The sequence below is a fragment of the Paraglaciecola sp. 25GB23A genome (assembly GCF_040012495.1).
Taxonomy (GTDB): domain Bacteria; phylum Pseudomonadota; class Gammaproteobacteria; order Enterobacterales; family Alteromonadaceae; genus Paraglaciecola.
Window position 1 is genome coordinate 57,672 of record NZ_JBDYKM010000010.1, and the last position, 57,671, is coordinate 115,342.

At 42.7% G+C, this 57,671-nt stretch carries 42 protein-coding genes (2 of these 42 cut by a window edge); 26 read left to right on the top strand and 16 right to left on the bottom strand.

Annotated elements, in window-relative coordinates; translation table 11 throughout:
* The 3 genes from betA to ABKW31_RS14180 all read right to left on the bottom strand — a co-directional run.
* Positions 1-1,055: the 5' portion of a choline dehydrogenase gene (gene betA, locus ABKW31_RS14170; protein ID WP_348617198.1), read on the bottom strand. The gene continues 616 nt to the left of window position 1, outside the view; only the first 1,055 of its 1,671 coding nucleotides appear in the window; it begins with the start codon at positions 1,053-1,055; its stop codon lies beyond the left edge, outside the window.
* Entirely contained in the window at positions 1,055-2,518 is a 1,464-nt protein-coding gene (gene betB, locus ABKW31_RS14175; protein WP_348617199.1) for a betaine-aldehyde dehydrogenase, read from the bottom strand. Before betB ends, betA begins: the two co-directional genes overlap by 1 nt.
* Before the next feature lie 189 nt (positions 2,519-2,707).
* Positions 2,708-5,086 carry a membrane-bound PQQ-dependent dehydrogenase, glucose/quinate/shikimate family gene (locus ABKW31_RS14180; RefSeq protein WP_348617200.1) on the bottom strand — a complete coding sequence of 793 codons (2,379 nt, stop codon included), beginning with the start codon at positions 5,084-5,086 and terminating at the stop codon, positions 2,708-2,710.
* A gap of 313 nt (positions 5,087-5,399) precedes the next feature.
* Between ABKW31_RS14180 and ABKW31_RS14185 the strand changes: the two genes are divergently transcribed.
* The 13 genes from ABKW31_RS14185 (at position 5,400) to ABKW31_RS14245 (ending at position 18,333) form a co-directional block, all read left to right on the top strand.
* Positions 5,400-5,960 carry a sterol desaturase family protein gene (locus tag ABKW31_RS14185; RefSeq protein ID WP_348617201.1) on the top strand — a complete coding sequence of 187 codons (561 nt, stop codon included), beginning with the start codon at positions 5,400-5,402 and terminating at the stop codon, positions 5,958-5,960.
* A 176-nt stretch (positions 5,961-6,136) separates the two neighbouring features.
* Positions 6,137-7,048, top strand: a complete 912-nt coding sequence (locus tag ABKW31_RS14190; RefSeq protein ID WP_348617202.1) for a LysR substrate-binding domain-containing protein — start codon at positions 6,137-6,139, stop codon at positions 7,046-7,048.
* A 105-nt stretch (positions 7,049-7,153) separates the two neighbouring features.
* Positions 7,154-7,696, top strand: a complete 543-nt coding sequence (locus ABKW31_RS14195; protein WP_348617203.1) for an RNA polymerase sigma factor — start codon at positions 7,154-7,156, stop codon at positions 7,694-7,696.
* Positions 7,689-8,342 carry a hypothetical protein gene (locus tag ABKW31_RS14200; RefSeq protein ID WP_348617204.1) on the top strand — a complete coding sequence of 218 codons (654 nt, stop codon included), beginning with the start codon at positions 7,689-7,691 and terminating at the stop codon, positions 8,340-8,342. Before ABKW31_RS14195 ends, ABKW31_RS14200 begins: the two co-directional genes overlap by 8 nt.
* A 10-nt stretch (positions 8,343-8,352) precedes the next feature.
* On the top strand, positions 8,353-9,294 hold the full coding sequence (locus ABKW31_RS14205; protein WP_348617205.1) for a hypothetical protein: 942 nt from the start codon (positions 8,353-8,355) through the stop codon (positions 9,292-9,294).
* Between the two features lie 152 nt (positions 9,295-9,446).
* Entirely contained in the window at positions 9,447-10,571 is a 1,125-nt protein-coding gene (locus ABKW31_RS14210; RefSeq protein WP_348617206.1) for a beta-ketoacyl-ACP synthase III, read from the top strand.
* A gap of 57 nt (positions 10,572-10,628) precedes the next feature.
* Positions 10,629-12,647, top strand: coding sequence for an XrtA/PEP-CTERM system histidine kinase PrsK (gene prsK / locus ABKW31_RS14215; protein ID WP_348617207.1), 2,019 nt, complete (start codon positions 10,629-10,631; stop codon positions 12,645-12,647).
* A 30-nt stretch (positions 12,648-12,677) separates the two neighbouring features.
* On the top strand, positions 12,678-14,033 hold the full coding sequence (gene prsR / locus ABKW31_RS14220) for a PEP-CTERM-box response regulator transcription factor (protein WP_348617208.1): 1,356 nt from the start codon (positions 12,678-12,680) through the stop codon (positions 14,031-14,033).
* Positions 14,034-14,099: 66 nt separating this feature from the next.
* On the top strand, positions 14,100-14,471 hold the full coding sequence (locus ABKW31_RS14225) for a CidA/LrgA family protein (RefSeq protein ID WP_348617209.1): 372 nt from the start codon (positions 14,100-14,102) through the stop codon (positions 14,469-14,471).
* Complete coding sequence (locus ABKW31_RS14230) at positions 14,464-15,189, top strand: LrgB family protein (RefSeq protein WP_348617210.1); 726 nt, start codon at positions 14,464-14,466, stop codon at positions 15,187-15,189. Before ABKW31_RS14225 ends, ABKW31_RS14230 begins: the two co-directional genes overlap by 8 nt.
* 21 nt (positions 15,190-15,210) lie before the next feature.
* Positions 15,211-16,971, top strand: a complete 1,761-nt coding sequence (locus tag ABKW31_RS14235; protein ID WP_348617211.1) for a DUF1566 domain-containing protein — start codon at positions 15,211-15,213, stop codon at positions 16,969-16,971.
* Entirely contained in the window at positions 16,968-17,471 is a 504-nt protein-coding gene (locus ABKW31_RS14240) for a DUF1566 domain-containing protein (protein WP_348617212.1), read from the top strand. The genes ABKW31_RS14235 and ABKW31_RS14240 overlap by 4 nt, the downstream gene beginning before the upstream one ends.
* A gap of 88 nt (positions 17,472-17,559) precedes the next feature.
* Positions 17,560-18,333 (top strand): YggN family protein, encoded by a 774-nt coding sequence (locus tag ABKW31_RS14245; RefSeq protein ID WP_348617213.1) that lies wholly within the window; start codon positions 17,560-17,562, stop codon positions 18,331-18,333.
* 178 nt (positions 18,334-18,511) lie between these two features.
* Here ABKW31_RS14245 and ABKW31_RS14250 read toward each other — a convergent pair whose 3' ends face one another.
* Entirely contained in the window at positions 18,512-19,876 is a 1,365-nt protein-coding gene (locus ABKW31_RS14250; RefSeq protein WP_348617214.1) for a hypothetical protein, read from the bottom strand.
* Positions 19,877-20,718: 842 nt separating this feature from the next.
* Between ABKW31_RS14250 and ABKW31_RS14255 the strand changes: the two genes are divergently transcribed.
* Positions 20,719-21,984, top strand: coding sequence for an MFS transporter (locus ABKW31_RS14255; RefSeq protein ID WP_348617215.1), 1,266 nt, complete (start codon positions 20,719-20,721; stop codon positions 21,982-21,984).
* 30 nt (positions 21,985-22,014) lie between these two features.
* Here ABKW31_RS14255 and ABKW31_RS14260 read toward each other — a convergent pair whose 3' ends face one another.
* From ABKW31_RS14260 to ABKW31_RS14280, 5 genes are all read right to left on the bottom strand, one after another.
* Positions 22,015-25,407: a mechanosensitive ion channel domain-containing protein gene (locus tag ABKW31_RS14260; protein ID WP_348617216.1), complete on the bottom strand. Its 3,393-nt coding sequence runs from the start codon at positions 25,405-25,407 to the stop codon at positions 22,015-22,017.
* A gap of 79 nt (positions 25,408-25,486) precedes the next feature.
* Positions 25,487-26,659 carry a radical SAM family heme chaperone HemW gene (gene hemW, locus ABKW31_RS14265; protein WP_348617217.1) on the bottom strand — a complete coding sequence of 391 codons (1,173 nt, stop codon included), beginning with the start codon at positions 26,657-26,659 and terminating at the stop codon, positions 25,487-25,489.
* Positions 26,652-27,254 (bottom strand): XTP/dITP diphosphatase, encoded by a 603-nt coding sequence (locus ABKW31_RS14270; protein ID WP_348617218.1) that lies wholly within the window; start codon positions 27,252-27,254, stop codon positions 26,652-26,654. The genes hemW and ABKW31_RS14270 overlap by 8 nt, the downstream gene beginning before the upstream one ends.
* A 27-nt stretch (positions 27,255-27,281) precedes the next feature.
* Positions 27,282-28,541, bottom strand: a complete 1,260-nt coding sequence (gene srmB / locus ABKW31_RS14275) for an ATP-dependent RNA helicase SrmB (protein ID WP_348617219.1) — start codon at positions 28,539-28,541, stop codon at positions 27,282-27,284.
* Positions 28,542-28,939: 398 nt separating this feature from the next.
* Positions 28,940-29,293 carry a DUF3147 family protein gene (locus ABKW31_RS14280; protein ID WP_348617220.1) on the bottom strand — a complete coding sequence of 118 codons (354 nt, stop codon included), beginning with the start codon at positions 29,291-29,293 and terminating at the stop codon, positions 28,940-28,942.
* 93 nt (positions 29,294-29,386) lie between these two features.
* Here ABKW31_RS14280 and ABKW31_RS14285 point away from each other — a divergent pair, with 93 nt between their 5' ends.
* The 11 genes from ABKW31_RS14285 to ABKW31_RS14335 all read left to right on the top strand — a co-directional run bounded on the left by ABKW31_RS14285 (position 29,387) and on the right by ABKW31_RS14335 (position 40,656).
* A complete protein-coding gene (locus ABKW31_RS14285) occupies positions 29,387-29,770 on the top strand; it encodes a BlaI/MecI/CopY family transcriptional regulator (protein ID WP_348617222.1) in 384 nt (127 codons plus the stop codon).
* 29 nt (positions 29,771-29,799) lie between these two features.
* On the top strand, positions 29,800-30,753 hold the full coding sequence (locus ABKW31_RS14290) for a M56 family metallopeptidase (protein WP_348617223.1): 954 nt from the start codon (positions 29,800-29,802) through the stop codon (positions 30,751-30,753).
* 13 nt (positions 30,754-30,766) lie between these two features.
* Entirely contained in the window at positions 30,767-32,053 is a 1,287-nt protein-coding gene (locus tag ABKW31_RS14295; RefSeq protein ID WP_348617224.1) for a TolC family protein, read from the top strand.
* Positions 32,054-32,061: 8 nt separating this feature from the next.
* The gene (locus ABKW31_RS14300; RefSeq protein WP_348617225.1) at positions 32,062-33,297 is read left to right on the top strand and encodes an efflux RND transporter periplasmic adaptor subunit; all 1,236 of its coding nucleotides are present in this window, start codon (positions 32,062-32,064) and stop codon (positions 33,295-33,297) included.
* A 9-nt stretch (positions 33,298-33,306) separates the two neighbouring features.
* Positions 33,307-36,456 carry a CusA/CzcA family heavy metal efflux RND transporter gene (locus ABKW31_RS14305; protein WP_348617226.1) on the top strand — a complete coding sequence of 1,050 codons (3,150 nt, stop codon included), beginning with the start codon at positions 33,307-33,309 and terminating at the stop codon, positions 36,454-36,456.
* Positions 36,446-37,141, top strand: coding sequence for a HupE/UreJ family protein (locus tag ABKW31_RS14310; protein WP_348617227.1), 696 nt, complete (start codon positions 36,446-36,448; stop codon positions 37,139-37,141). The genes ABKW31_RS14305 and ABKW31_RS14310 overlap by 11 nt, the downstream gene beginning before the upstream one ends.
* Positions 37,142-37,157: 16 nt before the next feature.
* Entirely contained in the window at positions 37,158-37,682 is a 525-nt protein-coding gene (locus ABKW31_RS14315; RefSeq protein WP_348617228.1) for a hypothetical protein, read from the top strand.
* Between the two features lie 12 nt (positions 37,683-37,694).
* The gene (locus ABKW31_RS14320) at positions 37,695-38,027 is read left to right on the top strand and encodes a DUF6488 family protein (protein WP_348617229.1); all 333 of its coding nucleotides are present in this window, start codon (positions 37,695-37,697) and stop codon (positions 38,025-38,027) included.
* Positions 38,028-38,710: 683 nt separating this feature from the next.
* Complete coding sequence (locus tag ABKW31_RS14325) at positions 38,711-39,025, top strand: hypothetical protein (protein WP_348617230.1); 315 nt, start codon at positions 38,711-38,713, stop codon at positions 39,023-39,025.
* A 34-nt stretch (positions 39,026-39,059) separates the two neighbouring features.
* Complete coding sequence (locus ABKW31_RS14330; RefSeq protein ID WP_348617231.1) at positions 39,060-39,272, top strand: GDCCVxC domain-containing (seleno)protein; 213 nt, start codon at positions 39,060-39,062, stop codon at positions 39,270-39,272.
* Between the two features lie 493 nt (positions 39,273-39,765).
* Positions 39,766-40,656 (top strand): type II CAAX endopeptidase family protein, encoded by an 891-nt coding sequence (locus ABKW31_RS14335; protein ID WP_348617232.1) that lies wholly within the window; start codon positions 39,766-39,768, stop codon positions 40,654-40,656.
* An 88-nt stretch (positions 40,657-40,744) separates the two neighbouring features.
* Here the strand turns inward: ABKW31_RS14335 and ABKW31_RS14340 are convergent, their stop codons facing one another.
* The 3 genes from ABKW31_RS14340 to ABKW31_RS14350 all read right to left on the bottom strand — a co-directional run bounded on the left by ABKW31_RS14340 (position 40,745) and on the right by ABKW31_RS14350 (position 45,224).
* A complete protein-coding gene (locus ABKW31_RS14340; protein WP_348617233.1) occupies positions 40,745-43,858 on the bottom strand; it encodes an AsmA-like C-terminal region-containing protein in 3,114 nt (1,037 codons plus the stop codon).
* Between the two features lie 544 nt (positions 43,859-44,402).
* On the bottom strand, positions 44,403-44,936 hold the full coding sequence (locus ABKW31_RS14345; RefSeq protein ID WP_348617234.1) for a hypothetical protein: 534 nt from the start codon (positions 44,934-44,936) through the stop codon (positions 44,403-44,405).
* A 45-nt stretch (positions 44,937-44,981) separates the two neighbouring features.
* Positions 44,982-45,224 carry a hypothetical protein gene (locus tag ABKW31_RS14350; RefSeq protein ID WP_348617235.1) on the bottom strand — a complete coding sequence of 81 codons (243 nt, stop codon included), beginning with the start codon at positions 45,222-45,224 and terminating at the stop codon, positions 44,982-44,984.
* Between the two features lie 930 nt (positions 45,225-46,154).
* Between ABKW31_RS14350 and ABKW31_RS14355 the strand changes: the two genes are divergently transcribed.
* Positions 46,155-48,122 carry a methyl-accepting chemotaxis protein gene (locus tag ABKW31_RS14355; RefSeq protein WP_348617236.1) on the top strand — a complete coding sequence of 656 codons (1,968 nt, stop codon included), beginning with the start codon at positions 46,155-46,157 and terminating at the stop codon, positions 48,120-48,122.
* A gap of 319 nt (positions 48,123-48,441) precedes the next feature.
* Here the strand turns inward: ABKW31_RS14355 and ABKW31_RS14360 are convergent, their stop codons facing one another.
* The 4 genes from ABKW31_RS14360 to ABKW31_RS14375 all read right to left on the bottom strand — a co-directional run.
* Positions 48,442-51,423, bottom strand: coding sequence for a PAS domain S-box protein (locus ABKW31_RS14360; RefSeq protein WP_348617237.1), 2,982 nt, complete (start codon positions 51,421-51,423; stop codon positions 48,442-48,444).
* Between the two features lie 345 nt (positions 51,424-51,768).
* Entirely contained in the window at positions 51,769-53,202 is a 1,434-nt protein-coding gene (locus ABKW31_RS14365) for an IS1182 family transposase (RefSeq protein WP_348617239.1), read from the bottom strand.
* Between the two features lie 298 nt (positions 53,203-53,500).
* Positions 53,501-54,793, bottom strand: a complete 1,293-nt coding sequence (locus ABKW31_RS14370; protein WP_348617240.1) for an aminotransferase class I/II-fold pyridoxal phosphate-dependent enzyme — start codon at positions 54,791-54,793, stop codon at positions 53,501-53,503.
* A 99-nt stretch (positions 54,794-54,892) separates the two neighbouring features.
* On the bottom strand, positions 54,893-57,671 hold the 3' portion of the coding sequence (locus ABKW31_RS14375) for an efflux RND transporter permease subunit (RefSeq protein ID WP_348617241.1). Its footprint extends 371 nt past the window's final position; the window shows 2,779 of its 3,150 coding nt (coding positions 372-3,150); the start codon falls outside the window, past its right edge — the gene reads right to left on this strand; its stop codon occupies positions 54,893-54,895.

Consider the following 57,671-nt stretch of genomic DNA (forward strand, 5'->3'; position numbering starts at 1 on the left):
ACTCCCGGTTTTGAGCGAATAAAGGCGCAAGACTCAAAGTGATTAGTCGCCCCAAGACCACTGCGGGTTAATAGCCAGCGCGCCCCGATCAAGGCTTTCGAAATCAAACCAAGCTTGCCATTTAAGGTAATGGGCTTTTTACATTTATATTGAAAGTAAAACTCCAGGTGGTCTTGTAGATTTTGCCCAACGCCCGGTAAGTGATGTTTAACCTCAACACCGGCAGCCTTTAGCGTATCGCTATCGCCAATGCCTGAAAGCTGTAATAAGTGCGGAGAGCCTATTGGTCCGGCACTTAACACGACGTCTTTGCTCGCCTTAGCTGTTACTTTACTGCCATTAACGCGGTACTCAAGGCCAACGGCTCTTTTACCCTCAAGCACTATCTTTTCCGCTAAGGCACCGGTGACAATGCTTAAGTTGTTACGAGACTTAACCGGGTCAAGATACTCTCGACTTGTGGAGCTGCGTACCCCGTCTTTTACTGTCATATGCATGGGGCCAAAACCCTCTTGCTGAGCAGCATTGGAATCGTCAGTGGCGGCATACCCGGCTTGCTGACCGGCTTCAATAAAGACTTTGTAAAGTGGGTTGGCCATTTCATTGCCATTATTAACCCCTAGCGGGCCCTTATCGCCACGATACGTATTTTTGCCTAAATAAAACGTTTCCGCTTTTTCAAAATAGGGTAAACAAGATTGATAATCCCAGCCCTCGGCGCCGAGCTGTTGCCACTGGTTAAAATCTTTTGCGTGACCGCGCACGTAGACCATGCCATTGATCGACGATGAGCCGCCCAACACTTTGCCGCGCGGGCAATGCATTTTTCGGTTATCCAAAAAGGGCTCAGCTTGTGTATGAAACTGCCACGCGTATTTATCAGAATTCATCGGTATTGATAAGGCCGTGGGCATTTTAATAAAAATGCTTTTATCGCTACCGCCTGTTTCGAGGAGTAAAACCTGTTTACTGCTGTCTTCAGATAATCGGTTGGCCAATACACAACCGGCAGAGCCAGCACCTACGATGATGTAATCATATGTTAGTGTAGTCATTAAAATGGACTCTCTATGTTGCTCATACCCACATAAATTGATTTGGTTTGGGTGTAATGATCAAGGGTTTCGATGCCGTTTTCGCGGCCAATGCCAGATTGTTTATAACCGCCTACAGGCATCTCTGCGGGTGAATTACCGTAACTGTTGATCCAACAAATCCCTGCTTGCAATTGATGAATAACGCGGTGAGCACGTTTAATATCTTGGGTAAACACCCCAGCTGCTAAGCCTACGTGAGTGTCGTTAGCACGGCGAATGACATCGTCCTCATCATCAAATACCAGCACACTCATAACTGGGCCAAAGATCTCTTCTTTGACGATGGTCATGTCATCGCTACAGTCGATAAACACGGTCGGTGCCACAAAGTAACCATTTGGTGCAGACGCGGGGTTCAATGCTTTACCACCAGTTAAAAGTGTCGCGCCTTCAGCGATGCCGATCTCGATATAACGCATGACTAAATCTTGATGGTTTTTTGATATAAGTGCGCCAAAATTAACCTTAGGATCGAGGGGGTCGCCGGGGATAATGTTCTGTTCGGTGCGGGTTTTAAGCTCATCAATAAATTGCTGATAGACATTTTTGTGAACGTAAATACGCGTACAGTTTGTGCAAATTTCGCCTTGGGTATAAAAGTTTCCAAGCATCGCCGCACTAACCGCTTGCGATACATCGGCATCATCGAACACCAGCAGTGGTGACTTACCACCAAGCTCCATGGTGACTGCTTTAAGCGAGCTCGCTGCACTGGCAACCACTTTTTTACCTGTGCCCACTTCACCGGTAAACGATATTTTTTCAATATCAGGGCTTTGGGTAAGCCACTGGCCAACTGCAGCCGCGCCTTGCACAACGTTAAATACGCCAGCGGGTAAACCTGCCTCGGTAAAAATTTCAGCTAACTTAATCGCGCTTAATGGGGTTTCTTCGGAAGGCTTAAATATAAGGGCATTACCCGCAGCAAGGGCTGGGCCTGACTTCCAACAGGCAATTTGCAGTGGGTAGTTCCACGCACCAATACCGGCGCAAATCCCTAAGGGTTCTTTGCGGGTATAATAAAAGTCTTCGCCAGCCATTTGCTGCTGGCCAACTTGTGCCGGAGCAAGTCCGGCAAAATATTCAATCACATCGGCGCCCGTTTGCACATCAACACACTCTGCCTCTTGCCAAGGTTTACCGGTATCGAGCACTTCAATTTTTGCCAGTTCATCATTGCGCGCACGCAGTAAAGTTACGGCTTTTAATAAAATGCGGCTACGCTCAATCGGCGTCATTGCCGACCAGATAACAAAACCTTGTTTAGCGCTTTTAATGGCGGCGTTTTGAATAAAGCCATCAGCGACTTCAACATGATAGATCACCTCATCGGTGGCAGGGTTTTTAAGCGCAAACGTTTCACCGCTTTGATTGGCTAAAAATTGGCCATTAATAAAATTTTGATAAACAGGCGTCGTCACATTATTCTCCATACAGTTTGATAAGAGTGTTGTCTTTGCCTTCAATCGCATAGCCTTGCAACTCGTCAATAGAGCGCAAATGATTGTCGCTTTAGAACAATCATCTATTTTTTCGAAATCCTCCAAATCCCTTAGCTTACTTTGCTTAAAGTACAGACCAACAGTGCTTTAGTTAGTGGTTGAGCCCCTTTAGTTTGTTTCAGGCAATGCGTAAGCGATGATGTAATCGCCTATGGGGGTCTCCATAAAATGATGGCCACCGGCAACAATCACAATGTACTGGCGGCCGTCTATTGCATAGACCATTGGTGTTGCTTGGCCACCCGCTGGCAGCACGTCTTCCCAAACAGTTTTGCCAGTGGCTATATCGATAGCACGGATCAAGTTGTCAGTGGCAGCAGCGATAAATATTAGGCCGCCTGCAGTAACGACCGAGCCCCCATTATTTGGGGTGCCGATTTCAACTGGCAGCATGGATGGAATACCGAAAGGGCCATTAGCCCGTGCCGTGCCTATTGGACGATCCCAGAGTGTTTTTCCGCTCGCTAAATCAATGGCGCGGATGCCGCCCCACGGTGGCTGTTTACACAACAAGCCCGTGTAGGGCATACGCCAACCCGCGTTAACATCAACCGCATAAGGTACACCGATTTGAGCCGCTCCCTCATTTTCTGGATTGCCTTTGGGTTTACGCGGGTCGTCTCGCGGAAACCAGCCGAGCTGGTTGGCTTCTTCTCTAGGTACTAGACGATTGTAATTTGGCATGTCGTTGTAATTGGCGATAATAACACCCCGTTGTGGGTCAACCGACACACCGCCCCAGTCTGAGCCACCGTTGTAGCCTGGGTACTGGATGTAGTGTGTGTCTGCAGTGGGCGCAGTGTAAATGCCGTTGTAAGTTGCCTCGCGGAACTGGATGCGGCACAGCATTTGGTCAATTGGTGACATGCCCCACATGTCCTTCTCAGTGATGTCAGTTTTGCGCAGGGAATGATAAAGAGAAAACGGCTGGGTTGCCGTACGTTGCTCAGGTTCAACGCCGCCAGCCGGAACGGGGCGTTCTTCTATACCAGTGAGTGGCTCTCCTGTGCGGCGATCGAGTATGTAGATTTCGCCCTGTTTGCTAGGCAAAACAAGGGCCGGAACTAAACCAGTGGGCGTGGGAAAGTCAATAAGCGTGGCTTGCGAGCCTAGATCGTAGTCCCATACATCCATGTGCACGGTTTGAAAGTGCCAGGCAGGCTTGCCGGTGATTACATCGAGGGCGACCAACGCGCTGGAATACTGGTTTTCCTTTACTGAGCGTGAGCGACTATTGTAGTCTGCTGCCGAATTGCCCATCGGCAGATAGACCAAGCCTAGTTGCTCGTCACCCGATGTCATGGTCCACATGTTGGCGGTTCCACGGGTGTAAGTTTCTCCCTGCGGTGGCATGCCAGACAAGTCTGGACGCGCTAAATCCCAAGCCCAGCGCAATTCACCAGTGATTGCATCAAAGCCTTGGATCACGCCCGAAGGAGCATTGCGCCTTTCGCCGTCTAGGATCTGGTGACCCACCACGACAATACCGCGCACAATGGTTGGCGGAGAAGTGATTGACACCATACCCGCTGCCATTATTCCCATACCGCTTGTGGTGTCGACGTTGCCGTTGTCACCGAAGTCGCTGCAGGGAAGGCCAGTTTTCGCATCAACCGCGACCAAACGTGCGTCGAGTGTGCCCTCGATAATACGATTTGCGCAAGCTTGTGTGCCGGCTGTGGCGAAATGGGCCACGCCGCGACAGGCCGCAGTATAAGGGATGGCGTCATCGGCTATCTTAGGGTCGTAGCGCCATTGCTCCTCGCCAGTGCGGGCATCGAGTGCAATCAGGATATTTCGTGCCGAACACAAATATACGGTGTCGCCAATTTTCAGCGGTGTTGTCTCAGCTCCCCATCGTTCTGGTGGAAGATCGCCTGTGCGGTACTCCCAAACGCGCGTCAGTTGTGCAACATTGTCACGATCGACCTGCGTCAGCGCAGAAAAACGTTGCGCTTGGTAGTTACCACCGTACGCTGGCCAGTCGTTATCCACTGGCGTTTCGGTCGTGATGTTTGAAACGAGTGATACCGCCGGCACGCTACCATTCACCGTTGGATGACCTGCGTTTATTAGGAGCAGTCCGAGCGTAACTACTACCGTGGCGAAACCACTTAAGCCCAGCACTGTAAAAAGGCGCACCGATCGAACCGGCTTTAAAACTGGCAGAGCCGCTAGCACAAGCAGCAACAAAATCGACAAACCAAAAATTCTCGGCACCAAGGCCCAACCATTGAGGCCGACTTCGAATAGGCTCCAAAGCAAGGTCACGACGAACAATGCGGCGTAAATTGTGGCACCGAGTCGTCTGTGCAAGAGCAGTAGAGCACCCGAAACGATAAATGCGATTCCGGCTGGTAAGTAGTACCACGAGCCGCTAAGCACAATTAACCAGATACCACCAATCATCATCGGCAAGCCGAATAGGATAAAGAACAGACCTAGCGCAAACACCGCCCAGCCTTTTAAATCCGATGGTTTTTTCATTGTTCAGTCATCATCGCTAAGGTGTTGTAAGCGTATTTCGATGGGTAATTGCCTGCGTTTTGATAGTCGAGTGTCTGCATGCTCATTCTCCTATTGATGCCGCCAGAATGCGACAATCACTTAAATCCTGCGAAATCTTAAAAACCCTAGATTGCACTCTGGCGTTGTCTAGGTCTGTTCGCTAACGAACAGACCATGGTAGCGTAACGTTTATAGTGGCTGACTAGCCTGAGTTGATGGGCATCAAACAAGTCATTAGACAAATCGACTGCAAAAGATGGTTGAGACTTTGATTAAAGTTAAGAGGAAGTTCATGAGTCTTTTTAGTATGAAACATAGTAAGGCGGCCTATCGCGCCGACTTTGTGCTATATGGCGCCGCAGTCTTGGTATTGTTGGCATTCCTGTTACAGACTGAGCGGTATGGGCAATGGTTGGAGTTCTCGGTTCTCCTGGGATTGGGGCTGGTGAGCTGGACCCTTATTGAGTATGCATTACACCGCTTTGTGATGCATGGTCTGCAGCCGTTTAGCCGATGGCATGCTGAACATCATCAACGGCCAACGGCATTAATATGCACACCCACTATAATAAGCATGCTGCTGATCGCAACCCTAGTCTTTCTTCCTGTCCTGCTGTTATCAGATAATCTATGGCAAGCCTGCGCACTGACGCTTGGTGTGGTAGTCGGCTACCTGTTCTACTCCGTTATGCACCATGCCACTCATCATTGGCGAGCTGAAAGTGCTTGGTTGAAGCAACGCAAGCGCTGGCATGCGCAGCATCATTGCAACATTGTGCAGCCTGCGTGCTTTGGTGTAACGAGTGGATTCTGGGATCATGTTTTCAGAAGTTCCGCTCAGCACAGGAAATAACATGGTAGCAGACACATCATTGGCAAAAACGACTCCATAGCCGAAGCTGCAGTCATGACGTTGGCGATGTCACATTTGAGATAATTTTACTAAAACAAGCCCCTTTTTTCATTTAGTTATCTATCAAATTAATCTAAACTCTATATATTAATCGTTTTTATAGATGAGTTTTTAGTATGAAATGGCCCAACCTTAAACATCTGCACTACCTAGTAAGCTTGCATCAAGAGCAGCATTTTCATCGTGCAGCCCAACATTGCCACATCAGCCAATCTACTTTAAGCACGGCTATTCAAAATCTTGAAGAGCAATTTGGCACCCAGTTATTAGAGCGTGATCATAAAAACTTTGTATTTACTCCTTTTGGATTAGAGCTGGTTGAACGCAGTAAAGTCTTACTGACTGATGCCCACGAACTGGTGGACTTTGCTCAAAGCGCTGGTAACTGGCAGGCGGGTAAGTTGAAGTTAGGGGTGATCCCCACTATCGCGCCTTTTTTGTTTGAGGGACTGATTGCCCAAATTCACCAAAACTTACCTGACATTAATTTGCAGTTACAAGAAGACACCACCGCTAATTTGCTCAGCCAACTCAACGAAGGCGCATTAGATTTGCTAATTTTGGCTCTGCCGATGGAAACCCCAGGCTGCAAACAACTCGTGATAGGTCATGATCCCTTTCATTTAATTGCCCACAGTGATCTGGTGCCCACCTTACCGATACCCTTAGATGTCTCTGCCTTACCCAAAGAAAGTATTTTTCTTTTACAGCAAGAACACTGCATGACGGGCCACGCAGTAAGTGCCTGTGGTCTAAGTTATAAAGAACAAGTGAGCTCGCTGTCTGCCAGCAGTTTGTATACCTTAGTGCAACTGGCTAACAGCAAATTGGGTTTTACCTTTATGCCTGAACTTGCCATCAAACATCACATCCTCAAGAGTACACCCTTAGTGTCTATGCCTGCTGAAGACAAAGCCTACCGAGAAATTGGTTTAGTTTGGCGCACAGGCACAACGCGGGTGAGGTTATTTCGTTATCTAGCCAATCTACTAGCACCACTGATGCCTATTCCTACCTTGGAGCGATAATTGTTTTGCATTAAAAATAAGATGAAAAATAGTTAATCATTTTTAAACTTTTTTTCGACCTGCATCGACTTTAGCTATGAACATACAAAACAGGGAAACAAATCAGTGTTTGAGAAAAGCGATGAACAGCTTATTGCAAAAGCACTGCAAGGTAATAAACAGGCTTGGATAAATTTACTCAAGCGCTACGAAAAACCTATTTATAACTACGGCGTTAGGATGACTGGCAAACATGAAGATGCCTTAGATCTGATGCAAGAAGTGTTTATATCGGTTTATCGAAATCTTGCAACTTTTCGCCAAGAAGGAAGTTTTAAAAGCTGGTTATTTCGCATTGCTCATTATCGATGTATTGAGTTTTATCGGCGTAAACGTCCTATGGACGGCCTCGATGACATACCAGAAATCGAATGTGAACAAGCACCGAGTGAACAGCATATTGATAGTGCGATAGAAAACAGACTCTTGATCCAAGCTATGCAGCAATTGCCCTTGGCGCAGAAATCCGTCATAGAATTAAAATTTTTTGGGCAATTTACCTTTGACGAGATAGCAGAGTTGACTGGAATGTCAGCCAATACCGCGAAGTCAAGAATGTATGGCGCCTTAGAAAAATTAAAAACCCTAATGGAGGTCGATTATGCCTAGTTATCAAAACGAGCAACTGCTTGGCATGTGGTTGGACGGCCAGCTCAATGAGCAACAAAGACAGGCATTTGAGCAACGTTGCTTAGATGATGCCGGGTTTGCTCAGCAAGTTGAAGCAGCCAATATGTTCAATTTGCACGCCCAGCATTATGTTGAACAAGAAGTACCTCAGTGGGACAGAGCTGCAACCTTTGACCAAACTGAAAAAACACCGTGGTGGCATTGGCAAGGGCTCTCTGGGCTTTCGATAGCGCTGTCTGTGGTAGCCATGTTTATGGTTGTAACGGGCTTTCAAATAAAAGTTGATGAAGGGGCTGTAACGATAAGTTTTGCTGATAAACACAGTAGCCAAGAGCTTGAAAGGCTTGTTAATGACAAACTTCAGCAATATCAGCTTGAACAGCAGCTTGCGATGAATCGTTTCACGCAATCCTTGCAGCAACAGCAATTGGACGCCAGTGGTCAATTAACGCAATACCTATTGACCTCGAGTCGTAAAGAACGGCGTGAAGATTTTGCCGAACTGATCAAATTTATTAATGAGCAGCGCACTGATGATCAATTGTTTTATGCGCGTCAGTTAAATCAGTTACAACAAGATGTTTATAGTCCCGCTCAAACGGGTATGAATATCAGCAAAGAGTAAGGATAAAAAGATGAAATTTAATTTAAAAACCACCGTATTAGCCATGACATTAGCTGGTTTAACGCTGACCCAAGCTAATGCTCAAGCTCCCACTAATATGCAAGAAATTCGCAACGAAGTCGGCATCATGTTGAACATCGTGCAGGCTACACTCAAACAAAGCAGTAATAAAGATCTACGTTTTAGGGCCAATGCTGTGACTTATCTGGCTAATCAGGGGGTAGTATTTGATATTGCCAGTAACAGTCAAAATAAGGTATTTGGCTTTGATTTTAGCAATATGCTGAGTAATCTCTCTGCTATACCCGCACCCCCAATGCCGGCGGTTAATCATTCAGGCAGTCGCATTGAAATTGAGTTTGACGAACAGGAATTTGAAGAAGCCATTCGCGATGCCTTTGAACGAGACAGTGATTATGCTGAGGAAACCAGGGATAAGATGCGTGAACTGAGCGAGCGTCAACGTGATATTGCCTGGGAACAACGTGAATACGAACGTAACCGTCGAGATCTCGAGTTTGAAAAACGCAGTGCAGATGGCCAACGCCGTAAAGAAGTTGAAAAGCAACTCAGTGAATTAACGGCTGAAATAAAAAAACTTGAAGTGAAGCGCAGCGAACTTGAAAAATACACCAAGGAGTTGGCTCAAGAACAAAGTAAATTGGCCAGTGAAAGAGACGCGGCTAGAAAACAACTCTATAGTCAATCTTTGGCCCTATTTGAAGATACCGTAGGTACGATGCTGTGTCGCTATGGTGCTGGCTTAAAGTCTTTACCTGAAGATGAAAATATCACCTTCGTATTAAGTGATTTTGTGCAGGCGCAAGACAATAGTGCCATTGGTACACACGATAAAGTCTACGTTTTTAAAAACAAAGACGTTAAAGCCTGTGTCACTGGCAAATATAGCAAAGACCAGTTGTTGAGTGCAGTGACCACCTATATGTTTTAGTGGCACAGCGTTGAAGTTTACAACTTGTTACTAACCAATAAGGTCAGCTTAGGCTGGCCTTATTGGTTTGCGGTACAGACAGTTATTTTTGCTCATGACATTTTGTATTTAAAACGTTAATCTAGCAGGATATTAGTATCTTGGAATTGAGAATGACAACGTCAGTAGTAATTAGTGGTACTGGTCTTTGGACCCCTTCGCATAAAATAACTAACGAAGAATTAGTAGAGGCTTATAACGGCTATGCTGAAAAATTTAACGCGGATAATCGCACCGATATAGAAATTGGTGAATTGGCTGCAAAACCCTTATCAAGCGCAGAATTTATTGAAAAGGCCTCAGGGATCCGCAGCCGTTACACCTATATTAAAGACGGCATTTTAGATATCACGAGAATGCGGCCCAATATCCCTAAACGCGCTGATGATGAACTCAGCGACCAAGCAGAAATGGCCATCCATGCCGCGAAAAAAGCGCTAACCGCGGCCAATAAAACTGCAGCCGATATTGATGCGGTGATTGTATCTTGTGCCTACACCCAACGTTCTTACCCTGCCTTGGCCATTGAAGTGCAAGAAGCTCTTGGTATTAAGGGCTTTGGTTTTGACATGTTAGTGGCGTGTTCTGCGGCGACATTTGCCTTGCATCGCGCCTACGAAATGATTGCCGCTGGCACAGCGAAAGGGGTCTTGGTTATTAACCCAGAGCTCACATCGCCACAAGTGAACTATGGAGATCGTGACAGTCACTTTATCTTTGGTGATGTGGCTACCGCTTTGGTGGTTGAAGCTGCTGAAACTGCTGACGCTGAGCACGTGTATGAAATCATGAGTACCAAAGCCGTCACATCTTATTCAAATAATATCCGTTCTAACTTTGGCTATGTGAGTCGTGCCAATGACAGTGACCCTTTTGCTAATGACATGTTATTCCATCAAGAGGGTCGTAAAGTATTTAAAGAAGTGTGTCCGATGGCTGTGGAACACATCAACGAGCACTTGCAACGTCATTCACTCGATTCAAGTAATGTAAAACGCTGGTGGTTACATCAAGCCAATATTAATATGAACAGCTTAATCAGTAAAAAATTACTCGGTCGTGAAGCGAGCTTAGAAGAAGCACCTATTGTGCTCGATACCTACGCTAATACCGCATCTGCAGGGTCTATTATTGCGTTTAATTTACACCACCAAGACCTTGTTAGCGGAGAAATAGGCTTACTTTGCTCCTTTGGTGCAGGCTATTCCATTGGCAGCTTAATTTTAAAAAAGCACTAAAAACAATAGCGTCAGATAGATAATAAGTATTGATGAAATCGAGCAAGGATTGAGAGTATGTTAGCCGTAATGGGGTATGCAATTAGTGCCATAGGGTACGCGTTTTTATTGCTATTGATCTTAACCGTGCGTAAGTCGGGCCTAGCTAAATACCTACTGATATTAGCGACCGCCGCCACCAGTATTTGGTCTGGGGTGCCGTTTTTCTTTGCCGAGTTATCGGTAGAAAAAATTATCTTTTTCGATAACATCAAAAATCTGTTTTGGTTACTGTTTTTAGCATCTTGCTTAAAGGATAATTTCAAAAATATTCAACAAGTATTGGTGAGAAAAGAAACCTGGTTCATTCTTGCCTTACCGCTATTTGCTATGTCTGTTCCTTTGTTTGGCGATTTCTTTGTATCTTGGCAATATTTACTGCAAACCGTCATTGCGCTTGAATTTTTAGTACTACTCGAAATCATTTACCGTCAATCGGGCGACAATCGCTGGGCACTTAAGCCGCTGATCATTTATTTAGCGGTGATCAGCATTTTTGATTTTCTCACCTTTGCGAATGCACTGATGATTGATCAGGTGCATATTTATTATTTATCAGCCCGTGGTTTTATCTACGCCGCCCTTATTCCTTTTCTGGTACTGGCTATTCGGCGAGTTAAAAACTGGGGCGTTGAAATTTATATCTCTAGAGAAATAGTTTTACACAGTACTTTATTATTAGTGGCTGGTGGCTATTTGTTTGTTATGGCAATGGTAGGCTATGTCGTAAAATATATGGGGGGCGAGTGGGATACTAGCATTCAAGTTGTATTGATTTTTTTATCGTTGACTCTGCTTGCCGCGCTTTTTATGTCCACCAGTTTTCGAACACGTATTAAGGTATTTATTACCAAACATTTTTTTGCTAATCAGTTTGATTATCGTCAGGAGTGGGTCAAACTCACTCAATGTTTAGAAAATACTCAAGGTGAAATTAATCAAGTTCACCTCACTGCATTACAAGGTTTTCTGCAAGCAATCGATTATCAAAGTGGTTGTTTAGTATCTTGCCACCATGGTGAGTTGACTAAGTTGGCTGATATTGATTATGCCAAACTAAACGACGACGAAAAAAATGTCTTAGTAGTGCTAGGCGAGTTTTTCAAGGAAAAAGCTTGGATAGTAGACATTGCTGAATTACGCACACACCCGCACATCTATGAGGGATTAAAAATAAATCATGCTTTGCTAAATCAGGCGCGTTTTCAGATTATTGTTCCATTGTATAAAGATAACGAATTTTGGGGCATGGTGGCGATGCAGGGGTCTGACAATACGACTAAAAAATTAAATTGGGAATTGCGCGACTATATTAATGCCGTAACCGCTCAAGTGTCGAATTTTCTGTTTCATCAGCAAGCGGCAAAAGAGTTGGCAGAAAATGCACAATTTGCCGCTTTTACCCGAATGTCTGCCTTTGTATTGCATGATTTAAAAAACGTATTGGCGCAAATAGACCTTATTTTATGTAATGCTGAGCAACATAAAAATAATCCTGAATTTATTGAAGATACCTTCGAGACATTGCATCATACCAAGGCGCGTATGGAGAAAATGCTAAGTCAGTTAACCGAAAAAGATAATAGTATGGTTAGCTCAGACTCACTGGTGCTTCTGTCAGCTTCTATTCAAAGAGTAATAGACAATCGCTGTGCTACCTTGTTACCAAGACCCCAACTTGTTATCAATAGTGAAACTGAAGTGGTGCTAGATAAAGAAAAATTCGCTAATGTGATGTATCACTTGGTGAGTAATGCCCAACAAGCCACGCAAGATAATGGAAAAATTGAAGTGATCTTGGATAAGAGTGAAAATGACAAACATATGTTGGTCAAAATAGTAGATACTGGTTGTGGTATGAGCGAGAATTTTATTCAAGCGAGGCTGTTTAAACCGTTTGATACCACCAAAGGCAATGCTGGCATGGGAATTGGCGCTTTTGATGCCAAAATGTTCTTAGACAAAATTGGCGGCCAACTATCTGTTGAAAGTGAAGAGGGGAAAGGGTCAACCTTTACATTACGCATACCAATTTAATGATAACGAAATGAATCGAAGGGCATAGACATGGAAAAAATATTGGTCGTAGAAGACGACTTAGGCATTCAAAAACAGTTGAAGTGGAGCTTTGCCGGCTACGAAGTCATTTTTGCAGAGGATCGAAACAGCGCGATAGCACAGCTACGGCGCTTTGAACCCAAAGTGGTTACCTTAGATTTAGGTTTGCCTCCCGATCCTGCTAATGCAACGGAAGGTATGCTAACCCTCGAAGAAATTTTATCTTTAGCCCCACAAACAAAGGTGATTGTTGTTACGGGTAACAATGATAAGAAAAATGCCTTAAAAGCCATCAATCTTGGTGCCTACGATTTTTATCAAAAACCTATCGATTCTGACACGATTCAAATTCTTGTGAGTCGGGCGATGAACTTATTTAATTTAGAGATGGAAAACCGCCATTTAGCGGCAGTAGCACCATCGATGGATAAAATCATCGGTCAAAGTGAAGGCATATTGGCCGCAAGTCGTAAAGCCGAGCGAATCGCACAAACTGATATCAGTACCCTACTGTTGGGTGAAAGTGGCACAGGTAAAGAAGTATTTGCCCGCAGTATTCATGAACATAGCTTAAGAAAAGACAAACCTTTTGTAGCCATCAACTGTGCGTCGATCCCAGAGAACTTATTAGAAAGCGAGTTGTTTGGTTACGAGAAAGGTGCTTTTACCGGCGCCAATAAAACCACTCCAGGTAAAATAGAAACCGCGCAAAACGGTACGCTATTTTTAGATGAAATTGGCGATATGCCCATTGGTTTACAAGCTAAAATGTTGCGCTTTTTGCAAGAGCGAGTTATTGAAAGAGTGGGGGGGCGCAGTGAAATCCCTGTGGATATTCGCGTCATCTGTGCAACCCACCGCGACGTTCCCGCCATGGTGGCCGAGCAAACCTTCCGCGAAGATTTGTATTACCGCATTGGTGAAATTAATATTAATATTCCACCTTTACGTGAGCGCAATAATGACGTGATTTTGTTGGCTAGAACCTTTTTAGTGCAATACAACGATGAATTTAAAACCAAGATTAAAGGTTTTAGTGACAGTGCGATTAAGGCCATGACCCAGCACAAGTGGCCAGGTAATATTCGCGAATTGCAGAACAAGTTAAAAGCCGCTGTTATTATGGCCGAAGGCACGCATATCCAAGCTGAAGATTTAAACTTAACGGTCAATAATGACGTCACCAGTATTGATTCGTTAAATCTACGGGAAGTGCGGGAACATGCTGAAAGTCGTGCAATTCGTAACGCCTATCAAGTAGCCGAACATAATATGTCAAAAACCGCTGAGTTGTTGGGTGTCACTCGGCCTACTTTGTATTCACTGATAGATAAATATCACTTAGATGATATCAAAACAGGTTAGATTGAACGGACCCACTCAGTTTTATCGTCGACAGCTAAGTGTCTTAGTTGTCGACTATTTGTCTTTATGAAGCATTATTTCCATCTCTTACTCGCAGTGTTAGCGCTAATTTTTTGCTGGCTTGTGGGTGACTATCTCAGTGTCTTTATTAAACTACCTGCTTCTTTGTTGGGTTTACTTGTTATGTTGTCAGTCCTGCTGAGCATTAAACGTGTGCCCAAATCCTTAGATGTGGTTAGTGCTTGGGCCTTGCGTTCGATGGCTTTGTTATTTATTCCTGTTACGGTTGGGGCGGCAGCTTATCTAACAGATTTAGGCGCTTGGTTGTGGTTATTGTTACTGGCTATCTTATTGAGCACAGTGCTAAGTCTAGCGATTACAGCGTGGCTAGCGCAAAAGCTGTTAGTCAAAAGTGAAGTGGAGTCAGCCGGTGAGTGACGGGTTGACAGCGCTACCATGGTTGAGTGAAATCCTCTGGTTGTCATTAACCTTAATCGCCTATGTGATTGCTTTAAAAATAAATCGTTTTTTTGGCGGGCGAGTTTACTTGCACGCAATTTTACTCAGCAGTGTGCTGGTCTTGGCCATGTTGATGATATTCGCTCATGATATTGGATCCTATGCGCAGCAAGTGGGTCTATTAACGTGGTTATTAGGACCTGCGACCTGTGCGTTAGCTATTCCCGTGTTTCGCAATTTGCGTTTAATTTATCAAGCTGGTTTTAAAGTAATAGGGGTGATTTTGTTAGGGGGCTTATTAGGGCCAGCTATAACGTGGTTGATTCTGTATTTATTTACGTCACCACACTGGTTGCAACTCAGTGTATTGACTAAATCTATTACCACGCCCTTGGCTATCGATACTACGCGTTTAATTGGTGGCAACCCGTCTGTGGCAGCAGGCATTGTTATCGTAACTGGGCTCATGGGTGTGTTGGTGAGTCGGCCATTATTTAAGCTATTAAATATACACAACTCCAGTGCCAAAGGATTGTCTTTGGGTACATCAAGCCATGCTATTGGAACCGCCCACGCTATCAGTTTGGGGGAAAAAGCAGCGGCATTTGCAACTGTGGGCCTTTGCATCAATGGTATCGCCACTGCCGCTATGTTGCCCTTGATATTATCTGTACTTTCGTCTGCGATTGGTACGTAATCTGCATAGGGACTTACTAAGATGATTCTTGTAAGTATTGTTTTTTATTCTATGTATCTAAATTTATTCAAACATATCGTTCTGCGTTTGCTAATTCTCTGCTCACTTAGCTTAGGACTCGTGGCTTGTGGTGGTGGATCGTTAAATAGTCAAACAAGCACGCCTAATGCTAAGGTCATTGTCAATGCCGGCAGTAATCAAGCGGTCAACGAAAATACTGAAGTCACACTCAGTGCCGAGGCGCTTGGGCAATCTGCCTTACTAACCTACGTATGGCGAGTTAGTCCAAGTTTAAGCCTCACTCAGGCTGGTGCTAATAGCGCAACGGCCACGTTTGTTGCACCCTCTACAACCACTATCTTAACTTATGTATTTACACTAGAAGTCACCGACACCGAAGGTAACAAAGGCTCAGATAGTGTTGAATATCAAATTCTACCGGTTAATACCGCTCCCGTTGCAGAAATTATTGCCGATCAAATCAGTGGTTTAGCCCTAAATCAATTTCCTGCTGGAGTTGAAGTGATACTTGATGGTAGCGGCAGTTTTGATGAAGATGCGGCAGACGGTAGTCAATCAGTCAGCCAATTTAAATGGCAACAAACTGCCGGAGAGGCAGTGTTAAGTGGCATCAGCACGGATGGTGATAGTTTAGCGTTTACCAGTCCTGTACTCGTCGATAATAATGAACTCGCCTTTACATTAACGGTTACCGATGAAGAGGGCGCGCAAGCCTCAAGCTCTATTATTCTTAGTATACTGAGTTCGAGTAATACATTGCCACTAGTGAATGCCGGTAAAGATCATCAAGTTTCTTCAGGTGAGTCTATTCTTTTAACAGGAGAGGCAAGTACCAGTGTCGCAGCGGCAAGACCCTTACTTTATCAGTGGCTAAATGATTCTGAATTAAACCCCCAAATCGCAGATGCAAAACAATTAAAAACCTATGCTATCGCACCAAAAGTGTCATCAGTACAAACTATGACCTTCACCTTGGCGGTAACTGATGCAGCTGGCAATGTGGTAGAAGATGCGATTAATGTTGTTATTAAACCCTTGTTGATTCGGCCACTCAATGATACTGGTATTTTGTTACAGGCATCCAACACCACCAATACAACCACGACCAGCCAACACCAAGATGACTTTCCTGGTCAAGACGGGCAAAGGGGCCAAGATATTATTGCCGCCAATGGTTTGTTAGAAAAAGCGGGAAGGGGCGATGTCGGCTTTGACTTTACGCGGCTTGATAATATAGGAGACGAGGTCGACGATAGTGAACAAACGTGGTCTTGTATTCGAGACAACGTGACTGGTTTGATTTGGGAAGTAAAGTCAGCGGCTACTGAAACTGATCTACACAGTAGTGCTTACTCTTATTCGTGGTATTTAAGTGAAGTTGATGATGAGTTTAGTGGCGATCAAAGTGGCTCCTTAGCTACTTGCAGTTTGACAGAATGTAATACCTCAGCTTATGTTGCTGCAGTCAACAATGCGGGTTTATGCAATTTTAATGATTGGCGTATGCCAAGCCATCAAGAGTTATTATCCTTAGTGCATTTTGGCCGCCAAAGTGGGCCGATGATCGATCCTCAATATTTCCCCTATACCGCCGACTTACTAACAAGCCCTGCTTGGTATTGGACTAATCAATCCAGTGCCGATGGTGCTGATAGTGATATATCGCGCACGGCTTGGGCGGTAGACTTTAATAGTGGTAACGACAATTTTTTAATGAAATCAAGCGCGGCTTATATTCGCCTAGTGAGGGCTGGTAGATGAAAATATGGATCACATTGAGTTTTTTATTACTGCCGCTTTCAGCCCTTGCACAAACCTGCCTGACAAGTATTAGTGCTACCACGCCTACCACCAGTTTTGTTATTAATGGTGATGGTACAGTGACCGATAATCGCTTAGGACTGATGTGGATGCGTTGTAGCCTTGGTCAAACTTGGCTGAATAACAGTTGTAGTGGTGAGCCACTTGAACTGAGCTGGCAACAAGCCTTAGTTAACGCCCATGGTTATGTGTATGCCAATCAAACTGGCTGGCGCGTTCCTAACGTCAAAGAACTGGCAAGCATTACAGAAGGTCAATGTGTCCGTCCTGCCATCAATACCAGTATTTTCCCTAATACTCCGGCCGATGATTTTTGGACATCCAGTCCTGCCGTCAATGATCCGCAACGTGCCTGGGTTATTGCTTTTTTTAACAGCAGCAATTCCATTAAAGACAAATCCTTATTTGTTTACACTCGCTTAGTTAGAACTGCAAATTAACTTAGTAAATCTAAAACTTATCTGATCCCCAGTTGCTATTTTTACGGTAAAAGGCACACTACAGTTCAAACTTATAGTTGAGTAAAGTATGGCTTTCAGATTTCTCCTCCTGTGTTTTTTTTGTCAATCGGCTTTGGCAGATCTCGACTGTGAAGTAGCCCTCAATTTTGGTTTAGTGGTAAATCAGCAACAAATCCGAGTGATAGACGACAGTCGGACTGTCTATCAAATCAATGGTGATTCACAGTTGATCGTAGGGGGCAATTGGATTGAGTTAAGTGATCCCCAGCAGCAACAGAATTTAGCAGAATTGGCTAATGGCCTGCATTTAGTTGTACCCAAAATGATTTTGTTAGCCAATGAAGGGGTAGAATTAGCCGTCGATACGGTAGAGCATGTTTATTCAGGTTTAATGGGCAAAGACCACAAGAGCCAAGAGAAACTGCAAGCTTCCTTAGAGAGAGTGCAAAAAAGCGTACGCGAAAAGTTTATTCATGCTAACGACACCTATTACATGGGGCCAGGTCGTTTAGAAAATGTTGATGATTTTGTTGACCGAGAACTTGAAGAGCAAATAGAACAAGTCATGAGCACGTCAGTCGGAGGTATACTCTCTGCTATCGGTGGCTTGGTTGCCAGTGAGCAAACTACCGAACAGAAAGTGGATGAACTGGCGCAAAAACTTGAAGATGTAGGTGCGGCGATTGAGCAAAATGTGGCACCTAAAGCCCAGTCACTTAAACAAAAAGCAGAGTGGTTTTGTCAAAAATTTAAGGCATTAGATAAGGTCGAAGAAAACCTTAGAGCTTCAGTACCCGAATTAAAACCATACGATATCCTCGACACAGGCGCAGAGCATTAAAAGCCAAAAGAACGCTTACTAAAGGTCACATTATTTGGGCTTTTTTTGGAGGAGCCGCCGGTGATCGGCTCAGTTTAGCCGCGAACACAAAGTAAATAAATGTGCGCTAAAGCTAGAGCATTGTTGTTCGACCGATAAAATTACTTTGGCTAGCCGTTTTTTTCTGAGAGAAAACTGATTAATTTAACCAAAATATATCCTCCTGTGGGATCATCTTTTCGCGGCCCACTTGGAAGGGATTATAGTTATTTTTAGCAAATAAATACCAAGCACCACTGGAGATGGCAATGCTCGTATCTGCAGTGGCCCACAGTGAATCTGCGCCGTAAACTGTTCCCGGGTTGGTTGCATAAGGAAAACCCGCGGCATCAGGGTAATTCGTACTTTCAATCCGTGCCTTTTCTATTTCACTCAGATAAAGTTGCTTTTGGTTTTGCATTCCAGCTAGAGCAAAAGCCAGTGCCATTTGCCCCGTGCCCTCAAGCCAAACAGTATCTTGGTCTTCATCAAAGCAATAACCGCTGATCTGTTCTCCGTTAATGGCTGTTTGAGTCGTTAAAAAACGATCTGCCGTGGTCAATGCAGAGCTTGGGTAGTTGTTAAAGATTAAATAACTCCAAGGATGAAGATCAAGGGCATACAAATAAGGTGGGTTTTCAGGCCAAGCCACTAAATTTTTATCGTTACTGTCCCACCGCTGGTTCTTTAAGAAGTGTAGAACTTGGCTGTGGAAATCTGTATATCCCTCTATCGCATTGAAGGCATCAATGTTGCCCTCGGTCACCTTATAGTTAAGCAACTTATTATTTGCGCCATATCCGGCAAACAGACCGCCATCGGCATCTTGTAAGCTCATCAGCCAGTCAGTGATTTGAGATGCCAAATAGTCATAAGTATTTTTCCCTGTCAGGCTTTTGTAATTATTCACTGCGATGAGTAACCAAGCGTTATCACCCATCCAACGATGATTATTGGGAGAGCCATTACGATCTCGCAATTGTGAAAAGCCGCCAAACCCTGCATTTAATTCTGTTTCGATTCGGCTATCAAAGAAGTCGAAGATATTTTCTGCTTTTGTAAAATCATTGTTCATCATGTACACGATTGCCGCTAATGCATTATCATACAAGGACACAACATTGCCATTCTCCACACTTTCTAGTAATCCGTTAGCGAGTTGTTGTTCATTAAACCAATTGAAAATTTGCATTGCGATTTGATTTTCACTCTGGTCTTGAGTCCCCGTGAAAAGAACATTATTGCTAGAATCGATTAACTGCAGACTTGGGGGGCTGAAAGTATAGTTTTCAAGGGTGGGTGTGAGGGTTGCAGGGCTTGTGAACTCTGCAATAATCCAGTTTCCCTGACTATTCGATAAAACAAATTCAGTCGGAGTGTAAGCAATTTTAACGCCTTCTATTCCTGCGCCTGAATCATCAATCACTCGACCACTCGCTGAATAGCTAAGCTTATTAGCTTCTTTTTCATTGCCACAAGAGCAAAGTAATAAAAGCAACAGCAGACTTAATATTCGATATGTCATTAGGTGATCAAATTTAAATGGGACTCACAAGATAGTACAAAAAGGATGAAAGATGTACTCATACTATTCAATAAATGACACAGCCACAGCTAAAGTCATTTTCACCACAGATAAACCTGTTGGGGCAACCCCGTTGAGGCAACCTCGTTGAGGCAACCCCGTTGAGGCAACCCCGTTGGGGCAAACCCGTTGGGGCAACCTCGTTGGGGCAACCCCGTTGAGGCAACTCCGTTGGGGCAACCCCGTTGAGGCAACCCCGTTGGGGCAACCCCGTTGGGGCAACCCCGTTGAGGCAACCATGTTGGGGCAACTCCGTTGAGGCAACTCCAATGAGCGGGTGTAAGAGTGAATCGAAGGTTTATCTTGCAAAATGAGTAGGGGGTTGGCTGCACAAAAAAGTGCATTTTAAAAAAAGTTCAAACCAAATTGGTGCTAGTGAATAGAGCTGTTTTTACTCAAACTTATTAAGTCTATGATTTATATACTTAATATATTCAGTTTGTATTTGGCACAATTCTTCCTTTAGCTTGAGTGTGCTGTGAAACTTTCTCAGGAAATTCCGGTTCAACTTATACCACTGCTTTAGTTTTACACATTAGCCTATGGTCATTAATGAGCCAACCATTGCTTAGACTGCTACTGAAAAAATGTGTCGGTGTTTAGTGAACAGGGGCACCAGAGCGGGCTATAAAAATATTTAGCCTTAAGAGACTGAAAAAAAGCACAGAGAAAAGTACTTTTTACTGCGTAAATAAAGTCCGAATTTAATAGCAGCGATATTACTAATACTATATTGAGAATGACATAAACTCTACATTAACAGCAAACCCTATTGGAGTGACATGTTACACGCATTAGGCCCTATTTCTGCATTACTGTTGTCTAATGCTTTTTTGCTACTTGGTCATGGCTTATTACTTACCTTATTGCCGATTGCAGCTAGTGCAGCGGGGTTTTCTGATACCCAAGTGGCACTGACAGGCTCGGCCTATTTTTTGGGTTTTGTGTCGGGATGCTTGGCAACACCACATATGTTGAAAAGAGTCGGGCATATTCGCAGTTTTGCGGTTTTGGCGACTTGTTATTCTGTGGTGATTTTGATTTTTCCCCTGTTATCTGAATTCTATAGTTGGTTGCTGCTAAGATTCTTCATAGGAATAGCAATTTCAGGTCTGTATATGATTATTGAAAGCTGGCTGAACGGCAGCTCAACGGCAAAAAATCGTGGTTCAATACTTTCTATTTACACAACCTTAAATTTGGTCATGGTAATGTGTGGCCAGCAATTATTGAATGTTGGCAGTGAGCAAAATTCGATGTTATTTGCTTTGGCGGCCATATTTATATCTATTGCAATTATTCCCGTCTCACTGACTCGGTCTTCAGCGCCTGGCGTCGTGCAAACAGTAAAGTTAAACATGTTCAAGGTTTGGCGCCATTCCCACATTGCGCTGATTGGAGCCGTTATTGCTGGTTTGGTGACAGGGGCATTTTGGTCATTAGCGCCCATCTATGCAAAAGATAACAGCTTTGATAGTAGTCAATTAGCTGCATTTGTATCAGCTACGGTGCTAGGCGGGGCCTGTTTTCAACTCCCTTTAGGCCGTTTTTCAGATAGGTTTGATAGAAGAAGTGTATTGATGTATGCCGCTTTAGCAGGTTCACTTGTATCACTCTTATTTGTTGGATTACCTTATGTTGTTACAACATTTGGAGGGTGGCCAGCGTCCATATTAGCATTCTTCTGGGGCGGAACTTGTATGACTTTGTATGCCATATGTTTAGCCCATGCGAACGATAATGCGAGCTCAGAAGATTTTGTCGAGATAAGTAGTGCGATGTTAATTACCCTTGGTTTGGCTTCCGCGATTGGTGCTCCCTTAGCATCCCTTGCTATGGGCTTAGTGGGTGCAAATGGTCTTTATGCCTTTACCAGCGGATGCCTGCTCCTGTTTTTTGTTATTGTATTATTGAGACGTCGTAGCCATGCACTGCCGCCTAATATGGAGACTAAAGAAAGCTTCCGTGCGGTTACTGATATGGCTGGCCCTACTGCTTATGAAATGGATCCACGAACAGTAATTGAGCCAGTGCATTCAAAAGACTAAAAATGTTGTGCCAGTAGTGATAAGACCTGACTATTCACTATCGACTTCTTTCTGCTCTGCTGTTGGTCTTATAGTCTCAGTATTTGACAAGTTAGTATGCTTCGCACCGATAATATGAATATCGCGTTGCGGAAATGGAATTTCAAAGCCATTTTTGTTTAGGGCTTCGTTGATAAGCGTATTTATTTCATGGATAACCGGTAGTCGTTTAGAGGGGCTTTCGACAAAAATGCGTAATTCAAAGTCTAATGAACTTTCACCGTGATTCATAAATAATACACTGGGAGCTGGCAGTTTCAGTACATCAGGGTGATTATCAATAACATTCAATAATACCTCTCGAGCTAAACGTGTATCCGAGCCATAAGCGATACCAATTTTTAATAACAAACGAGTAATCGGATTGTGTAAAGTCCAATTGGTTACATTTTCGGTAATAATAGACTTATTGGGTAGCAATACTTCACGATTATCAAAGTCAGTAATCGTAGTGGCGCGAATTTTTATATTGCTGACAGTACCACTTAAGTCGCCAATGGTGACGGTATCACCAACTCGCACCGGGCGTTCAAACAAAATAATCAGGCCAGATACAAAATTAGCCACAATCTCTTGTAAGCCAAAGCCCAGTCCAACCCCGAGGGCGGCCACAATCCATTGCAGTTTTGACCAATCAATGCCCAACTGACCCAAGCCTAATACAAGGCTGGTACCCATGATGACATAACCCAGTATAGTGACTGCGGCATAACGGGCTCCGGGGTCTAGAGTGACTTTGTCGAAAAAACTAATTTCTAACATACCTCGTGAATTTTTGGCAGCGATAAAGCCGCCAACCAAAAATAACACGGAGATAATGATGTTCCACAAGGTCACGTTTTCACTGGATGGAATGCCATCTACGGTAATGTTTTTCTGCCACATTACAATCTCGTTTACAATTCCAAGAGCAGGTAAAAGGGGGAGCCAGATAAACCACAAGCCCGCTAAAAACATGACGGATGATAGGCTCAAAGCACTTTTACGCATCTTTCTTGCCGCTTCTTGATTATCTGGTAGGCTTTCTGGTGCTATTTCTGGTATCGCCTCGCCACTGGCTTCTTTTTGTTCTTGTTGGTTGCGCTGGGCTTCAACATTGGCTCGTCTTAATTTGATTTTGCGCAGTAAATAACGACGATAAGCTACCATCAAAACCCGCATAACAATGCCATAAAATATGGAGACAAAAATCAGTACTACGCCGGATATAAAGAGTTTTGATTGCAGTTCTACCGCGGTATCAAAAAAACCAGTAAGTGGCAGTAAACCGATTAAAAGTGGCGCTGCGACCATAAAAGGCAAGGCCAACTGAGCCAATAGTGATTTGGGTTTGTGACCGACAATATTTACCGCTACACCCGTCTTGGGTTTAAAAAAATGAAAACTAAATATCGCAATGCCGAGCGACATGGCAATAAAAGCTAATATGGCGACGCCGTATCTGAGTTCAATTTGATTACTAGCAATAGCCGAAGCAAACAGAAAAGTAGCAGCGCCTTGATACCAAGCAAACCACGTTAGTAGTGAGCCAAGGGTTGCGCGCGCGGTATCACTCCAGGCAAAATGCGCGACAAAAATACCATTCTTTCGACACATAGAACGAAAAAACAACAAGGTAAGGCTGAGGCTAGAGACGGTTGCCAAAGCAGTGGCTATTGCGTTAGAAAAACCATTGCTACTGGCGCCGACACTAATCAAACCGGCAATAGCAGCAATAGCCAATGGCAGTGGCAATGCTAATATTATGGTTTCAAACAAGGCCAGCGGCGTGGCCCAGTGTGTATCTTTACCCACGTTACCCACGTGTGTACTCAATTGCCTTAAAGATTTTTTCAGAAGCTTGCGTAATGACAATAAGAGTACAAAAACCAGAAGCACACCAAATGTGGCTAGGCCGTTTTTATTAACCCCTATCCATAAGTCTCGACCTACTTGTATCCATGCTTCGCCGTCTAGGTACCAATGCAAACTCACCAGTAAGTAAGGCAGGATATTATCAGCTAATTGGGTATAAGAAGGCAGCCAAACTAAGCGGCGATCAAGTAAGGTTTTTAGCTCTTTGGTACTGGATTTGACATCAATGAGCATCAGCTTTTCATCAAGCAGTTTTTCTAGCTGACTGTGTGCTGCATCAATCAATTTCTCTAGTAACTGAGTTTGTGAGGTTTTCAGCCCGTTTAAAACCGTACGTTCTTGTTGGCTAAGGCCCTCGTCTTGGGTAACTGGGGTTTTGGCAGTGGTTATTGGCCAAAACTTGAGTCTTTCATCATGCAGATTTCGCAGTTTGTCTTGCCATAGAATTAAATTGAGTTGGTGTTTGACGATTTCTTCATTAATGTTGTCTAGTCGATTTTCCAGTGGTCCTTCTTGCGGTAGGCCCGAGCGTAAACGATGCAATAGAATACCAAGTTCATCGGTAATTTGTCCGGTAGCTAATATTTGACTGACAATTTGGGAAGATTGCTTAAGATTTTGCTGTTGCTGGCGCAAACGTAGGCTATTTTCGTCAACATCGGGGGCACGTAAAATAATACTTTGTAAATTATTCGCTAGACCAAGATTGTCTTTAGCGATAAGGCTTAAGCGGGGAGACTCGGTTGTTGTTTGCAGATCTTGTTCAGCGTTTTTTATTGCCTCGCTGGCACCACCCGCACGGCGTTTTTCCAGTTGTTGTTGAGTCTGAAAAATCTTAACTTCGCCAGCCTCCAACTGAGTATTAACGAGGGCAATTTGTGCGTCGAGCAAGGACTGCCTTGCTGGCACGGTAGCCACTTCTCGTTCCAACACTGCCGTCTTGGTACGCAAATTTAGTAGCTTGGCTTGTAGAGCCACAATACTGCTCTGACTACTAAGGTTATTATTGGCAGAATAATTGTTGTCTAGTGCTAAAAGGGTCGTGTCTATTTCGCTGCGAATAGTATTGAGTTCATCGCTGATAACCGTAGGTCGGCGGCTTAAGACCGTTTTTTGTTGTTGTAAGTCTTCGTATTGGACAAGCAGATTATTTTGCTCAGCTTGCAATACCATCAAACTATTGTCCAATTGTTCAGTTGATTGACCTTCGATGTTTTTTATACCTTGCCGGTCTACTAACTGTTGTTGCTTTTGTAACTTAGTTAGTTTTTCATCAATTGTTGAGGCAATTTGCTCATATTGTTGTTGCTGGTTTTTGGCTGCCGCAGAGTCGTTTAAAGAAGATTGGGCATGTTCGAGCTGCGTTTTTATTTTACTTTGCTCTTCCTCAGACAGAGGACTTTGTTGCAGTCGTTGGTGTATGGCATCAATATTGGTTTTAAGACTGTCGACGGATTGGGCATAATTAGCCCCATGGAATAACAAGCAAAATAATAAGCAGAATCCAAACTTGCGTTTTTTATTCAGCATTTAGTTACTCCTGATAATGTTGTTACCTAGCACTGTACAAAATCTAACAAATTAAACCATTTATAGGTTTGTTTAGTCATTAGACCATGAGTTCTAATAGGGTATTTAAATAACGACGGCCCAATGGCGTGATTTGCCAATAGGTGGCGGTTTCACTTAACAAACCTTTATTTATAGCATTTTGCAGATTAGCCTGCACATCCTCAGCGAGAGCTAAGCCGGTATATTTTTGATAATCAGCTTTAGGACAGGGTTCAACCAAACGCAGGCGATTCATAAAAAACTCAAAGGGCAGTTCATCAGCGGCCACGCTTTTTAATTCGCTGGTATAGGCTTTTGTTAAGTCCATATACCCTTTAGGGTGCTTGACCTTTAACGTACGCACAATTTTGTTTTGCTCAGGCAGAGTGATTTTGCCATGGGCCCCACAGCCGATACCTAAATAATCACCAAAGCGCCAGTAATTAAGATTGTGCTGACATTGCTGGCCGACTTTGCTGTAAGCCGAGATTTCATATTGCTCGTATCCTGCTGCCTCTAGCAAAGCATGGCCTTGCTCTTGAATATCCCACAACAGCTCATCCTCGGGCAATTTTGGCGGCTTGGAGTGAAATTGAGTATTGGGTTCAATAGTAAGTTGATACCACGATAAGTGTGGAGGGTTTTGCGACAGCGCACTGCTTATATCAAACAAGGCATCGTCAAGATTTTGTTTAGGTAAGCCATGCATTAAGTCTAAATTAAAGCTGTTTAAACCCACATCATGGGCAATAACGGCGGCTTGACGTGCCTGATTATCATCATGAATACGGCCCAAACCGAGTAATTTATCCGCCTGAAAGCTCTGCACACCAATCGATATGCGATTAATCCCCGCTTGAACATAGCCGGCAAAGCGTTGACTTTCTACTGTACCCGGGTTGGCCTCTAAGGTTATTTCGGCATTTGGAAGCAAATTAACCCGTTCGCGCACCCCTCTTAATAGCCTATCAATAGCCTGTGCACTAAATAAACTGGGTGTGCCACCACCAATAAAAACACTGTGCACTGGGCGGTCGCCGACTAATGCCGCATCTTCTGCCAAGTCAGCCAGCAAATGACTAACATATTCACTTTCGGGCAGTTCTTGTTGCTTTTGACCGTGGGAATTAAAGTCACAATAGGGGCACTTTTGCACACACCACGGAATATGAATATATAAAGATAGGGGCGGTAAACTTAACGCTGTGACTGGATTGGTATGCTTAAGCAATTTGGCTTTCCATGGCTTTAACTAATAAAGCAAGTGCTTTGCCACGATGACTCAATTGGTTTTTTTGCTCGGGACTAAGCTGGGCAGAACTACAATTTTGCTCCCTAAGCCAAAATACTGGGTCATAACCAAAACCGTTTGTACCAATTATTTTAGCGGTAATTGCGCCATGCCATTCGCCTTGGCAAATGAGAGGTGTTGGATCATCTGCATGACGCAAATAGACCAAAACACATAAAAAACGTGCCTGACGTTGACCTTCAGGTACGTCTTTTAAGTCTACTAATAGTTTGTTGATGTTGTCTTTGTCAGTAGCATTATCGCCGGCAAAGCGGGCTGAATAAACCCCAGGCGCACCACCTAATGCATCTACGGCTAAACCTGAATCATCGGCTATGGCAGGCAAACCGCTGATACGCGCGGCATGACGGGCTTTAATAATCGCGTTTTCAACAAAGGTAGTGCCGGTTTCGGCCACTTCACCAATGGCAAATTCGCTTTGCGCAACGACATTCAAATTGAAAGCGCTAAGCATTTTACTCAGCTCGTTTACCTTGCCCTGGTTACCCGTGGCTAATACTATTTTTTGACTCACAACTGTCCTTTTTAACTCAAGAAAAACTTACGCTTCTGGTGATTTTTTACCGCGGCCTTTTTTCTTTTTAACTTTGGTTTTTACTTTTTTACCTAAGCTCTTTTTAACTTTGGCACTTACCTTAGGTTTTTTAGATACTTTCGCTTCTTTATGTTTAGGGCGAAGTTCATCAATCACGCGGCGCTTAAGTACTTGCTTAGTGTAGCGCTCAATTTTAGGGATGATAGATACGTCGTGAGCTTCAATTAAGGAGATAGCGGTCCCTTTTTTGCCTGCGCGACCAGTACGACCAATACGATGCACGTACACATCTGCGGTGCGTGGCATATCGTAATTAATCACGTGGCTGATGTCTTCAACATCTATGCCCCGCGCAGCCACGTCAGTCGCAACTAAGATTTTTACCTCACCTTCTCGGAAACGACGCATTGCATCGTTACGTTTATCTTGCGGCATTTCACCTTGCAACCAAGCAACACTAAAACCATCCCGTTCGAGCAATTGTTTTAATTCGTTTAAGCGGTCACGAGTTTTGACAAACACCACAGCGCTATCAACCTGATGTTCTAGAATATGACAAAGCAGGGCATACTTGTGTTTAGCATCGTCGGCTAGATGCAACCATTGATGAATTTTGGCGTGTTCTTTACGGCTGGGATCGGCACTGAGCTGCACTGGCTCATTTAATAGCTCTTTAGCAAAACGCGCTATACCACCACCTTCTAATGTGGCTGAAAACAACATGCTCTGTTTGCGCCAGCGTGCTTCAGCGGCAATTTGATTGACGATCGCGGAAAAGCCCATGTCGAGCATACGATCCGCTTCGTCCAAAATTAGGCATTCGATATCCCGACAATCAAATTTTTCGGTTTCAATATGCTCAAATAAACGACCGGGAGTCGCGACCAAAATATCCAACTCGTTGTCGAGTAAGTCTAAATCCGTTCCGTAGTTAATACCGCCAGTGATAACGCCACAATGAATATGCGGGCAATACTTGCTGATGAGTTTAGCTTGCTCAAATATTTGCAAAGCTAACTCACGGGTTGGTGTCAGGATCAATATCCGCGTTGAGCCAGGCTGCCGGCGCGGATAGTCTAATAAAAACTGGCAAACAGGCAGCAAAAACGCCGCAGTTTTACCGGTACCCGTGGGAGCTGAGGCTAGTATATCTTTGCCTTCCATCGCCGCTGGGATGACTAACTGTTGAATACTGGTAGGCTCTTTGTAGCCTAATTCCGCTACTGCGCGGCATAAATCATCGTCTAAATCGAGTTCTTCGAACATGCTATTTTAATTCTCTTGACTAAATGTCACTGATTTCTCTTTACAATATGGCGGGATTATAAAGGAGTAGGGCGCAATAGGGCAGAAAAAATCAAAAGCATTTTCACTAATGAGTAACCAAAGAAAGCTGAGCTTAAGAAAAAGCAGACAAGAGCAGTAAATAGATACGAGAAAATAGTGACTAGAAAAGTACAAAAGACAAAGCTAAAAGCGGTTTAACCACAGAGGGCACAGAGTTCACAGAGGAAAATCAGTTAAAAAAGACAGTTATCATTGGAGTAAAGAGCTAGAGTTGACTTGCTCTAATGTGCCAATTGCAGACCTTCACTTATCTTCAAATGAACGATCCCAAATAGCAAAAAGCAGGCGTTTGTGGTGAAAATGGCTAGTGCTTCATTCTAGGGCAGTAGGTCAATTCCAAAATTTTTAACCACTAATACTAAAAGCCAAAAGCATATAACTGTTATTACTGCACTTATGAGCAATGAAAACCAAAAACTAAATTTTTGTAATAACATAGGAAATATCAAAAACATAGGCAGTGTGGGCACTACATACCAGAATGTATACCATGCGTGATTGGCAATTTTTTCCATTGGTTGTTTTTCAATATATAGCCAAACCATTACCAGAATAGTAACAATAGGTAACGCTACTATCAGAGCGCCTAATTTATCACTTCTTTTGGCAATTTCAGAAACCGCTACAACAATAGCCGCCGTTATTAAATATTTGGTTATCAACCATGTCATAAATTACCTTTAACGTTGACTGAAATAAAAACCGATTGCCTGTCGGTTTTTATTTTGACACAATAACGTCCTTAGAGTTAAGAGAAATATTTCATGCAGCTAGGTGAATTGGAAAAATTGGTGCTCCATTATCTGTGGTCAGGTATAGAAGCAGATGCGAAACAAGTACATAACGCACTTGGTGAGACTCGTGGTATTTCAGTTAATACTATTCAAAGTACCCTAGACAGATTGTTTAAAAAAGATTTGTTGAGTCGAACTAAGCAAGGGCATGCCTATTTATATCGAACCAAGATTGATCGTGAAGCCTTACTCGCCAAATTGATTGCTAATGTCACCAGTGACTTTGTTGAGGAAGGTGAACATAGTTTGATAGCGGCATTTAGCTCTGCGTCTGCCAATTTGAATGATGCTCAACTCGATAAATTGGAACAACTTATTGAGCAACAACGCAAACTGCGTAAAGGACTGCAATAACTATGTTTGCAGGGAGTTTGGCAATTGCATTGAACCTCACGAGTGTGGCATTACTGGCATTTTTTATTGGGCTGCTATTGCTTTCATTGCTGACTCCTTTGCTCTTTCCCAAATTGAGCTTTTTCAGCTTTGCTACACGTAAGTTTTCACTTTGGTTGTTGGTGACCGGCCCTTGGTGGATCGGTGGAACCTGTGTTGTCTTATTCTGGCCTCGCATGGACAGTGAGTTATCGCTTTCTTGGCTTGCAAACTTTGCCCATTGGCATCATGCAGACTTATTTAATTTTACCAGCTGGCATGGCTTAATTTTATTAGTTTGTAGTTTAATTGTAGTTTGGTTATTGATAGTTATTTCAGTGCAGAGTTGGAGAAAATCTCTTTCGATGCGCTGTCTGTTAGATCTTTCCAATACACAAAAACTCCAAAATCATATGAGTCACAAGGTTTATTTACTTCAATCAAATATACCTTCAGCATTTACTTCAGGCTTAATGTCTCCCAAAGTTTATTTAACCTCGGCTTTATTAAAACAATTAGATCAACAGCAACTCGATATAATCATCCAACACGAACTTGCCCACGTACGTGCCTATGATCCTTTATTTAACGTGATATTTAGTGTGTTTTGTCGATTCTATCCCAAACCAATTAGTCATATTTTAATGCAACATTACAGACTTTTAACCGAGCAAATGGCGGATAGCGCGGCTACCTATTATTACGACAACTTGGACATAGCACAAACCTTGATAAACGTAGCGAGATTGTTACAAAAACTCCCCAATAACTGTGATGGAACTCAACTCAGTTATTTTGGTAATGAGCAAGTTAGTCAGCGTGTTCATCGACTCATTTCTCCAGTTGAAAAACCCTCTGTGTTGATATTACTCATTACCATAGTCGCACTGATTGGTGCGCCACTTATAGCTGCATCTACTGTAGATAGCTTTCACCATTTTATTGAAACCATTTTTACCCACTAATTAAGGATTGGGCATGAAGCCATTTTTTCTAATGAGTACGCAAAAAAAACCGACCGCCAGTCGGTTTTGTATTGGGGTGCTGAGTCTCTCATTGACTTTTTGCGCCACTGGGGAGGTTTTCTCAGAGCCTCCTAAGGTACTAACGTTGTCACAGGCCGTATCATTAACACTGAAACAGCATCCAGAGTTTAAAGCATTTGTGTCTCGCAATATGGCACAACAAGGTTACGTTCAGCAGTCCGGGGTTGGCGAGCGTCCGCAGGTGGGGTTAATCATTGAAGATGCCTTAGGTAATGGAGAGCATAGTGCTTTGCGAAACATGCAAACAACCTTGACTTATGCATGGATATTACAACAAGAACAAATAGATGGACGTATAGCTGCTGTAAAATCTCAAGCTGCACAACTTGAGATAGAACAGCAAATAGCCTCACTGGATTTAGCGGGCAATACAGCAAAGAAATTCATTCAAATCCTTATTAAAACAGAGCGCTTAAAACTCAACAAAATAGCACTGCAACAAGCACAAGATGTGGTTAAAGCCTTAAGCGAGCGAGTTGATGCAGGGAAAAGCTCCAACGTTGAAAAATTACAAGCCCAAGCAGAGCAGGTGCGTCGTGAACTGGCCGTTGAGGATTTGGAGCATGAGTTAAAGGCCAGTCATTATCAATTAACTTCCATGTGGGGGGAAGCGGGTAAAAGCTATCAAGTCAGTGGCGATTTAATGGCTTTACCTGCTAATCCATCTGTTGAATCACAATTAGACCGTCTTAAAAAACAGCCTTTATTGGCAAAATTTGCGACACAACAACGCATCGCTCAAGCACAAATAGAGTTGGCTCGTATTGAGGCTAAACCACAATGGCAAGTATCGGCAGGTGTTCGCCGTTATGAAGCGACTGATGATTTTGGCTTGGTTGCTGGGATTTCAATCCCATGGGGAAGCGACAACCGCAATGCAGGCAAGATTACTGCACTGCAAGCACAGCAAGAAGTGCTTGCCGATGAGGCCAACGCATTGTTGCAAAAGCTTGATGCACAACTCTACGTTCTTCTTCAAGAGATGGGGCATTCACGTCATGTTATCGACACCATGCAGCAACGCATTGTACCGCTTTTAGAAAATGCCCTATCTGATGCAACCCGTGCTTATGACATGGGACAACTCAATTATACCCAATGGAACAATGTTCGACAGGAGTTACTGGCGGCTAAATCAAGCTTATTAGACGCCTATGAAAGTTTGCACTTGCAACATATTGAAATTCAACGACTGACTGGCTCGTCCATTTCCCAATGAGAAATTTTATGAAAAACAAAAACATCATTTCAGTAATTATCGCCTGTTTATTGGGGCTAACATTTTTATCATCATTACCTGCAATCGCAGAATCAAGCCCTGCTGCTGAGCAGGCCGAGCCTGAAAAAGGTCCCCATCGTGGACGTATGTTACGTGACGATGATTTTGCGATTGAGCTTGCTATTTTCGAAACGGGTGTACCGCCAGAATTTCGAGTTTGGGTTACAGATAAAGGGCAACCAGTATCACCTGATAAAGTTGATCTTAATATAAAGTTAACCCGACTTGGGGGCATAGTGGATGATATTCAGTTCATTAAACAAGGTGATTTGTTGCGCGGTGATATGGTGATTTACGAGCCGCATTCCTTTGTAGTGACAATAACCGCCAAGCATCAAGGGAAAACCCATCGCTGGGAATATGATAATTTTGAAGGGCGCACAACCATTGAGCAGGCAGTTGCTGATGCGATGGAAATTAAAACCGATATTGCTAGCGCCGTCACACTTCACCAAACTATTCCCGCGTACGGTAAGTTAATATTACCACCCGGTGCGGATCGCATTATCAAAGCGAGATTTGAAGGCGAAATCAAACAACTCCATGTAAAACAAGGCGATAAGGTTAAAAAGGGGCAATTGTTATTTACCGTTGAAAGTAACGAAAGCTTGAAGTCATTCCAAATTACCTCTCCCTCAGACGGGCTTATTACTGCACAACACGCAAATGCCGGAGAACAAACTGGCGGACGCACGTTACTGATTATTACCGACACTTCTCGCTACATCGCACAGCTAGCCGTCTACCCCATTGACTACCAAAAGGTGTCAGTAGGCGTACCTGTTACCTTGAATATCGACGGTTATAGTTCGGCTTTTAGTGGCAACATCGCCTATATCGAACCGGCGGTACGAGACGACCAAGCTAGGCTGGTATGGGTATATGTTGACGATGAAAAAAGACAGTTAACTTCAGGTAGTTTTGTTAAAGCGGCGGTTGAAATCGCTACTATTAAAGTGCCCCTCGCTGTAAAGCGTACTGGTTTACAAGCCTTTCGTGATTTTACTGTTGTGTATGCCAAAGTCGGTGAGCAATACGAAGTACGGATGCTGGAGTTAGGTCGTCAGGATAAGGAATGGGTGGAAGTATTAGGTGGCTTAGATCAGGGCACCGAGTACGTTAGTGAAAATAGTTACATTCTAAAAGCCGACGTTGAAAAGTCTGGCGCATCCCACGACCACTAGGAGCACCGAATGTTAGAATCGATTTTACGCTTTTCTATAAAGCGCAACTTGCTCATTATGGTAATGGTATTGAGTTTTGCAGGTCTTGGGATATGGAATTTCACTAAACTTCCTATTGATGCAGTACCTGATATTACCAATGTACAAGTCATGATAAACACTGAGGCCGCAGGTTATACACCGTTGGAAATAGAGCAACGTGTGACCTTTCCCTTGGAAAATGCTCTAGCGGGATTGCCCGGACTTGAATATACGCGTTCGGTGTCTCGCTATGGACTGTCACAAGTTATCGCCATCTTTGATGATGACACTGATATTTATTTTGCTCGCCAGTTAGTCAACGAACGCTTGTCTGCTGCTCGTGCTGAATTACCTTCTGGACTAGAGCCTCAACTTGGCCCTATAGCAACAGGTTTGGGCGAGATATTCATGTTTACCGTGGATGCAGAGCCGGGCGCAACCAATGATGATGGCACCCCCGTCACACCAATGGATTTACGTACCGTGCATGACTGGACTATTCGCCCACAATTAATGCGTGTACCGGGAGTAGTGGAAGTTAACCCGATCGGCGGTTATGAGCGAGAAATATTAGTGGGTTTTAAGCCTGACAAATTACTGGCCTATGGGTTGACGCAGGCGGATGTCATAACTGCAATTGAACAAAATAACAGTAATCAGGGAGCAGGTTTTATCGAACAAAACGGTGCTCAATGGTTATTACGCATGCCCGGTCAGATTGAAGACTTGGAAGGTGTAGGTCAAATCCCCTTGCGCAGTAATAGTGGTGCGTCAATACGAATCAAGGATGTTGCTGATATTAGTAATGGTAAGGGACTTAGAAACGGTGCAGCGACACAAAATGGTCGCGAAGTGGTGATGAGCACAGTATTTATGCTTATTGGCGAAAATAGCCGTACCGTTGCAAATGCAGTGGGTGAAAAACTGACTGAAATTAACCGCAACTTACCTGAAGGGGTTGTTGCAACCGCGGTATATGACCGCACAAAATTGGTTGATAAAACATTACACACCGTCCAGACCAACCTGCTTGAAGGTGCATTGTTAGTCATCGTTGTATTGTTTGTATTACTCGGTAATTTTAGGGCTGCCTTCCTAACAGCACTTGTCATCCCTTTCGCCATGTTAATGACTATAACTGGCATGGTACAGAGCAATGTCAGCGCAAATCTTATGAGTCTAGGTGCCCTTGATTTTGGCTTATTAGTTGATGGCGCCATTATCATTGTTGAAAACTGCTTACGTCGTTTGAGTCAGGCCGGTTCAGCAAACCAGACTTTGCCTTTAAAAGAACGCTTGGAGTTAGTATTTGACGCAACACGCGAGGTCATTCGGCCAGCGTTATTCGGTGTACTCATCATAACCGCTGTATATTTGCCTATTTTTGCCCTCGAAGGCGTTGAAGGAAAAATGTTTCATCCAATGGCGATAACTGTCGTGATCGCTTTACTTAGTGCCATGTTTTTATCGATCACTTTTGTACCTGCCATGATTGCTTTGCTTTTCAAAAAGCCAGTACAAGAAAAACATAATTTTATCATTCGCGGTGCAACTGCTATTTATCAACCTGCACTTACTTGGGTACTTAAAGGTCGATGGTTAATAGTGATTGCGGCGAGTCTACTGGTCATCATATTTGGTTTTCAGGCGACACGTTTAGGTAGTGAATTTGCGCCAAATCTAGATGAAGGTGACATAGCTATGCATGCTTTACGGATACCGGGGACATCACTGAGTCAGGCAATTGTATTGCAAGAGGTATTAGAAGAAAAAATTAAGCAGATGCCGGAAGTCGAACGTGTTTTTGCCAAAATAGGCACAGCAGATGTAGCAACAGATGCTGTTCCGCCGAGTGTTGCAGATAACTTCATTATTCTTAAACCGCGTGAACAGTGGCCTGATCCTAATAAATCTAAAGAGCAAGTGGTAGAAGAATTAGCGGCTATGGTTACACCCATTCCGGGTAATCGATATGAATTCCTGCAACCGATACAAATGCGTTTTAATGAAATCCTAGCAGGGGTTCGTGCAGAACTTGCCATAAAGGTATTTGGTGATGATTTTGAAACATTGACATTACTAGGAGCAGAGATTGAATCTGCGATAAGTAACGTGACGGGTATTGCCGACATCCAAGTTGAGCGAACGACAGGATTGCCCGTGTTGAGTATTGAACCCAAGCTTGAAAAGCTTGCTCAGTACGGCATAAGCAAAGCTGCGATACAGACACAACTAGCCACTGCAATGGGCGGTACTGTAGCAGGTAAGTTTTACCAAGGAGATATTCGCTCCGACATCGTTGTTCGCTTGGCTGAAGACTTGCGAACAGATATTGACGGACTGGCTTATTTACCTATTCAATTACCTGATGGTCATGCTGTACCACTACAAGAACTCGCCACACTAAATTTGGTAGATGGTGCTAACCAAATAAACCGTGAAAACGGAAAACGGCGAATAGTGGTTACTGCAAACGTCAGAGGACGTGATTTAGGGAGTTTTGTAGCTGATGTTCAACAAGCTATTGGTGACAATGTTGATGTACCCGCAGGCAATTGGGTGGAGTACGGAGGCACCTATCAAAAGTTACAATCAGCATCACAGCGACTCAGTGTTGTGGTACCAATAACGTTAGTTATGATCATTAGTTTGCTTGTATTCGCACTGGGTTCATTTAAAGACGCCATGATTATATTTAGCGGAGTGCCATTGGCGCTAACCGGCGGCATTGCGGCTTTGATGCTGCGAGACATTCCGTTCTCGATTTCGGCTGCTGTTGGATTTATTGCTTTATCCGGTATCGCCATTTTGAACGGACTGGTCATGGTCTCTTTTATACGCGAACTTCGTAAAGAAAATGTCTCACTGAACCAAGCCATCTTTGACGGGGCTACAACCCGTCTTCGACCTGTATTGACAACCGCCTTGGTTGCCGCACTTGGATTTATTCCAATGGCACTTAATACGGGGATCGGATCTGAAGTACAACGCCCTTTGGCTACCGTGGTTATTGGCGGAATTATTTCATCAACCCTATTAACCCTGTTTGTTATACCAGCGTTATATCGTATTTTGCATAAAGAAAAGGAGTCAATTACGACTAAGTCTGAGTTATTGGGATCATCTAATGCCAGCTAATTTACTGAAATTTAGCTTGCTTATAATCTCGTTGTGCTTGATGGGCTTAAGTATCGAAGTGTTTGCTCATGGCGTAGATGATAACACCCGCGCATTTTTGCAGCAGAATACGGGCGTTCAATTTGTACCTTTCTTGTATATTGGCGCTAAGCACATGGTCACCGGCTATGACCACTTGTTATTTCTGGTTGGAGTGATCTTCTTCCTATACAAAAGTCGCGACGTATTACTGTATGTCACCATGTTTACTATTGGTCACAGTGCAACTTTGTTGTTAGGGGTACTAAGCGATATTCAGGTAAATGCCTATTTGATTGATGCCATCATTGGTCTATCGGTTGTGTACAAAGGCTTTGATAATCTAGGGGGCTTTAAACGTTGTTTTAATTGGCAACCGAATATTCAATGGGCAGTGCTGATATTCGGACTGTTCCACGGTTTTGGTCTGGCGACAAAGTTGCAGGAGTTCCAACTCCCCGAAGATGGTCTGATTATCAACTTGGTCGCCTTCAATTTGGGAGTGGAAATCGGACAGTTTGCCGCGTTAGTGTTTATTTTAATCGCTATAAACGCATGGCGGAAACTACCGTCATTCCAAAAATTTTCCACTTTGACCAATACCTTATTGATGAGTAGTGGACTGATGCTCATGGGTTACCAACTCGCCGGTTTTGTTATCAGTTAAATTTAAAGAGAAGAAAATGCAACACACAGTAAGTAGTAAAACACTAATAAAAGCGACAGCCTCAGCCACCGTCGTCGCTATTGTCGCGGTAATCACCCTCATTTTGCCTGCGGAGTACAATATTGATCCCACCGGTATCGGGCACAAGTTGGGTTTAACGGTTCTTGCCACAACATCTGCGACTGAGACACCGACTAAATCACAACAAATAGAAAGAGATGAATATGAAGTTATTGAGGTTATAGTCCCCGCTGGGCGGGGAGTTGAATACAAGTTCAGCATGCAACAATATGACAAAATGACTTATGAATGGCTCACTGATGGGGCTTCGTTGTTTTTTGATTTACACGGAGAACCTCAGGGCGACACCAGCGGATATTTTGAAAGCTACGCCATTGCCACGTTAAATGAAATGAAGGGTAGCTTTACAGCTCCTTTTGATGGCTCTCACGGTTGGTATTGGAAAAACGAATTAGAAAAACCTGTCGCTGTGCAACTCATGGTGAAAGGTCAATATGAAGTGATAGGTATTAAACAATAATTGGAGAACATAATGAAAAAACTATTATCTGTCTTAGCACTTTGCAGTGTGATTACCTGTAGTAACGCTTTCGCGCATAGTGACCACGGCATTATTAGTGGTCAAGCTGCGCTTAATATTGTTAACAAGTCGATACCCAAAATGACATTCAAGGAATTTGATTTTGAAGTCGGAAAACTGGACAACTCATGGAAAGCTGTGTCTTCAGAAGATTTATCCGTGGTCAGTGTTGAAGACAGTTTTTTTGTGGTAAGTGCTACTAACAAGGAAATTGGAAATACAATTTACTTCAAAATTGCCACTGATGGTCAAGTATTGGATGTAACGAACAAAAACGAGTTTTAATTTAATTTTAATGGGTCAGAGGCAATACCTATCCTCTGGTCCATTATCCCTGTTATGTAAAATTAACAAGTAACGCTAAATATTTCGAATGTCCGCTTCTCAGTAAAGCAGATCGTGGTGTAAAAAATCCTGACTGACTATATTTCGCTCAAACCGGAAATAATCAAAAAATATAGCTACGTCATTGGGCTAAGAAGTCATTTGGGAATTGAATCAGGCAGCTGTGAGCCGATAGTCTAGTGTTAAACCATACTGAGATGTTTGTGCCACTGTCAGCAGTTCGTCATTGGTTTTTAATCGCAATAAATTTTAATCTGCCTGTGTGTAAACTCAGATACAATAAGATTTATTAAATTACGACTATTTTAGTTCCTACTAAATAAATTTTTTAAGTCTCGCTTTGTTTTTTACAAATACGCTAAGTTATTAATTTAACTTGGAAAATATTTTAACAAAGTTTTTATTAGGAAGCAGAAAAGTCTCCTTAAAGTCAGGGTGACCCCGTCAGGTCTCCTTTTGCATTTGCAACTCTTTGTGGTTTGGATAGCGTGATAGAGAAAACTACTTAATAAAATCAAAAGGTAAGTGCTGAAAGTGACGGAAATAAAAATCAAATCGAGAAGTTACATATACGACATGCTCGAAAATAAGCGTTATGTTTTACTTTTAATTAGGAGAGAAAAATGATCAAGTTTAAAACAATAATAACAATCACTGTGCTTTCTCTGTCTTTAGGCGGATTGGCACATGCTAAAAATGACAAAGAGAAAAAACTACCACCAGGGCTAGAGAAAAAGGTTGAGTCAGGTAAAAGTCTCCCTCCAGGTTGGCAAAAAAAATTGGCGGTCGGTGAAACTTTAGATGAAGAAGTATATAAACAAGGAAAAATTGTTGCTACTGACTCTGACAAAGGGCTTATAACGATAAGCGCGGAAGGTAAACTTATTAGAGTTATAGAAAATACGAGAGAAATTATTGAGATAGTGGAAGGTCTTTAATAAAGCGTTATACGAATGAGTGAAATGGAAAGTTATGCGAACTACTATTCTAATTTCTAAAATAAAATGCCCAGATTGTGGCTTTGAAAAAGACGAAAAAATGCCAACAGATGCTTGTCAGTTTTTTTATGAATGTACGTCATGCCATGCTCTTCTGAAGCCTTTAACAGGTGACTGTTGTGTGTATTGTTCTTTTGGAACAGTTAAATGTCCTCCGATTCAAGAAGGCAGTAATTGTTGTGAGTAATTCGTATAACACACATATGAGCCACATTGAGGAGCATGTAGCAGATTCCGACTGTCCGCTTTCTCAGTAAACCAGTAATAGCCTCAAACGGCGTCGAATGTCTCCTGTCGCTCAAAGACGAATATCGTCCATGTGCCAATTGCAGACGCAAATGCACAACGGCTTCACTCCCATAGCAGATATTACACCGGCACTGATCCAGAAGGTTCCGAAGGTTTCATAGCATTCGCATGTTGTTTGTTTTTTACCCACAGTCTTAGTTTAGCCAGTTTCCTTACTTTATAGTTAAATCAACCACTTACTCTAGAGTTGGCACTCCTTAATATCCGATTATTTTATTGCAAGTCTATGAAAGTATTACTAATAACTCCCATGGAACAGCTTTTGCAGCCATATAAAGTCTGCGTTCACCATTGTTAAGCGTTTGCTTAATTTGGGGAGTACTTGAGCCCCAGTGAAATAAAAAACAATAATCTTATAATTCGAGAATACAATGAAAAACATTTTCTATAACGATGATAAAAAAGTACGAAATGGCTGGTGGATTTTAATCTTTATTGCCCTTGTAGCAGCAACACGTCCAATCTATAAACCCATTAAAGAAGGATTGAGCCACTTAGGATTTACCGAGCAAATGTTAGAGCCTGTATCTTTTTTACTCTTGTTATTGGTTACTTGGATTTGTATCAAAATCCGTAAAGAGTCTTTATCTGATGTGGGTTTTGGGTTTAGCCCTCGCTGGTTTAAACACTTTTTCGGTGGAACGATTGCTGGCATAACAATGATGCTTGCCACGGTTGCATTAGTTTATTTAGTGGGGGGAGTAAGCTTTGAACTCGATCCGCAAAGGAGTTTGCAAGTACTCAGTTACGGATTCTATTTGTTTTTACTAGGTTCTTTATTTGAAGAAATCCTGCACCGTGGTTTTGTATTTCAACGCTTGATAGATGGTATTGGCATTTGGGGTGCACAGTTACTGATCGCTTTTTTGTTTACCTTTGGCCATTGGGGAAATCCAGGTATGGAGGGCAGCACCCAAATATTTTCATCCATTGATTTATTTTTAGGCTCAATAATTTTAGGCCTAGCTTACATAAAGACTCACAGTCTGGCTTTGCCCATTGGAATACATCTGGGTTGGAATTGGATGCAAGGAAATGTATTGGGTTTTGGCGTAACCGGGCATGAGCAAGCGGGGTGGTTCAAGCCAGTATTTCAGGGCATGCAAGAGTGGGTAAGCGGTGGAGAGTTTGGTCCAGAAGCCAGTATATTTTCTGTGGTGGTGAGCATTGCCGGACTAGTAATTTTGCTTCGTTGGAAAGGTACGGTAAAAAGAAAGCAAAACACTCAGGAAACCATAGCGGAGGCTACCGCAACAAGCTAAATTACGCTTCCAAATGGTAGGCGGTGACAACAACTTTTAGCATGTTGTCACTGTCTATCTGTTTTAAATGATGGGGGGGCACTATCCTTTATTCTATAGCGTCAGCCTCTTTTTTGGCTTTGGACAATAATACACTGACCCGCTCATCGGCCTCCCTTTCAATTTTATTGGCGGAGTTGTCTGCTTCTTTCCTTAACTTTTTGGCCGCCTCTTCCGCTATCATTCTTTTTAGCGGGTTGTTACTGGTCTCGTCCATCAACTTGCCTGCCTTGGCATAACCTTCTGTTCGGACTTTGTCTGCTAAATTTTTAGCTTCGGTTGTCAGTTTGTCGGCCTGAGTTTGGGCCGCAGAAAGAATTTTTTGGCGTTGTTCTTCTTTTTTGGCATTTACGTCTCCTCCAAGCATTTCCTCGGTTTGCTCCTTCACAGCATGCTTAATTATATCGGCTACCTTAGGCTGTCCCTTCAATTTAAAAGTAGGCCCGTCGATGGTGCCGCCAATACCGATATTTAGAGGGATGACGCTAGTGTCCGAAGGGGTATTGCCTCCCAAATATTGAGACACTAGACTGTTTACCTGACTCCCTAATTGCCCGGCCGGAACGTTCATTTTTATATCGAAATCCAGGCCTCCACTTAACGAAGATGTTCCTGATAGGGTGGATTTATAACCGCCCAAATTAAGGTCAAAAGGTTTGACTGTTACCAGTCCATTTTTAATGGTAAACGTCATTAATATATCTTTTATCGTCACCTGTTCACGGGACAATAATTTGTTACCCATAAAGGTGCCAATACCTTGCAATGCATTAGAGTTTTTTAACGTTGCATTGCCAATATTTAAGGATCCGGTACCGCTAATGGTATTCATATCCGGCACCATGGACTGATCCAGCAATCCATTGAGCTTGAGGTCAGTAGACATATTACCATCAATGTTTTTGGCCATTGGGAAGTAGGTCTGAACAACCTTAAGTGTTTCAAACGCTTTATTGGCGGATAAATGATCGATTTTTAAGTTGAAATCATATTTTGCTTTTGACAAATCGCGGGGATCGTAAGCGCCGTTGACAGCGAAAGCCCCAGCCAACAGATTAAAATTTAATCCGCTTAACTGCACCACACCGTCTTTTACTATGATGTCTCCCTGAGCATCGGCAATGGACATATCCATCAACGTCACTGCCTTGATATTTGATTTCATCACAAAATCGATGTTTTTTGGTATTTCAATGACACCATAGCTTTTTTGTTGGCTTAGCGTATCGTCCTCAACTTCTTCGCTCATAAATTCATTGAGGTTAATCAGCTTGGAGGTTACGCTGATTGCTCCTTTGAGAACCTGATTTTCGGCAAATAAATAAGCCATATAGTTGGATACTGAACCGGTAATGGCAATGTCACTTTTGCCGATGGTTCCTTCATAGTGATCAATGGAAATCTTCTCAGGATCGAACGAAGCCGCCATTGAGGATATAGTGATATTGGAGGGCAGTTTACTATCCGTATAATCGAGCCCGCTGACGGCTACATTGCCACTTGTGGGTAACAGATGATATTTTTTGGCCTGCAGATCGGCCATATTGCCCGCAGTGGTAAGATTTGCCTTTACTTTACCCTTTAGACGAATGTCTTCGAGAGGGAGTATCTGGGTGATTTTTTCGAGATCCAAACCCCCGGAGGCATTTAATTTCCAGGTATAATTATCGAGGTTGGAAAATTCGAGATCCGCTGCAAAAGGTTCTCCATCCATTTCCATCGATAAGTTGTTAATGACCGCAATAAAATCCGCCATTTTACCCGTTGGGCTTTTCACTTGTGCTTCTAAATTCAGCTTGTCGAGCACATAAGGAAGCTCGGCAGTTTTGACCTGACCATTGACCAATTTGATGACAGCATCAATTTTGGGTGTCTGCCCGCTAAGGCTGTCATAAATACCTTGGGCTTTTAGATCTATGCTGAGATTTCCCTTCGTGGACATGCCCTCCATGGGGATCATAGTGGAAATCTCGGCCAGATTTAGATTGCCTTTCACGGACGCATCTAATTCATAATTGAGCAAATTGGCAACCAGGATTTTTGCATCAAAGGGGTTGTTGCCAAAATCCATATGAAATTGTTTTAGGTCTACTACCGTATTATCAATAATACCGTCTTGGTTATCGATTAATAAATCGAGACTGATGTTGGATATTGTGGCAGGTAAGTCAGGGTATTTAATCATCGCCTGATCCACTTTTAAGGCCAGATTAAACGCGGGCTTGGTTAGGTTGTTATACTTTCCGTTCACCTTTCCGACAAAAGACAGATTGCCGGCCGTTTCGAGACTATTAAAATTGTCAGTATAAATACCGGGTACCAAAGACAGCAGACTTTTAAACGTGGTTTGCTTAGCCTCATAAGACAAGTCCATGTCTATGCTGCCATCCTTATTGAAAGACAGGAAGCCATCAAACCCGAATCCAAAGTCATTAACGGCTACTTTATTTTCCTTAAAAGTATAACGACTGTTATTGTCGCTGATGGCCATAACAACGTCTGCGGTTACGGATTTATTGGACAGATATTCCACCCCATCATAAATTATTGACATTGCATCTATGGCAGTAAGTGTGGTGATGTCAAACTGGTCTTGGTTGAAATCGCCATTACCACTATGGTTTAAGTTTTTGATCTCTAATTTCACAGGTAAGGTGTCATTTTCGTAGACCAGATTGGCATTTGAGATCTGCCAGTGATTGAGCCCAATATTAAAATTGGCAGGGTCTTTAGTTGGAGTTCCTCTGGACTCTTCTTCATCAGTTGCAATGGCAATGTCATAATTGCCCGTCCCATTTTCGAGAACAATGATATTGATCTCGGGGGAAATTAATTCCAAACCGTTTATTGTTATTTTGTCGCCAAATAAACTGAATAGGTCGATTTCAATTTCAAATTTTTTGGCAGCAAAAAGCGTTTTCCCTTCAAATGGTGCGCGGTTGATTACCTTAATATTATTCATAGCAGCGGTAGCATTGGGGAAATTCTTGAGCAGTGAAATACTAAAATCATCGGTATCGAAAACAACATCAGCATTAACCGTTTTCCCAATGGCGGCATCAATGGCCGTATTGATATCATCCTCGAACACGATAGGAATGATAATAATGGCCGCTAACAGGATGGCAAAAATCGTGGCAAGGCTGATAAACAGTTTTTTCATATAAATGGATAATTGTTGGGGATTGCTGCCACGATAATTACTTGTTCAAGTTTAATAAGCAACTAGTCATTATTAAATTCCAAGGTAAATCAAGGGGTCAGAACACTTGAAAATCGACTATTGACTAAAAATCAGATATCAAGCAATTTTGACTATATTGAGCGCTGACCTGCCAGCCAAGTTTCATTTAGTCATATCACTGCAATTCGCTCGAAGCCGAACTTCGCTTTTGTGCTAATGGGGTTAATCTTTTAGGTCGAATTAGATAAAAGAACAAATTGAACCACTGAGGACACAGAGTTCACAGAGGAAAATCAGTTAAAAAAGACAGTTATTATTGGAGTAAAGAGCTAGAGCTGACTTGCTCTAATGTGCCAATTGCGGCTGTTCACGTTCGCCCCTTTGAACGATCCCAAATACTGCAAAGCATACACTAACGCTCCTTTAAGATACTTTTAATTGTTGGCTAAAAAGTGGAGTGGAGCGAAACGGCACCTAACCGACTGTTAAAAGTCCGGCTTGAATGGCTTATATGGGTATATGACTACAGATTAGCAATTAAATAACATATGTAAAATATCCCAACAATAGTAGAAATTTTCACAACGATTAGCAATATAAAGCCTATTTTTGATGGCATATCAGGTAGGTCGTCACTAAATGAGGAATATTCCATAACCGGAGGCTTATCAATTTTAATTCCAAGCAGCTCACTAACAACAAATACACATGGTTGAGTAAACGCCATTACCCTAAAATCAGACTCTTTGAATGTTTTTATTATGAAAGTGTATGTTAAATAAAAAATAAACAATATGCCTACAACACTAACCACAAAAAAGCCTGAGACTATGAATTCCAAGAATTCACCTCTCATCAAAGAACTACCATTAATCATCAAAGTGAACACGGCTAAATAAATCCAATGTTCTTTAAAAGCTAAAGAAAAAGCATTTCCCCAAAACGAAGGAAATAGAAGCATTTTAAAAAGACGAATATTCAGATCCATGTCTTGCCCATATTGCCCTAATAATGGGCAAAATTGTTGGCTAAAATGTTTAGGAACGAAAACAGCCAACTGTTTTTTGTCCTTATTTATTAGCTTGTTATGTTTTCACTACAATCAAATACGCGATTGTTTTTTATGCTTACTTTTAAATAGTAAATCGATAAGGTAGTTACAAACTATAAGCAATATTATGGTCATTAATATGAAGCCACCTGAAAGGGTGTAACTGCCAAACATTAACTCATTTTGTGCATAATGTATTTGTTGTTCAGAGCCTGAGAAAACCTTATTCGCAATAGCGCCGTATACGCCTAAGAAAAGTATTCCAATTATGCCAAAGCCTATTTTTTTAAACATATGCTTGAATCATCCTGAAAACATAACGCCCCAAGCAGGGGATTTTATGAGTGTTTTTCAGCGAGTAAAATTCCCGCTGACTTGGCTTGTGTATGCCCAGCATGGGCATGAATTAATGAGCGGAGGCCGCCCCGGGTGAAAGTCCTCTGTAGAAAGATCACCGTTTAATTAACTTACCGTTATTAAACGTTAACTACTAGCGAATGGCAAGGGCTAAACCGTGAGGTTTGGTCTGGCAGCCGTCTGTCGTCTCAGTGCCATTAGAACTCATTGCAATTTGTGACAACAGATTGCTGTGGTTAACGACAGCTGTATATCGAATTCTAGTCCAATTTGACTGGCCTTGTTAAGTAACGCACCCGACATATTTGATGGATTTAAACCGCAAAAAATAGTGATTTGAAAGGAAATCTAAATTTGTGTGACTGCTTTACTTTATAAAAGCAATATTCACTGGTAAATAATCGAAGATCCGCTTTTTGCTTGGAGCCCTCTGTCGCTTGAGTGCCAATAGCGGTCATAGCTTACTTGTTCAGGGAACGCTCCCTTCTAGAAGATTGCAGACGTTCAGGATTCCTCAAATTATGTCTGGATAGGGCGAGAACAAATCGGTCGAAGCGTTGGACATTTAATATGTGATTTTGCTTAAAGGTGACATCTAGCATTTGTATTAAAGCAAACATTCGTAGTCTTCGAAACCACTGAACTCCATATATTATATGGAGTTTATACTTGATTTTTTTGGACCTTTGCCTAAGTCAGCGGCGTTGACCACCGAGTACTTCACCCTATAAAAGACTTTCATTTTTTATAGTTCAATATTAATCTGACTAACAGATTGTTTGCTATTAATTTCTGACGCAAAGACTTTAGTGCTGACTATTTTAAAGTTGCCTTTAGATCAAAACATTAATTTCAGGATTTAATACTATGCAAAAATGGTTATCTCGTAATTTACCGATACTCACGTTAGTTGGCCCTCTATTTCTGGTTGTGTTGGTTGGTGTGATGTTTATGAGTTCATTAAATACCGTTAATCATTTAGCAAACACCATGAATAGGACCGAATTGTTGTCTCTAAGTAATGCGCTTTTGCATGAGGTTCAAAAAGAACGTGGAATGACAGCAGGATTTATTGGTTCAGAAGGGCGAAAATTCACAAACGAATTAATAGACCAGAGGCGAAATGTTGATAAAGCCATTCAAAATTTGAACGAATATTTAACAAATTTGAATGATGACCTCATAGATAGCTTTTTAGCCGAGCCAGTCAAAACAAGGTTAAGTGCACTTAGTGGCACCCGAACTTCAGTTGATGAAATGTCAATTGAACTGTCATCAGCTATTCGTTACTACACAAGCATAAATCTCGTCATTCTTGAATTCAACGGTATCTTAGCTAGGGATATTGATGTGCCCCTACTCAAACAGAAATTTACTGTTTTGTATAATTTAAGCAATGTCAAAGAAGCCTCAGGAATAGAGAGAGCTTTGCTAAGTAATGCCTTTGCTGAGGGTAGTTTTAACTCAAACTTGTTTAATCGTTTTATAGAAAACAAAACGCAACAAGCGGTTTATTTAAAAAGTGTTGAAGCATTTGCTACTAAAGAATTTAAACCGTTTATAACTGAGTTTTTATCAAGTCAGGCAAATAATGATGTCATTCAGTATAGGGACTATGCCACTACACAAGTATTACTGCCTTTGGATCGCGATGCAACGAAGTGGTTTACTGTTGCCACTTCACGAATTAATGAGTTAAAACGAGCTGAGGATATTTTATTAACAGAGATCGTGCAATTTGCAGAAGAAACAATATTTACTGCAAAAACTTTTATGTACCTGCAACTATTACTACTTGTCTCTATGATTGTTTTAGCCTCTATTATTTACCTTATGCTTCGTGCGCGTGGACGTCAATCCGACGCAATATTAGAAATTATGGCTAGTGTTGCTCAAGATCATGACCTGTCAAAACAAGTTACTATTGTAACTGAAGATGACCTAGGGCAGATTGCTCTTACGATAAACGTAACGTTAAAAGAGTTACAGACTGACTTTAAATCATTACAGCAATTTGCCTATGAAATTGCGGCAGCAAGCACTGAAACAGCTTCCACAACAGAACAAACAAGTACCAACATAATTAATGAACAAAAGAGCGTAAGTGCGAGCCTTAAATCGGCAGAACACTTGAATAATGGAATCGAAGAGGACTTAGCAAACATAAGCAAAGTCAGTAATACTACCAGCGCTGCTCGAAATTCTTCGCATGAAGGTGAGATTAATGTAGTGAAGGCGGTTGATGGTATTAAATCAACGGCAGCAAAAGTAAAGAATGTTGGTGGCATTATTTCTGAACTGAATTTGCGGGTTAAAGATATATTAGGAATGGTAGACGTTATACGTTCAGTAGCCGACCAAACTAACTTACTTGCCTTAAACGCTGCCATAGAAGCAGCAAGAGCTGGCGAGCAGGGGCGAGGCTTTGCTGTAGTTGCAGATGAGGTGCGCGCACTCGCTAAACGCACACAGGAGTCAACAGATCAAATTTCGCGTATTGTTGGTGAGTTGACAACGTCTACGAACCAAGCAATCCAAACGGTTGATCAAAGTAATGAACAAGCTTCAGAGGCTGTTGCAATGGCTGAACAAATGAATACGACGTTGAGTAATGTAACAGATAGCATGGTAATCCTCGATGAAATAGCATTACAGGTATATCGTTCAGCCGAAAAACAACAGAGAGCGGTTAGCCTGATGACGCAAGAGATACGAAATATCGATAATATGTCACAAGAAAACTCATCTGGTGCAAGCCATATAGCATCGGCTGCTAGACAGTTGTCCATTATTGCTAATGATATGTTGCGCCAGATTAAACGTTACGTTGTTTAAGCGAAGTATTTTCTAAAAATATGAGCGTCTGTTCACCGCAGAACAGATAAGATAGTGTCAAAACTCCGGCCAGTCCATTGGTACAAATTTGCCATCCAACTAAAAAACAGTGATTGGCCGGTTTCTCAAGAAACCAGCAATAGCCCTCAACGTCGTCGACTATCTCCTGATCGCTCGAAGACTTCTGTCACCTGAGTGCCAAAGGAGAGATTCGCAATTGGTTAAGCAGAATGAGACATTCAGGGTCTTAATTAAAATCATTAATTCACTAGCCCACAGAATTTAGTAACAAAACAGGCGCATGACTTAATTAGGAAGATTACGAGCCCAAGACATGTCGAATAACGCGATTTAAGTCTTCTAATCTATATGGCTTACTTAGGATTGCTTTCGTGCCTACCAAGCCACCTTGCTGGATTTGTTTATCTCCATATCCTGATGAGATGATTACACTTACATTAGGATTTATTTTAAACATCTCTTCGAATACTTCTTTTCCTGACATTTCAGGCATATTCAAATCTAGAATAACCGCAGCAATTGAATTTATATTTCGTGTATATATCTTCAAAGCTTCCTTACCGTTAATCGCTATTAGTACCGGATAACCCAATGCTTCAAGCATATCCTTCACCACACTTAGAACCAACTCATCATCATCGACTAACAGTAAGGTTTCTGCCCCACCTTTTTGAACAATTGTTTTAGGTGGCGTATCGATATTTATTAAAGATTGAGCTTTAGGCAGATAAATATGAAATGTTGTTCCCTCATTTATCTTACTCGCTATTTCGATAACTCCGTGGTTATGTTTAGTAATAATGTTGTAAACCACTGCAAGGCCTAGTCCCTGGCCACGCTTACTACCTATATCTTTAGTTGTGAACATTGGGTCGAAGGCTTGTATCAAGACCTCATCAGACATTCCACATCCCGAATCGCTAAATGAAAAATGAATGTAGTCGCCGTCAATTAGTCCAGTTCTGTTACCGTTTCGCACCTCAAAATCTTCAGCATTAAGCCGAATATAATCTTCACTGGTGACTTTCCTCTCTTCAATGGCATGGATTGAATTAGTAGCAAGATTTAACAATACTTGATGTAAGTCCCCAGAATTTGCAGATATGAGGAACTCGCCCTTATTAAATTGAACTTCTTTTTTAATGAGTCTATTGGTGGTTGCCTCAAGCAAACCAAATACTTCTTTTGCTATATCATAAACGTCAATAGTCGTTTTATCAGAATGGCGGATTGATGAAAGTGATTGAAACTGTTTAGTCAGTTCAATAGCTCGATTTGTACTTTTTTTCGCGTTTTCCAAAAATTTTTGCTGCTTTTCATGAAAATTTTCATTGTATTGACTTAGCAGGTCTAAATTGCCGGCTAATGCACCGAGTATATTGTTAAAATCATGAGATATGCCCCCGACAAGGGTACCCAACGAGTCCATTCGCTGACGAATTAATAGTTGCCCTTCGATATATTTGCGCTCGGTCATGTTGCGGGTGATCCCCAGTAGTGCAACAATCTCATCTTTGTCATTTTTAAAAGGAACTGCGTGAGTATCAAGCCAGATATGCCCCCCTTTAAGCCCGACCGTTTCGAATTCTAGCGTTCCTGAGCCCCCCTTAAATACATGTTTGAGCAAAGCTAGGAAGGCATCCCTGTATGGCTCTGTGACCAATGGACAGATACATTGCCCTTTGACTTGCTCAAATGAGTCAGCTTCTACCATCTCCAGTCCAGCGCGGTTCATCATCAACAGGTTACCGTTAATATCGAGCAACTTGATGCACTCTGGCTCCGTATCTATGATGGCCTGCAAAAACCTTTCGTTATCAGCCAAGGCTTGTTGCGCGTGCTTACGTTCTGTAATTTCATGGAAATTCAGTAATAACCCATCTATTGCTGGATTATCGAGCAAATTGGTTACGCTCAGTTGTATCGGTTTATAATGCCCATTTTTACATTTATATAGGTACTCAACTTTTTTTGACAAATTCCCCTTTTTCAGGAGAGTGGATAATACCTTTTGTATACGCTGCATATCGTCCGGATGAACCGTTAATAGGTAATTCGAACCAATAAGCTCCTCCGGTTGCCATCCAAACCATTTTTCGACATTAGGACTTTCGTATTTTACAATACCGTCTTTTCCAACTATGCAGATTACATCTGAAATATTGGAAATCATTGCACTTTGCTTGTTTTTAAGCTCTAGTAACACTTCTTCAGCTTTTTCTTTTTCAGCAATGGATTGCATTGTCACCATTATAGAACTAAAAGACGTAAGCAAGGGTTGAACAAACTCTACTATAGTCTCATCATAGCCACCGACCCGATTTGAAACTCCCATCATGCCAACCAATTCATTGCCTGAATAAACTGGGAGTCCTAGAAACGCATTTAACGGCGGGTGTCCGTTTGGTAGTCCACCCCTCCTGATATCCTTATTGGGAGCATTGGAAATTACCGGCTCACCTGTTAACAAAACCTCACCGAAAAGTGATTTGAGTTTCCTAAACTCCAAACCTTGCGGTGCGTTTTCATCATAAAAACGTCTAGTATCTTCGTCCCATGAAATGTTGGTGATCGCTAAGGTCTTGAGATAGGGCTCCCTTTGACTGTTGTAAAAAACTTTACCTACGAAGCCGTATTCACTAGCGGTTATCTCAAGTATTACTTTCAATACACGGTCGAAAATTATTTTCGGATCTACGTTACGAATATATAGTGACTCAATCTCTGAGATCCCCTGCAATTGAGCGCTCAGGGTTTTAATATTTTCCTCCATGTGCTTACGCTCAGTAATATCAACCATGTTTACATTACACAATTCTTCATTGTTAGTAACGATGCCGGTAAGCAAAACATTGACTAATAAGTTTCCATTGTTTGATAGCGTCAGTTCACAGACTTGTTGTTTTTTACTTTGAAATGCGTTTTCAATAAACAGTTGAAAAACTGATAGAGTGTCTTTTGAAACAAAAGAATCAAATCTACTGTTTTTTAACGTTGAATGCTCCTTACCAAGTGTTTTGCCGCTTTTAAGATCTATTTCAATGATGTCACCTAACTTCGAAAGCGTAAAATAGCCAGCAGAGGCTATTTCAGCGTGCTTACTCGCCGCAATCCGAAGTATATCATTCTCTGATTCAAGCTCAATCTGGCGTAATTCTAACTCGTGGATGCGCTTCTGTATCTTAGTTTTGGAGGGTAGTGAAGGTGCTTTCAATGGTGGATTGGCAAGAGCCTCAGTGTTCAGTTTATCTTCTGATTCCTCAGTTATTATCTCGCTCATTATCAAAATATCCGCAGTGCCTAGTAGCCTAATTGAATCCAATAAATTGCTAAATGGACTATGGGCAACAACGACCTAAGTTTTCGTTTGTAAAAAAAGATTATCAGATAAAATTCTGATTTAAAAGATGTTTTGACTGTAACTGACAGCACCCTATTTTTAATACGCCATCAATTCATTAAATTCATCTGCCCTAATTCAGATATTATTAAGCAGATTTAGACACATCCTTAAGCTACTAGGTAATCTAGCAGTAATTAAAATATTATTAGTCACTGTTCTAAAATGGATGGCAAATTAGCTTGTATACTGCGCTATTGAGATGATTTTGCTAACAACTCGCCATCATTCCTGCATGGCGGTAATGAGTGTGGATATTCCAACAATCGACATCATTCGTTTTAGATTGTAGGCCAATACATGAAGGCTCATTTCCGTACTGACGTTTTTCTTTCGTGTCATCAATAAGTGAGTTGCCCCCATCCACATTTTGATGGTGCCAAACGGGTGTTCGACGGTTTGTTTTCTAATGACCGTCGTTTCAGGTGCGGCATCTAACCTTGTTTGCATTACGTCAATTTCAGCCTCATGTATCCAACGCCGCATTCGTCTGGGGTCGCGTTTCAATGTTGTGCATTTGGCGCGAATTGCGCAGTCCCTGCAAGCAATATGGTTAAAATAAACATCTTGTTCTAAGCCACTATCAAACACTCGCATTCGGTTTTGTAATTCTTCGCCAGCTGGGCAAACATAAACATCTTTGTCCTGATCATACTTGAACAATGACTTATTAAATATGCCTTTCTTTTTTGAGCCGGACGTATCGATTTGGGGGACTAAAGCTGTCGCGCCTAAATCCTGAGCTGCTTTAATATCATTACGGCTGAAATAACCTTTGTCGGCAAAAACGGTGATATCTTTTCTATCTAGAGCCTCTTGCACTAGCGTTGTAACGGGCGTTAGTTGGCCTCGGTCTGTCGACATCGTGATGTCATGACTGACGATAAGGTGATGTTTTGTATAGACTGCGCTTTGCACGTTATAGCAGACCTTGCGATTCATGTTATCGGTTTTCATTAAACGCGCATCGGGGTCATTTAACGATAATTGCTTGTCTGGGTGAGCATTAACTGCTTCTTCAATTTCTTGCAACTCAACAAGGCGATTCTTGAGCCAGGCTAATTTATCTTGCATCAACCCCACATCTTTATCACTTTTATCGTTAGCGTCTGCACTATCTAACTTCAATAAATATTCGCTGATACTCGTTTCAATTAGTGCAATATGGTCTTTGGCTTTTTGGGGAGTGAAGTTATTCTTTTTGGCATTTACCGCTTTAAATTTGCTGCCATCAATGGCGAATACCGCATCGCTGAACATGTTCATTTGGCGGCACAGTTGAATGAACTGGCGGCAAGCATTTTTAATGCCTTTGCCGTTGTCTTTTCTAAAGTCAGCAATGGTTTTGAAATCAGGTTGCAAACGTTCGACTAGCCACATCAGTTCAACGTTGCGATGCGTCTCTTTTTCCAAACGGCGTGATGATTGAATACGGTTTAGATAACCGTAAATATATAACTTGAGCAGTGTTGCTGGGTGATAACAAGGACGGCCAGTTTGTTTTGCCTGCACCCGATTAAAACCCAATGATTCAAGATTGATTTCATTCACAAAAACATCAATGACTCGAACGGGATTATCTTCAGTGACAAAATCGTCTAGCACTTCTAGTAGCAGTGTAGTTTGTGTTCTTGATTGGCCTTTAATATGGTGAGACATCACAGATTCTCTCTGGTTTGGCTGACCACTTAATTATACTAAAAACGGAGATTAGATAGGTGATTACATTAAGACTGATTGATCATATAAACACCGTGCTTAGTCCAAAAGGTGATCAATAGTTTTCACACAGCCTGCGCTCGAAGCGGCTCACCCTTAAAGAAATTAGCCCAAGCACTAAGCTAAATAACCCTGCACTTTAGCCTCTTTCTATTTCCAGACTCCTTTTCTCTGTGCTTAAAACGCTTTTGGCTTTTTATCAGCAGCTAGTATCTATTTACTAGCTGCTGCTTTTCGCTTAAGCGGTAGCTTTATCTAAAGCTTGGCTAACATCAGCGATAATGTCGTCAATGTGTTCAATACCCACCGAAATACGCACTAAATCTTCAGACACGCCAGCTTTGGCGAGTTCTTCTGGACTTAGTTGGCGGTGAGTGGTGCTGGCTGGGTGACAGGCCAATGACTTTGCATCACCGATATTCACCAGACGCAATATCATTTGTAGAGCGTCGATAAACTGGCCACCGGCTATTATACTTTGCTCGGCGGAATCCGCTTTGATGCCAAAACTAATAATACCTGAGGCTTTGCCACCGGTGATTTTCTGACAATTGGCGTGATGCGGGCTGTTGGGTAAGGCCGCATAATTAACCCAACTTATCTTAGGATGTTGCTCTAGATATTCAGCTAGGGCCAGGGCATTACTGCAATGGCGCTCCATTCTTAAGCTTAAGGTTTCTAAACCTTGTAGCAGCAAAAATGCACTTTGTGGAGCAAGGGCTGCGCCAGTATTGCGTAGCGGTACAACACGGCAACGACCAATATAAGCTGCGGGACCAAAGGCTTCGGTATACACCACGCCATGGTATGAGGGATCAGGTTCGTTAAGTATGGCGAAGCGTTTTTTGTTGGCTACCCAATCAAACTTTCCTGAGTCGATAATCACGCCACCAATGGTGGTGCCATGGCCACCTATATATTTGGTCAGTGAGTGAATGACGATATCAGCGCCGTGATCGAATGCGCGGCATAATACGGGGGTTGCTACGGTATTATCAACGATGAGCGGTACCCCATGTTTATGGGCAATATCGGCTAAACGCTGTAAATCAACAATATTACCTGCGGGGTTACCAATAGATTCACAAAATACTGCCTTGGTATTGTCATCAATCAAGGCTTCTAAACCAGCAAAATCATCATAAGCGGCCATGCGTGCCTCAACCCCTTGACGGGGCAGGGTATGGGCAAATAAATTGTAGGTACCACCATATAATTGACTGGTACTGACGATGTTGTCGCCCACTTGAGTCAAAGCTTGAATAGCATAGGTAATCGCCGCCATGCCTGAGGCTACAGCTAAAGCTCCAATTCCGCCTTCAATGGCGGCTAAGCGTTGCTCAAGCACACTGGTAGTGGGGTTCATAATACGAGTGTAGATATTGCCAGCTACTTTTAAATCGAATAAATCAGCGCCGTGCTGAGTATTATCAAAAGTATAAGAGGTGGTTTGATAAATAGGTACGGCCGCTGCTTTGGTGGTGGCTTCAGATTCATAGCCATGGTGCAATGCCAATGATTCGAGTTTCATGATCGCTTCCTTTATGTGAAAGTGGACACTGATATCAAGCCCTGTTGATATCAGTGTAATAACAATTTAGAAAACCATAGCATTTAGCCATCTAGATGTCTAAGGCTTGGTGTCGGTGGCTTTAGTACTTTTTGTTGGAATTTGTTTCCAAAGCATATAAACCACTGGCACTAAAATTAACGAGAGAACTAGGGCACTGACCATACCCCCTACCATAGGGGCGGCAATGCGACTCATTATTTCTGAGCCGGTTCCTGAACCATAGATCACCGGCATTAAGCCGAGTATTACGGTAGATACTGTCATTACAATAGGCCTGATGCGCATTCCTGCACCCTGTTCAATGGCTTCAATTAGGTGTTGTTTGTCAAGTGGCTGCTTGCTGTCTGGCCGCGCTTCTTGCATCTGCTGATAGGCTTGATTGAGATAAACTAACATCAGTACGCCAATCTCTACCGCCACCCCCGCGAGGGCAATAAAACCTACGCCGACTGCCACTGATAAATTAAAGTTGAGTAAGTAGATCAACCAAATACCGCCAATCAAGGCAAAGGGCAGGGTTAGCATGATCAACATCACTTCTGAGAAACTTTTGAAGCTCATGTACAGCAAGATCACAATAATCGCTAACGTTAGGGGCACCACATAGCTGAGTTTTTGTTTCGCTCTTTGCATATATTCGTATTGCCCCGCCCACGTTAAACTGTAACCGCTGGGTAAATCGAGAGAGTCGGCCAAGGTTAGGGCAGCATTTTCAACATAGCTGCCGATATCTGTGTTGTGATCAAGGTCAATATAAGTCCAACCGTTGATCCGCGCATTTTCACTTTTTATGGCGGGCGGACCATCTTCTATGTATATCCTCGCCACATCAGCTAATGCGATACGCTGGCCTAATTTTGTGACAATGGGCAACAATGCTAACTGTTCAGGTGACTCGCGGTAGCTTTGTGGATAACGTAAATTTATGGGATAACGTTCCAAACCCTCAACAGATTGTGTGACGTTCATGCCCCCTATGGCCGTGGCAATAACTTGTTGAATATCACTAATATTTAAGCCGTAGCGCGCCGCATGATCACGATTAATATCGACTTTAATATAGCGTCCACCGGCTACCCGCTCTGAATACACCGAGGCAGTGCCAGGAAATTCACCTAAGATTTTTTCAATATCTTGGCCAATACGCTGAATCACTTTGACATCGGCCCCAGCTACTTTAATACCCACTGGGGTTTTAATGCCCGTGGCGAGCATATCTATGCGGGTTTTTATGGGCATGACCCAGGCATTGGTTAACCCCGGAATTTGCACAACGTTTTCAAGTTCTTCACGCAATTTGTCTGTGGTTAATCCTGCCCGCCATTGCTCTTTGGGCTTAAATTGGATGAAGGTTTCGATCATGGTCAGAGGTGCGGGATCAGTGGCTGTTTCGGCGCGGCCGATTTTACCAAACACGGTCAATACTTCAGGAATGGTATAAATTAACTTATCGGTTTGTTGCAGAATTTCGCGGGCTTTACCGACAGAAATACCGGCATAGGTGGTGGGCATGTACATCAAGTCTCCCTCATCCAGAGGAGGAATAAATTCAGAGCCTAATTTTGTTAAGGGATAAAAGCCAGCGATTGCCACGATGACAAAGGCTAACAAAGTGGTTTTAGGGAAGTTCAGTACCCGTCGTAATATGGGCAGATAAAGCGCAACCAGCAAGCGATTGAGGGGGTTACGGCCCTCACTCATTACTTTGCCACGAATAAAGTACCCCATGAGAACTGGGATCAAGGTAATTGCTAAGCCGGCAGACGCCGCCATGGCAAAGGATTTAGTATAAGCCAGTGGCGCAAACATCTTGCCTTCTTGGGCTTCCAGGATAAATACCGGCAGAAAACTAACGGTAATGATCAGTAAACTGAAAAATAGTGCTGGGCCCACTTCACTCGCGGACTTGGCAACAATTTGCCAACGATTTTCAGATGTCAGTGGTGTGCGTTCAATATGTTTGTGCATATTCTCTATCAGCACAATAGCGCCATCTGTCATCGCGCCGATGGCGATAGCAATACCACCCAGAGACATAATATTGGCGTTGATCCCTTGCCAATACATAATGATAAATGCCACCAATATACCAAGAGGTAAACTAATAACCGCCACGAGGGACGAGCGTAAATGAAACAAAAATGCCGCACAGACTAGGGCAACAATTAGCAGTTCTTCTAAGAGTTTCGACCACAGATTTTCCACTGCTCGGTTTATCAGTTCTGAGCGGTCATAAACGGTGACTATTTCAACGCCATCGGGTAAACCGGCTTTTAAACTGTCGAGTTTAGTTTTGACCCCCGCGATGGTCTGCTGGGCATTACCACCAAAGCGCATCACCACCACACCGCCTGCGACTTCACCTTCGCCATTAAGTTCAGCAATACCACGGCGCATTTGTGGGCCTAAACGAATATCGGCCACATCACGCAATTGTAAAGGCGTACCTTTGGCATTTAAGCCTAATGGAATGGCCGCCAAATCTTCGATTTTCTGTATATAGCCACTAGAGGTCACCATGTATTCGGCTTCGGCCATTTCAATCACCGAGGCACCGACTTCCTGATTACCTTGTTTAATGGCTTGTTGAATATGACTCAGCGGAATGTCGTAAGCGCGCAACTTGTCGGGATCAACAGTGACTTGATACTGTTTGACCATGCCCCCGATGGCAGCGACTTCGGAAACACCTGCGACGGTTTGCAGTTCAAACTTTAAAAACCAATCTTGAATAGCCCGCAGCTGGCTAAGGTCATGCTGCCCTGTACGGTCAACCAAGGCATAGAGATACACCCAGCCCACGCCAGTCGCATCAGGGCCAATTTGTGGTTTTGCC

Excerpts from the sequence above, each read along its gene's own strand:
- prsR (WP_348617208.1), top strand. The coding sequence starts at position 12,678 with ATGGAAAAAATATTGGTCGTAGAAGACGACTTAGGCATTCAAAAACAG.
- ABKW31_RS14370 (WP_348617240.1), bottom strand. The coding sequence starts at position 54,793 with ATGAAACTCGAATCATTGGCATTGCACCATGGCTATGAATCTGAAGCC.
- ABKW31_RS14285 (WP_348617222.1), top strand. The coding sequence starts at position 29,387 with ATGCAGCTAGGTGAATTGGAAAAATTGGTGCTCCATTATCTGTGGTCA.
- ABKW31_RS14180 (WP_348617200.1), bottom strand. The coding sequence starts at position 5,086 with ATGAAAAAACCATCGGATTTAAAAGGCTGGGCGGTGTTTGCGCTAGGT.
- prsK (WP_348617207.1), top strand. The coding sequence starts at position 10,629 with ATGTTAGCCGTAATGGGGTATGCAATTAGTGCCATAGGGTACGCGTTT.
- ABKW31_RS14330 (WP_348617231.1), top strand. The coding sequence starts at position 39,060 with ATGCGAACTACTATTCTAATTTCTAAAATAAAATGCCCAGATTGTGGC.
- ABKW31_RS14250 (WP_348617214.1), bottom strand. The coding sequence starts at position 19,876 with ATGACATATCGAATATTAAGTCTGCTGTTGCTTTTATTACTTTGCTCT.
- ABKW31_RS14305 (WP_348617226.1), top strand. The coding sequence starts at position 33,307 with ATGTTAGAATCGATTTTACGCTTTTCTATAAAGCGCAACTTGCTCATT.
- ABKW31_RS14320 (WP_348617229.1), top strand. The coding sequence starts at position 37,695 with ATGAAAAAACTATTATCTGTCTTAGCACTTTGCAGTGTGATTACCTGT.
- ABKW31_RS14325 (WP_348617230.1), top strand. The coding sequence starts at position 38,711 with ATGATCAAGTTTAAAACAATAATAACAATCACTGTGCTTTCTCTGTCT.
- ABKW31_RS14315 (WP_348617228.1), top strand. The coding sequence starts at position 37,158 with ATGCAACACACAGTAAGTAGTAAAACACTAATAAAAGCGACAGCCTCA.
- ABKW31_RS14355 (WP_348617236.1), top strand. The coding sequence starts at position 46,155 with ATGCAAAAATGGTTATCTCGTAATTTACCGATACTCACGTTAGTTGGC.
- ABKW31_RS14255 (WP_348617215.1), top strand. The coding sequence starts at position 20,719 with ATGTTACACGCATTAGGCCCTATTTCTGCATTACTGTTGTCTAATGCT.
- ABKW31_RS14240 (WP_348617212.1), top strand. The coding sequence starts at position 16,968 with ATGAAAATATGGATCACATTGAGTTTTTTATTACTGCCGCTTTCAGCC.
- ABKW31_RS14235 (WP_348617211.1), top strand. The coding sequence starts at position 15,211 with ATGATTCTTGTAAGTATTGTTTTTTATTCTATGTATCTAAATTTATTC.
- ABKW31_RS14200 (WP_348617204.1), top strand. The coding sequence starts at position 7,689 with ATGCCTAGTTATCAAAACGAGCAACTGCTTGGCATGTGGTTGGACGGC.
- ABKW31_RS14205 (WP_348617205.1), top strand. The coding sequence starts at position 8,353 with ATGAAATTTAATTTAAAAACCACCGTATTAGCCATGACATTAGCTGGT.
- ABKW31_RS14310 (WP_348617227.1), top strand. The coding sequence starts at position 36,446 with ATGCCAGCTAATTTACTGAAATTTAGCTTGCTTATAATCTCGTTGTGC.
- ABKW31_RS14295 (WP_348617224.1), top strand. The coding sequence starts at position 30,767 with ATGAAGCCATTTTTTCTAATGAGTACGCAAAAAAAACCGACCGCCAGT.
- ABKW31_RS14365 (WP_348617239.1), bottom strand. The coding sequence starts at position 53,202 with ATGTCTCACCATATTAAAGGCCAATCAAGAACACAAACTACACTGCTA.
- ABKW31_RS14210 (WP_348617206.1), top strand. The coding sequence starts at position 9,447 with ATGACAACGTCAGTAGTAATTAGTGGTACTGGTCTTTGGACCCCTTCG.
- ABKW31_RS14185 (WP_348617201.1), top strand. The coding sequence starts at position 5,400 with ATGAGTCTTTTTAGTATGAAACATAGTAAGGCGGCCTATCGCGCCGAC.
- ABKW31_RS14360 (WP_348617237.1), bottom strand. The coding sequence starts at position 51,423 with ATGAGCGAGATAATAACTGAGGAATCAGAAGATAAACTGAACACTGAG.
- ABKW31_RS14245 (WP_348617213.1), top strand. The coding sequence starts at position 17,560 with ATGGCTTTCAGATTTCTCCTCCTGTGTTTTTTTTGTCAATCGGCTTTG.
- ABKW31_RS14300 (WP_348617225.1), top strand. The coding sequence starts at position 32,062 with ATGAAAAACAAAAACATCATTTCAGTAATTATCGCCTGTTTATTGGGG.
- ABKW31_RS14225 (WP_348617209.1), top strand. The coding sequence starts at position 14,100 with ATGAAGCATTATTTCCATCTCTTACTCGCAGTGTTAGCGCTAATTTTT.
- ABKW31_RS14335 (WP_348617232.1), top strand. The coding sequence starts at position 39,766 with ATGAAAAACATTTTCTATAACGATGATAAAAAAGTACGAAATGGCTGG.
- ABKW31_RS14190 (WP_348617202.1), top strand. The coding sequence starts at position 6,137 with ATGAAATGGCCCAACCTTAAACATCTGCACTACCTAGTAAGCTTGCAT.
- srmB (WP_348617219.1), bottom strand. The coding sequence starts at position 28,541 with ATGTTCGAAGAACTCGATTTAGACGATGATTTATGCCGCGCAGTAGCG.
- ABKW31_RS14280 (WP_348617220.1), bottom strand. The coding sequence starts at position 29,293 with ATGACATGGTTGATAACCAAATATTTAATAACGGCGGCTATTGTTGTA.
- ABKW31_RS14350 (WP_348617235.1), bottom strand. The coding sequence starts at position 45,224 with ATGTTTAAAAAAATAGGCTTTGGCATAATTGGAATACTTTTCTTAGGC.
- ABKW31_RS14340 (WP_348617233.1), bottom strand. The coding sequence starts at position 43,858 with ATGAAAAAACTGTTTATCAGCCTTGCCACGATTTTTGCCATCCTGTTA.
- ABKW31_RS14260 (WP_348617216.1), bottom strand. The coding sequence starts at position 25,407 with ATGCTGAATAAAAAACGCAAGTTTGGATTCTGCTTATTATTTTGCTTG.